Consider the following 57,671-nt stretch of genomic DNA (forward strand, 5'->3'; position numbering starts at 1 on the left):
TCACACCCTCAGGCACTCCAACTCATGGCGTTTACTCAACAGAGGGACCAGTAACTGATTAAGAAACGGCAACTTTCAGACTGTGATCCTGCGCTGGCACAGCTCCTGCAACGAGACAGTGCGAATCCAGCAAAGGAGACTTCCATAATGATTCGAATCACCAGTCTTGCACTTGCACTGGCACTCGGCCTGACCGGCGCCCAGGCACTGGCCCAGGATTACGGCAGCGGCGAAGGCCAGCAGGATCCGGGAATGGAACAGTCCCAGCAGCCGGCGGACTTCTCGGACGAAGAGCTGCAGCAGTTCGTCAATCTTCAGGACAGCATTGGCAAGATCCGCGAGGAATACGTCTCCCAGATCGAGGCGGCGGAATCCGAGGACAAGGCGCGCCAGCTTCAGCAGGAAGCCCAGTCCGAAATGGTCAGCGCCATTGAGGATGCCGGCATGTCCGTTCAGGAATATAACGCCATTGCCGTGGCCTATAACTCCAATCCGGACGTCCAGGAGCGAGTGGACGAAATGGCCGGCGAATAAGGCTTTACCCGCTGTCATGAACGCCTCCTGCGGGAGGCGTTTTCATTTAACATCTATTCATTCGACGCCGTTCTGGCATAGCAGTTGTTTCCTCTGGGGTGTCGCACCACACAACCCGTTACCCTGAGGAGGTACCAACATGAAACTGAAAGCACTGACCGCAGCCATCGCATTCGCACTGAGTACTGCCGGCATGACCGCCGTGGCACAGGACAGCAGCACGGGTCAGGCCCAGCAGAATCAGGGCCAGAGCATGAGTGCCCCGGAGCAGCAGAACACCGACTTCTCCGACGAAGAACTCCAGAACTTTGTTGAGCTGCAGGATGAGATCGGTAAGGTTCGCGAGGATTATGTGTCCCAGATCGAATCTGCCGAATCCGAGGACAAGGCACGCGAACTCCAGCAGAAAGCCCAGACCGAGATGGTCAAGGTGATTGAGGACGCGGGCATGACCGTTGAGGAATACAACGCCATCGCCGTGGCCTACAACTCCAATCCGGAAATCCAGGAACGCGTGGACAAGATGTCCGAATAACAGTCAGCCTGGATCAGCCTGCAAGCCCCGCCCTCTGGCGGGGCTTTTTTATGGGTACTCAGAAGCCGTAGAGCAGCGTCACCGCCGTAATCGTGTCCGTCCGCTCAGTCCCCGTCGGCGGATTGGAGTTGTGCTCAACCGTGTAGGAGAGCTTCATGGCCAGGGAACTGTTCACGTTTGCCTGGAGCGCGGTCACTGAGCGCGAAATGGCATCCCCGTCATCCAGACTTACTTCGGTTTCCGCCTCCTGGCGGAAGTGCGCGGTTTCTGACAGCTGATAGCGGAAGTCAGCAGCGAGACGCCCTATGGGATCTTCCTCTTCCTCCCCTTCCTCGGGATCAGGGGTATCGAACCGACCGTAACGATAACCCAGACCGCTCGATACATCGAAGTAGCTGTCCCCTTCGCTCCAGAGGCGTCGCCCGTAGCCGGCCGAGGTCGAGGCCTGGAACTGGTAACCACTGAAATCATCGTTGGAGTAACGGCCCCGGACAAAGACGAAGTCATTGGGATTGAACTTGTAGTCGAGCTGGGTCGCCGCGGAATAGCGTTCGGCGGTCCGCTCCCCGCCCTGTTCCGCGTACCGGGACTGGAGAAGGACATTCTGCCGCCAGTCGTTCCAGTTGCGGGTGACATCCGCCTCACCGGAAATCGTGGTTTCCTCGGTATTGCCGGAGGTTTCAACAAGGCCAAGTTCAACCGAGCCGCTCCATTCGTCCGACTCCTGCGCCGCAGCCGGTGCTGTCAGGGCTACAGCGATGCCTGCCACCAGTAATGACCTTTGTATCTGCAACACGTTTTCCTCCTCAATGGTTTCGTAATAGGCTGTTGATACGGCGCAGGTTACCAGACAGGCCTGCGCTGACCAGTTAAATCACGACAGGAGGACTCATGAGCCAACACGTGGTCATTACCGGTGCCAACCGTGGCATCGGACTCGAACTCGCCCGCCAGTGGCACGAACGCGGTGACCGGGTAACAGCGCTGTGCCGCGCAGCCTCGGATGAGTTGAAGTCCCTGGGCGTGAATATCATCGAAGGCGTGGATGTTACCGACGACATCAGCCTTGGCAAGGCGCGGCGCAATCTCGAGGGGGAAACCATCGATGTGCTCTACAACAACGCTGGCCTGATGACCGATGAGAACCTGGCGGATATGGACTGGGATCGGATCCAGACCCAGTTCGAGGTGAACACCCTGGGGCCGCTCAAGGTCACCACCGCACTGCTGGAGCTGATCCCCAAAAGCGGTAAAGTCGTCATGATGACATCCCGGATGGGATCAATCGCAGACAATGACTCAGGCGGGCGCTACGGTTACCGGATGACGAAGGCTGCACTCAATGCCGCCTCACAATCACTGGCAGTGGATCTGCAACCAAGAGGCATCAGTGTCGGCATTATGCATCCAGGCTACGTTCAGACGGCCATGACCGGCAATACCGGCCACATTACGCCCAGCGAGGCCGCAGAACGGCTGATCCAGCGGGTGGACGAACTGAACCAGGAAAACAGCGGGGTATTCCGGCACTCGGACGGGTCCGAGCTACCCTGGTGAATTGCTGCGGGAAAGCTTGCGACGACGGCGGTGGCTGACCTTGACGCCACTGCCCTCTTCCTGCTGCGGCTTGCCGGTGGCCTGCGCCACATGCGGGCCACCCTCTTCCGGCCAGGCCGCCTCAAAGGCCTGGTAGCCCTCACGGATCAGGCGTACCAGCTCCAGGGACTGCATACCATCCGGCACTCTGGAAGGGCTGCCTGAAAAATGCTTGGTCCGGGGGCGCCCCTCGAACGTCAGCTCCAGGCCACTGCTGTGGCGAGCTTTCTGGCTCTCCACGTCGATCTGCCAGTCGTCCATCGTATTCAATCTCTTGCAACGTTACATACGCTTAAGGTTGGCAGCATATCGGCGCTCAGACTGTGGATCAACCGGCAGAACGCCCACCCCGGGCCCGCTCAGGTCCCCTTGAAGACCGCCTCACGCCGCTCCAGAAAGGATTGGATGCCTTCCTGGACATCCTCACTCCGCATGACCGGAGCGAGATCCGGAAACAGTCGGGCCTTCGCCGCATCATGCCCCTCTGTGCGGGCGATACGCGAGGAACGCAGACTGCCCTGAACACCCAGGGGGGCCGCCCTGGCGACCTTTTCCGCCAGTTCACGGGCACGCTCAAACTGCTCTCCGGGCGCCACCAGCTCCTGCACCAGCCCCCACTCATGTGCCTGAGAGGCGCTCCACTCATCCCCGGTCAGCAGATAACGCTGGGCATTGGCCCATCCGATCTCCTCCTGGAGACGGATGGTCGCGCCACCGCAGGCGAAGATGCCGCGTTTGACTTCCAGCTGGCCATAGCGCGTATTGTCCGCCGCTACCCGGATGTCCGTGTTGAGCATCATCTCCACCCCGCAGGTGAAGCAGATCCCCTGGGTGGCATAGACCACGGGCTTGTCCATGGCCGGTCCCACGATTCCGAAGGGGTCCATCTCGCCCTCGTTCAGGGTCAGCCCCTCACCGTTGGCGAATACGCCCGCCCAGTCGTCCAGTTCCAGACCCGAAGTGAAGTGATCCCCTTCGGCATAGACCAGCCCTACACGCAGTTCCGGCTCGCGGTTCAGCCGGCCGTAGGCGGCGGCGATGTCGTGGTACATCTGCCGGTTCATGGCATTCATCTTCTCCGGCCGGTTCAGGCCGATGAACAGGATGTGATCCTTCGCTTCAACATTTACCAGAGCCATAGTCCCATTTCCTGAATCTTGTTATTTCACCGCAGGAGCGCGCCCTGCGCGCGATGGATTGGATCGCTTGCAGCGCAAGCTCCTACCGCCCTTCGTGGTCAGAACCATTCATCGCGCATGGCATAGCAGGTGTCGTCCTGGTTCTGCAGCAGGACCAGGTCCTGGGCCACCGTGGGCAGCTCCCAGTGGAAGAAATACTGCGCGGCCTGCAGCTTCCCCTGGTAGAAGGCCTCATCAGCCGCCGAGACCTCACCAGCCAGGGCGGCACTGGCCGCATTGGCCTGACGCAGCCACATCCAGGCCACGCAGATGTGGCCGAAGAGCCGCAGGTAGACACTCGCATTGGCCAGCCCCTTCTCCGGGGGCTCCTGGGCCAGCGCCTGCCCCAGGGACTGGGTGACCTTGCCGGCCTGTTGCAGGGTTTCGCTCAGTGAATAGGCCCATTGCCGGCAGCGCTCGTCCGGCGCCTCCTGAAGGTCCGCCTGAATGGCTCCGAACAGCTGCTGGATGGCCTCGCCGTTGCCCTGCCAGACCTTGCGCCCCAGCAGGTCCATCGCCTGGATACCGTTGGTGCCCTCGTGGATGGGGTTGAGGCGATTGTCCCGCCAGCACTGCTCCACCGGGTATTCGCGAGTGTAGCCGGCGCCACCGTAGACCTGGATGGCAAGATCATTGGCCTTCGGCCCGTACTCGGAAGGCCATGCCTTGATGACGGGCGTCAGAAGATCCAGCAGCTGACGCGCCTGATGGCGCTGAGCCTCGTCCGGGTGGGTATGGCTGTCGTCCATCAGCCGCGCGCCATAGAAGCACAGGGCCAGCGCCCCCTCCATCCAGGACTTCTGCGCCAGCAGCATGCGCCGCACGTCCGCATGCTGGATGATCGGTACCGGCTCGGTGGTCGGATCCTTCTCGGAGGGCGGCCTCCCCTGGCGACGATCGCGGGCGTACTCAAGGCTGTGCTGGTATCCCCGGTAACCAATGGCGGCAGCCCCGAAACCGACACCCACACGGGCCTCGTTCATCATCTGGAACATGTACTTGAGGCCCTGATGGGGCTCGCCCACCAGATAGCCATGGCAGTCCGCATCGTCCCCGAAACTCAGCGCCGTGGAGGTGGTGCCCCGGTACCCGAGCTTGTGGATCAGCCCGGCCAGGCCCACGCCATTGCGCTCCCCGGGATTGCCGTCCGCATCCAGCCGGTACTTGGGCACGATGAACATCGAGATGCCCTTCACTCCCGGAGGCGCCCCATGGATGCGTGCCAGCACCAGGTTCACGATGTTGTCGCTGAGCTCATGCTCGCCCCCGGAGATGTAGATCTTGGCGCCCTTGATCAGATAATGCCCCTCGTCCGTGGGCTTGGCACTGGTGCGCAGATCCGCCAGGGAGGAACCGGCCTGGGGTTCGGTCAGCGCCATGGTGCCGGTGAATCGCCCTTCCAGCATGGGCTGCAGGAACCAGTCCTGCTGTTCCCGGGATCCGAAGGTGCGGATGACATTGGCCGCCGCCGTGGTCAGGAAGGGATAGCCCGCTGTGCTGGGATTGGCCGCCATGAAGAAGCCATTGCAGGCGGTCATGACCGTCTCTGGCAGCTGCATGCCGCCCAGATCGTAATCATAGCGCCCAGCAATGAAGCCGGCCTCGGCGTAGGCCTCCACTGCCGCCTTCACCTCCGGGCGCATGGTGACTTTGCCGTCCTCGAAACGGGGCTCTTCCCTGTCGGCCAGGCTGTTGTGGCTGGCGAACTGCTCCCGGGCGATACGCTCCGCCGTATCGAAAACCGCATCGAAGGTCTCCCGGCTGTGATCGCTGAAGCGCTCACGCTCATTCAGGGATTCGGTATCCAGCACTTCGTAGAGCTGGAACGCCAGATCGCGTCGGTCAAGCAGGGTATCGGCCATGGCGATGGGGTCTCCAGTGATTCATTCCATGCCCACACTGCCACAACCGACCATGGCCGCCTACTGTCATCAATGACACAATATTGGCGGATCCTGCCAGCCATGGATGCCGGAATGCCCCAACCCGAGCACTACCAGGTCACCATCATCGGCTTTGAGAAAGCCCTGGCCACCGCCATTACCGGCGTCATGGATCTGTTCCGGATGGCGGGCGTAACCTGGGCCCGTATCCACGATCAACAGCCGGAACCAAGGTTCAGCGTTACCCTCGCGACCGCTGACGGTGGCCCCTGCCACTGCGTCAATGGCGTCAGCCTGATGGCCGGCAGCCGCTGGGACACGGCACCACAGGCCGATCTGGTGATCATTCCCACCATCGGCGGCGACATTGACGGGACCCTGGATGCCAACCGGACGCTGCTTCCCTTCCTCCAGCGGTGGCACGACGAAGGCCGCGACCTGGCCAGCAACTGCACCGGCGCCTTCCTTTTGGGGGAGGCCGGCCTGCTGGACGGTCGCGAGGCCACCACTCACTGGGGCTACAGTGGCCTGTTCCGTGAACGCTACCCGGAAGTGGACCTGCGCCCCCACCGGCTGATCACCGCGGATGACAACGTCTTCTGCGCCGGCGGCGGCATGGCATGGCTGGACCTCGGCCTCTTCCTCGTGGAGCGCTACTGCGGCGTGGATACGGCCCGTGCCCTGGCCCGGGCCTTCGTAATGGACATGGGCCGGGAAAGCCAGGCCGCCTATGGCAGCATCCACGCGCGGCGCTACCACCAGGACGAGGCCATCAGCACGGTACAGGACTGGCTTGCGGAACACCTCGCCGAGTCCATCCGCATTGACCAGCTGGCCGAGCACTTCCATATGACCCCGCGCACCTTCAAGCGCCGCTTCCGCAATGCCACCGGCGATACCCCCCTGCGCTACCTCCAGCAACTGCGCGTGGAAAAGGCCAAGAAACTGCTGGAACAGCCCCACCGGCGCCTGGCGGAAATCACCCGGGCCGTGGGTTACGAAGACACCAGCGCCTTTTCCCGGCTCTTCCATGCCCGTACCGGCATGACGCCGGGGGCCTACCGCAGCCGGTTCCTGCCTTCAACGCCCTCCGGATAACCTGAAGAAAATAAAAGATTGACACTGCGTTAAGCTTTAAATAACCTTTTGCGCACAATAATCGTTCTCATTACGTTTCTTTATCAATTTCAAGCTCAGTCCAGCGGAGAAGAAAGAAAACCATGCAGACAATCCACTCCCGACGCAGAACCCTCGCACTAGCCGTTGCCGCTGCACTCACAACCGGCGCCGCCCAGGCTCAAGAAGGCGGATCCCAGCAGGATTTCACGCTGGATCAGCTGACCATCACCGGCGGACCGGAACGCATCAGCAATGTGCCCGGCTCGGCCCATGTAATCGATGAAGAAGCCCTCGACCGGCACAACTACGGTGACCCCATCCGGGTGCTCAGGCAGATCCCGGGCGTGAACATGCGCCAGGAGGACGGTTTCGGTCTCTTCCCGAACATCGGCATGCGGGGCACGGCTACCGGCCGCAGCAGCAAGATCACGCTGATGGAGGACGGCATCCTGGCCGCTCCTGCTCCCTATGCAGCCCCTTCCGCCTACTACTTCCCGCCGGTTGGGCGCATGCACAATGTGGAGGTCCGCAAGGGCTCCAGCGCCATCCAGTACGGCCCCTACACCAACGGCGGCGCCCTCAACATGATCTCGACGCCGATCCCGTCCGAGGAATTCAGTGGCCGCATCCAGTCCATGCTCGGCTCCGACGGCGGTGAGCGCCATCATGCCCACATTGGCGGCTCCGAGGGGCAGTGGGGCTGGATGATCGAGGGCTACACCGATGGTTCCGATGGCTTCCGCGACCTGGATACGCCGCGTGATGTGCAGGGCGAGCGCAGCGAGAACCTGAGCGAGCAGGACACCGGTTTTGAACGCCGCGAATTCGTGGGCAAGCTGCGCTGGCACTCCGCCCCGGGCGCCGAGTACTACCAGCAGGTGGACCTGAAGGTTGGCATGGGCGAGCGCGACGCCAACGAAAGCTACATGGGCCAGACCCTTTCCGATTTCCGGAAGGATCCCTACCGCCGCTATGCCGCCTCGGCCCAGGATCGCTTCCACAGCGAGCGCGAGCAGTACAGCCTGACCCACTACATCGAATTCTCGGAGGATCTCGACCTGAGCACCACGCTCTACCGGAACAACTTTGAGAGGAACTGGTACAAGCTGGGGAATGTTGAGGGCACCAGCCACTCCGAGATCATCACCAACCCTGATGACAATCAGAACCTGCTGAACTGGCTCAAGGGCACCCCGGCCACCAGCGATGCCTACCAGGGACAGAGCAACCGGGGCCTGATCGCCAATGTTGATGCCGGCAACCGCAAGTACTACAGCCAGGGCATCCAGACGGAACTCGGCTATCGCTTTGAAACCGGCGACATCCAGCACGACCTGGACGTGGGTCTGCGCGTCCACGAGGACGAAATCGACCGGCATGAGTGGGACGATGAGTACGCCATGACGGAGACCGGCTCCATGGTGTTCACCGGCACCAGTGGCGGCCCGCGCACCGGCTCCAACCGCAAGACCGAGGCGGATGCCATTGCCGGCTACGTGCTCAACACCATGTCCTTCGGCCGCTGGCAGGTGATGCCGGGGGTGCGTTACGAGTCCATTGATCTTGAACGCACGGAGTTCGCTGATGTGGCGCGGAGCACCGTCAGCGGTGGCCGGGAGAACAGCTACGATGTGGTCACACCGGGCATCGGCGCCACCTACCAGGTCAGCGACGCACTGACATTGCTGGGGGGTGTGCACCGTGGTTTCTCCCCCGCTGGCTCCAAGCCGGATGCGGAAGAGGAAACCAGCATCAACTACGAGCTGGGCGCACGCTACAATCAGGGTGCCTTCTCCTCCGAGCTGATCGCGTTCTACAACGACTACGACAACCTGTTGGCCGAATGCAGCCTCTCCTCTGGGTGTAACAGCCAGCAAGTCCAGAACGGTGAAACCTTCAATGGTGGTGAAGTCGAGATCCAGGGCCTGGAGGCAACAGCACTCTACGATCTGGGCGCGGATCAGCAGCTCGGCCTCAACCTGCCACTCAGCGTGACCTACACCTACACCGAGTCAGAATTCACGAGCAACAACATTGACCGCGAATTCGCCTCCTGGGGCGATGCGCAGAAAGGCGATGAGCTGTCGGATATCCCCGAGCATCAGCTGACCGTCAGCGCTGGCATCGAGACCGGTCCCTGGTCCGGTGACGTGACCGGCAACTACGTCAGCGATGCCCGTTCCGAGGCCGGCAGCGGCGCTATCCCCGCGGACGAGACCATTGAATCCCGGTTCCTGGTGGATGTTTCCGGACGCTACGCCTTCACCGAACAGGTGAGCGGTATTGTGAGCGTCGAGAACGCCACGGATGAGGAATACATCTCATCCTGGAACCCGGCGGGTGCCCGCCCTGGCATGCCACGCACCTACTGGGCCGGTGTTGAAGTGAACTTCTGACATGCCCCCACTGACAGTGCGGACTGACAGAAATGCAACAGTGATGAAAAAAGGGCCCTCGGGCCCTTTTTTCATGGTGGACGAGGCACGTCCCCTTTAAACCTCAGGGATGCGGTCACGCCTTTCTACCTATTAATGGATTTTTGTTTGCATTTGAGATTGCTTATCATCTAACATGAAAACCATCGAAGCCAAGCTTCGATCTTGGGCAATCGACCCACCAGGGTCATGGCATGACAGGGACGTCACATCCTCGGGGGGCCTTCTGGCCCCCTTCTTCCTTACAGGGCAGCCGCCACCTCGGTCCCCTGCTGGAAGGCCCGCTTGGCATCAAGTTCCGTGGCGACATCCGCGCCGCCGATCCGATGGGTGATCACACCGCGACGGGTCAGCTCCTCCGACAGATCCCGATACGGCTCCTGCCCCGTGCACACCACCACATTGTCCACCGCCAGGACCCGGTCCTCATGACCGTCCTCCGTCTGGACACTGATGTGTAGCCCTTCGTCATCAATGCGCCGGTACTGTACGCCCGGAATCATCTCGACATTCCGGTTGCGCAGCTGAACCCGATGGACCCAGCCGGTGGTCTTGCCCAGCCCCTTGCCGGGCTTGGAGGTCTTACGCTGCAGCAGGTAGACCTCGCGCGGCGAGCGCTCCGGATGGGGTTCCGTCAGCGCGCCCGGCGACTCCCAGCTCGGGTCGACACCCCATTCGCGCTGCCAGTCAGCAACCGAGATCTGTTGCCCTTCGGGATGATGCTCGAAATCATGGGTCAGGAATTCACCCACGTCGAAGCCAATACCGCCTGCCCCGAGGATGGCCACGGACCGGCCCACGGGCTTATCACGGCGGAGGACATCGAGATAGCCCAACACCTTGGGGTGGTCGATTCCCTCGATCTCCGGGGTTCGTGGTTTCACGCCCGTGGCGATCACCACATCGTCAAAGCCCTCCTCAACCAGAGCATCCGCATCGGCACGGGTGTTGAGGCGGAGATCGATGGCCAGCAGTTCGATCTGGCGATTGTAATAACGCAGGGTTTCGGCGAACTCCTCCTTGCCGGGAATCCGCTTGGCATAGTTGAACTGACCGCCAATCACCGGATCCGCCTCGAACAGCGTCACCTGATGTCCCCGCCTTGCCGCTGTCGTGGCAGCGGCAAGGCCGGCCGGGCCGGCACCCACGACCGCCACACGATGGCTCACCGCGGCAAGGGTCGGATTGAGTTCGGTCTCACGCCCGGCGCGGGGATTAACCAGGCAGCTCGCCTTCTTCGCCTGGAAGACATGGTCAAGGCAGGCCTGGTTGCAGGCGATACAGGTATTGATCTCATCCGCGCGTTCCTGCTCGGCCTTGCGCACGAATTCCGAATCCGCCAGCAGCGGCCGGGCCATGGAAACCATGTCCGCATCACCACGTGCCAGCACGGTCTCGGCCGTGGCCGGGTCATTGATGCGATTGGTGGTCACGACCGGGATCTCGACCTCATTCCGGAACTTGGCTGTCACACCGGTAAAGGCAGCCCGGGGCACCGAGGTGACGATGGTCGGCACGCGTGCTTCATGCCAGCCGATCCCGGTATTGATCAGGGTGGCACCGGCCTGCTCGATCGCCTTGCCAAGCATCAGCACCTCGTCCCAGCTCTGGCCGCCTTCCACCAGGTCCGCCATGGAAAGCCGATAGATCAGGATGAACTCCGGCCCGACCGCTTCCCGGATCCGACGTACGATCTCGACCGGCAGCTGCATGCGATTCTCGAAAGGGCCACCCCACTTGTCCGTTCGCAGGTTGGTGCGCCCGCACAGGAACTGGTTGATGAAATAGCCCTCAGAGCCCATGACCTCGACGCCGTCATACCCGGCCTTCTGCGCGTACTGGGCGGCATCCACGAACGCCCGGATCTGGCGTTCCACACCCCGGGTGGAAAGCGCTCTCGGCTTGAAGGGATTAATAGGCGCCTGGATGGCGGACGCCGAAACGCTGAACGGGTGGTAGCTGTAACGCCCCGCGTGCAGCAGCTGCAGGCAGATCTTTCCACCGGCATCGTGAACCTCGCCCGTGACATGGCGGTGCAGGCGCGCCGTGGCCGGGTTGTTCATGGTGGAGGAAAAAGGCGCCAGCTGGCCGACCATGTTGGGGGCAAAGCCACCGGTTACCATCAACCCCACGCCGCCTTCAGCCCTTTCGGCAAAGTAACGCGCCATCTTGTGGAGATTCCAGAACCGGTCTTCCAGGCCCGTGTGCATGGAGCCCATCAGGACCCGGTTGCGCAGCTCGGTAAACCCAAGATCCAGGGGTTCAAGCAGGTTGGGATAGGCACTGTGACTGGTCATTTTCGACTCCGATGCCGGTGACTGACAGGGCGCAGAAGTCTAGCACAACACCGCATCGAGGCAGGAGTCAGCCCTTCTCGGAGAGGTTGTTCAGACAGAGCTGGGCCTGCTGCACAAAGTGGCTGAACGCCTGGAACTGTTCCTGGCCCGGGGGCTGGAACAGATCACTGTTATCCGAATAGAACAGGCCAACGACCCGTTCGCCCACCATCAGCGGACCGAACAGGCCAGCACGGCGCCCGATGTGGCGATCGAACCCTGGTCGATCCAGATTTTTCCAGGGCTTCTCCTGCGGCTTTTCCAGGTGAAACGACTCGCCCCGCAGTACTGCCCTGGTCAGTAACGCATCCCGGTCGTTCATATCGATGATGAATTCATCCCGCCAGTGCGCTGTCCCCTCACCCAGAACCTTGCGAGTGACCAGGTGATTGCCCTTGGGATCGCGCATCAGCAGCACCACCCTCTGGAGCCCGATGGCACGGTGCATGCCTTCCACCACCGTCTGGAACACCAGGTTCAGGTCCGGGTTGTCGACCAACAGTTCCGACAGCTCCCGCAGGATCTGGAGCTGCAGCATGGGGTCACCGTGGGAGTCCAGCTGGCCTTCACCCTGAGCACCACTGTCATCCCGATCCGGCAGCAGAGCCGTGACCTGGGGCATACCGTAAGACACCGCCACCTCCGCCGCTTCGCGGGAGTTCTCCTGGATGCTTTCGAGTAACTCATCCTTGGGCTGCTTCAGTGATCGGGCCAGCTTGTCCACGACCTGATCCACTTCCCGATCCTGCCAGCCGCGCTCAGAGGCTTCCGCCAGTGTCAGTGAATAGCGCACCAGTGACGACGCCGCTGAGTTCGCGCGCCCCGACGAAACCACCTCGCTCACCAGTGGTCCGAGAGACCAGGTGCTCACAAGCCCCCGCGTGATGCTGGCAAAGCTTGCTCCGATAACCTCCTTCTGGGCTTCCACGGGATCCATCTGGTTCATCTTACGGTCCAGCTCATCGGCCTGGGGAATACGGCAGGCCCAGAACGCCAGCTCGCCGATATGGCTGAGCAGCGCGGCCACAAAGACCTCCTCCTTTTTCTCGCCACTGCGTGAAGGCAGGAGAGAGCGGGCCTGGACGGCCGCATGCAGCGACCGCGCCAGACAACGCAGCAGGTGAGTACGTGGATTGCGCGAGAGCAGTGCATCGATCACCAGGGACGAGATCGCCATGGCCCGCACCGCATCAAAACCGATCAGGGTAATCGCCCGGCTGACGGTGCTCACGCTCACCCGGGAGCGGTTGTAGAACACCGTATTGGAAAGTCTCAGGACCTGAGAGGTCAGGTCCGCGTCCTTGAGGATGACATCCGCCAGCTGGTTGACGGTGGAGCTGTCGCTGTCCGTCAGCTTGCTGATCTCTCTCAGCGTTTCCGCCAGAACCGGCATTTCCACCTGGCTCAGGTACTGCACCCAGTTATTGGGCGACCCGCGGGTCGGGGGCTGTGTGGATTCCGTTTCGGCCATGACACCTCTCGCTACAGCCGTTTCATGAATGCCCGGTAATCAGTCCAGTATAGATCACCAGTGCAGTCGGACCAGCAGGAACGGCTGATCTCCCAGTGTCTGCCGTATCAGCCGGCCATTTTCCTCCCGGTAGCGCACACGGGTATCCAGGCTCATGCCAGCCCCGAGCCCCACGCCCATCCCCCGGTACAGGGAACTGAAGCGCCGGATCAGGGTCAGTTGCCACTCCTCAAGCCGGATCGTACTCTCAAGCCCGCGCTGGTCGTCCAGAGCTCCCCATTTTTCACCCTGGCGTGCCGCCTTCAGAGACCAGCGCCCGTGCGGGCTTCGCCACCGCACCATCCTCGGGAGGTCAAGCGTCACCTGCCCGTAACCCACGGCAAAGCCACCACGCAGCGCCGGCACCCACTGGAAACGACCAAAGCGATGGTCCCCACGCACCCCGAGCGCCCAGCCTCCGCTGGCAGTCAGGTCACGCCAGAGCCCGAGACGCCCGACCCAGACATCGGAATGGGGTTCCTGATGCTTGAGCACATTGGAAGTCGCATGGATGCCTGCCCTGGCATAAAGCTTCCAGGCGCCGCGCTCTTGCCGGGTCTCCAGCGCCATACGGTGCAGGTGGCCATTGTGGGCGGGCTGGCCGGACCGGATCCGCAGTGGCTGGTAATCCCACACAAAACGCAGCCCATGCCGGTCTCCCACCTGCAGACCGCGAACCGAACGGCTGACGGGCTCCGCGGCCGTCGCGGGGCCCGGCGCGTCGTAATCCCGCCACTGCTGCCATTCCAGAGAACCGTAACCCCAGACTGCGGCCGGAAACATGAAGGTCAGCCCGGCAAGCGCTTGCAACAGTGGGCGCACGCCCCTGATACTCGTCACTCCCATATCCGGCTCCCCTGGATGCCCATGCAGACGTCTTTCTCCAACCATAGCCTGCTCCCCCAACAGCTGCCCAGCATCGAGGAAGCACAGTGGCAGCACCTGGCGCCGGACTATGCGCGCATGGTCCTGCTGAGCGGACTCGCATTCTGGCTGCCGGCCGGGGCCGCCGGGCTGGCGCTCAGCGCCCTGGGTGTCATCCCCCTCAGCGCCATGCTGGTGGCGGCCGCGTGGCTGGTACTGCTGATACCCACCCTGCTCAGCTATCCCGCCGCCAGGGTCAAGCGCTATGCCATCCGCGAGCAGGATGTCCTCTTCCATGAAGGCCTGCTATGGAAAAACACGACCGTCATCCCGCGTAACCGCATCCAGCACATCCAGACCGAGAACGGCCCGCTGGAACGCTGGTTCGGGCTGGTCACTCTCAAGTGCTACGGCGCCGGTGGCCAGCAGGCGGACCTGGTGATTCCGGGACTGCAGGAGACCCTGGGGCAGCAGCTGCGCCAGTACCTGCTTAATCAGGCCGACGATACAGAGAACCCGGAGCACACCGGCGGGGACGATGACGTACAGCAGTGACTGGCACCGGGTCTCGCCCCTGGCCATCATCCATCACGGCCTGACCTTCCTGCGCCAGCTGGTGGGCAGCAATCCGGGCCCACTGCTGGGGCTGGTCGCGGGTACGGTGGCGTTCGCACGCGAATCCCCCCTGATGATCGCCACCACGGCCCTGACACTGGTCCTCCTCGGTGTGGCCATGGCGGTCATGGGCTGGCTCCGGTTCCTCTACCGTGTCCACGACGGCGCCCTCCAGGTGCAACAGGGTGTGTTCACCCGGCACAAGCTGACCCTGGCGTTCGAACGCATACAGAACGTGCGGCTCGAGCGCCCGGTCTACCTCAGGCCTTTCGGGCTCGCTCGGCTGACCATTGAATCCGCGGGCTCCGCCAGCGAAGAGGTGCACCTGCCCGGCATTCCCCTTGCTGAGGCGGAAGGCCTCCGGGATCGCGCCCTGCATGAAACGCCCTCCCGGCAGGCGCCGGAGGCAGAGGTCACCGGTGCCGACTCTCCCGCCAGCCAGGAGCTGCTCAGACGCCGCCCCTCGGACCTGATCATCTACGGCATCAGCAGCCCGGCCATCCTGTGGGGCGGCGCCATTGCAGCCTCGCTGCTGGGCGCACTGACCCGGAACATGGGGGATGCCCGGAACCAGCAGGCCGAGCAGGCCATGAACACGTTGCTTGAGGCCATGCCGGGCTGGCTTCCGGACTTCCTGGTGCTGCCGCTGGCCATACTGCTGTTGCTGTTACTGATGGCCCTCGCCTCGATGACCATGGCACTGCTGCGCTATCAGGGCTACCAGCTGTTCCGGGAGGGCGAACGCTACCGTGTCACCTCCGGGCTGGTGACACGGCGTGAGCAGGGCATCCGCCACCAGCGCATCCAGCATCTGCATATGGCTCAGAGCTTTGTGGCCCGCCTGTTCCGGCGCCACCACCTCAGCTGCCATCCCATTGGCCCCTCACTGCCGGACCAGCCGGATGGCGGCGGTGGCGCTCTCATGGCCCCCTCCCTCACTCCCGTTGAGCAGGCCCGCATCATCGAAGCACTGTACCCGGGCCTGGACTGGGAAAACCTCCGCTTCCAGCAGGTGAGTGCCCGTTTCATGCTGCCACGGTTCGCGTTCTGGGGGCTGCTGGCAGTAATCACTGCTGTCTGGGTGGCGGTGAGTGACGTACCGGCCTGGACTCTGGCCCTCTTCCTGCCGGTACCCCCACTGATCCTGCTCAACTGGCGCCGCCAGGGCTGGTGCCTGCAGGGTGAACGGCTGATCCTGCGCGGCGGTCTTATCGGCTGCCACTACACCCTGTTCGACGCCTATCGGGTACAGACGCTGAGACTGTTCCAGAACCCGCTCCAGCGCCACGCAGGCCTGGCCAACCTGGGCATCAGGCTGGGCTCCGGAGGGTTCCGGATCCCCTTCATCCCCTGGGGGACTGGAGCCCGTCTCATGGACCATCTTCTCTGGCAGGTGGAAACCAGCCGCGCGCCCTGGCTGTAACACCCCACCATGAGCTGTAAGTGCTAGAATTTATGGAAAAGCACCTGCAGATACCGGGTCGGCCAACTTGTTCCAGCTTCTCAACCGCCAGGGTCTCGAGCACAACGACCGGGATGCCGAGGACGACAGTACCACCATCAATCTGGAACGGGTCGGGCGTACGCGCATTGAGGACCTGGTCTCAAGCACCCGCGAGGTCCCCTGGACCCTGACCCTTGCGCAACTCCTGTGGACTGCGGGACCGGTAACCTTCCTCGCATTGCAGGGGGGGTCGCTGCTGGGTTACGGCGAGCCGGTTGAACTCCGTACCTACCTGTTCTTTGCCATCTACGTGTTCATCGCCGCCATCATCGGCGTGGTCGCCCGCATCATGGCAACCACCATCCGTGGCCGGAAACAGGAGACCGTACGGACCAACATCACCCGCACACTGGATATGATCCCCGACCTGATCTTCACCGCCAGGGATCTGCACCTGGGCACCCTGACCAAGCCCGAGCGACAGCGCGACGCCGCCTCGATTCTCCTGCGCAAACAGGATCTGGGGTCAAACACCATCTCCGTTGCGGTCTTTGACCTGACCAATGACAACACCCTTGCCACCATCGCGGAAGAAATCGAGGTCTTCCGGCGCGCCGGTATGTTCAGCCGCATCCGGGACCTCAACCTCCGGTATGAGGAACACATCGAAGCTGCACTGACGCAGCTCAAGGAATATTCGGGCGAGATCGCCGACCTGCTGCGCGAACGCCTCCAGGGTCACGCGCCCAACCAGGACGAGGGCGTGGCCCGTGGCGACCATTTCATCAGCCAGGTCTATGCCGCCGCGCATCAGGAGGACCTGTCCCTGATGACTCTGGAGGACGTCGAAGACATCCTGGGCCTGGCTTTCGAACTGCTCAGCGGACGTGAGATCACCCGCCTGACCCTCGACTACGAGGGCGACTGGCAGCTGGCCAGGGCTCTGGACGAGCTGGAACGCTGGCACAATGCCTATCGGCAGGTTAAGGCCTCGGCCGTGCTCTATCTGCGTGAGCTGGCCTATTTCCTGATTGAGACCCGTCTGACATCGCTGGACCACAGCATTCTGGAGGCCGATACCGATACCCTGTTGCAGGAAACCAGTAACGCGCTGACACGCCTGGTCGGGCGCCTGCGCTGGTCCGGCCGGGATGAACTCGAGACCAACCGCCGCGCCGTGCGCAATCTCCGCATGGCACTGCGCTATGCCAAGCTCACCCGTCAGGCAGTGGGGCGCCTGCAGGACCGCTACGTGCGTTACGTCCGTGCCCTTGAGCGCTGGACACTGCTGCGCGAACGCCTGTTCGAGAACGAAAGCCTGGCACTGCCGGGTGAGGGACTGCGCATCCGCGAAAGCACCATCGCCCTCAATGACGAACAGAAACTGGAGTTCGCCGGCCAGTTCGTACGCTACCTGGACGACCATGGCATTGAACCGGGCAACATGGGGGTGCTGAGGCATGACTCGCCCATGTCACTCCAGCATGCCAAGCACCTGGCCATAAGGGTACTTCTGATCCTGCGGCCGCTGCTCGACCTGGACAACCCCAGTGTCCAGCGCGCACTGGAAAGCAGCCGTGGCGCCTTTCTGGAAGGACTGGAAATGAGCTTCAGTGCGGATGCCAAGGCGGGACTTGGTGCGGCCGTGGTCAAGGAACTTTCGGACAACCTGGGGCCAGCGGCCGAGCTGATTGCCCTGCGCCTGACCAAGCTCTACCGCATGCCCCTGTCACAGAACGTGCGTAATTTTCTGGTGGAGCACTTTGACGCCAATCCCGAACGGCTGCAGTTCATCTCGGACTCGGCACGGGATGACGAACAGGACGAAGCCCCCCCGATTCCCCATGCCCCCGCCATGGTCCACAACTATGAGGAATGGCGGGCGCCGATCGAGGCGGCGGAAGGGCTTCTCGGGCAGCTTCTGAGACAGGTGGAAAGCGGCTGATCAGCCCGCCCTCAGGCCTGATCCTCAAGCAGCTCGAAGGTCATGCCCGAGGCGTTCTGAAGCCGTTCCAGCAGCTGGCCGTCCAGCGCCGTGGCTGGAGTCCAGAAGCCACCCCCGACCTGCTCCCGGTCAACATCCCGGGCAAGGCAGACACCGGCCTGCCCCAGCATTTTCGAGGTCGCGCCATAGCCGGGATCACGATCCCCTGTCACCTTGCCGCGCAGGGTCTCGCCATCCTCGGTTTCGCCAAAGAACCTCAGGTCGAAGAAGCCTTTCTCCCGGGCTTCACGCGAGGGCCCCTGACCGGGCTTTGGCACCGCGAAGCGCTCCAGCAGCCAGCGGGTCGGCGCAATGGAAGCCCCCAGCATGAAGCCCCCCATGAAACCGGTCATCCCCCAGCCGGTGGCGCGCCCCTTGAGGCCCCTGCCCACCAGCACGGCCTCGTCATAGTGGAAGTCACTGCCGTAGGCCTTGCCGGAAAGCGCATTGGAACGATGCACCACCCGGGTGTTGATCGCCGCCATCACGAAAGGCGCGGTCCAGGCCTGGAAATCCGGATCATACTCGGCTTTCTTCACGGTGTGCTGGCGCGCTGTGAAGCCATGGTTCGGCGGGCAGATGGAGTAGGGGTTGGCGAGCTCCCGGCGCAGTTCCGGATTGGAGGACGCCTCCTTCACCACATTCAGAAGACTGGCGACAGTACCGCCGGAAAGCTCTCCCTTGGCCGCCTTCACCCGCATACTCACCCGGGTCAGCGGCTTGCCGAAACGCGCCTGCGCCTGCTCCTGCATGAACCAGACCCCCATGTCCGAGGGAATGGAATCAAAGCCACAGCAATTGACGATGCGCGCTCCCGAGTTCCGGGCCGTGTCCTCATACTTCTGGATCATCTGGCGCAGCCACTGGACCTCGCCGGTCAGGTCACAGTAGTCGGTACCACTCTCGGCACAGATCCGGACCAGAGGCTCACCGTAGAGTGCATAGGGCCCGACGGTGGAGATGACCACACGCGTGCCGTCACACATGGACTGGAGTGCTGCCTCGTCCGAGGCATCCGCCACGATCACGGGCAGATCCACCGCCATGGAGCCCAGCTCCGAGCGCAGCGCTTCCAGCTTCTGCTCGGAACGTCCCGCGATCGCCCAGGTCAGATCCTCGCCCACACCAAAGGTATGCAGCAGGTATTCAGCCAGGATGCGCCCCACAAAACTGGTGGCACCGAAGACAACAACGTCGTATCCGTTCTGGTTCATCATGGTTTCCCTCTGCGGTTCCACTAAAGCCGTTGAATGGCAACTGCCGTGATGATACGCACGCAGAACGCTGGATGACAGCTGGGGGAGCCGCTATTCTGGATCCTTTTTCAGGGAACGGGAGATCCAGATGGAAAAATGCGCCCTGCGTATCATCACCCTGCTGCTGTCCATGCTGCTGGCAGGGTGTTCCAGCATGCAGCAATCCATCCACGATGCGGCCATCAACTACGAAACCAGCGCCGCCGGCCTTGAATCACAGGAGCTGACGTTCGAGTACGGCGAGCTCAGCATCCTGCGCACGCCGGAGCTGCGCGAAAACCGCCAGACCCTGATACTGGTTCACGGCTTCGGCGCCAACAAGGAAAACTGGCTGAAGCTGGCCCAACAGCTGGAGGGTGAGTACAACATTGTCTCCCCTGACCTCCCCGGCCATGGCGACAGCGTCCAGGATCCCGGACTTGCCTATGGTATTCCCCGCCAGGCGCAGCGACTGATGCAGCTTCTGGACCGCCTGGACATCGAGCATGCCCACCTGGCCGGCAACTCCATGGGAGGCGCCATCGTCGCCGTAGCCGCAGCGGAATACCCGGCTCGGGTTACCAGCCTTTCGCTTCTCAATAACGCAGGCATCCATGAACACCCGGCGGAACTGGACAGGCGCCTGGCCAGGGGAGAGAACCCGCTGGTTCTGAACGATCCGTCCGACTACGACGAACTGATGGCCTTCGCCATGAACGAGCCCCCTTTTATCCCCTGGCCGATAAGCTCCGTAATGGCCCGTGAAGCCTACCGCAACCGTGACATCAACCGGAAAATCTTCGAGGACATGGAGGCGGACCGGGAGATGGATTTCCGGGCCATTCTGGCGCGCATCCAGGCTCCAACACTGGTTCTCTGGGGCGCTGATGACCGCATCATTGATGCCGCCAACGCGCCCCTGGTGGCGGAAGCGATTCCGGACAGTCGCCTGGAGATCCTTGAGGGCATCGCGCATATGCCCATGATCGAGGCGCCCGGGAAAACCGCCGAACTGATGCGGGCGCTGATCAGCGGGACAGCCGATCGCATCGAGCATCAGGCCGGAATGAACTAGAACCGGGTACGCCCCCTTAACAGCACCTGCATCTGGTCGATGCTGTTGTCTCCATCCAGCGGGAATGCAAAGTCCAGGTGCAGCATCCGCTGCACCTCGATCCGGCTGGAGGCCAGTCGGAACCCGAATCCCACGTCCTTCAGGACACCATCGTCCGGGCCATTGTGACGCCCGTCATCAAACCATGCCCGCCCTACATCCGTGAACAACACACCGCCCATACGGAAGAGACTGAGCGGATGCCAATCCGGGAAATAACGCCGCTCCAGCGTCCAGAGCGCACGCCGGTTGCCCTGCTGGTACTCACTGGGGTAACCCCGCAGGCCATTGTCGCCACCGATCAGCAGCTGCTGGTCCGCGGTGAGGTTGCGTGCCGCCGTGAATGACAGATTGGTATACCAGCTGTTCCAGCGCACCGTTCCCCCATGGAAATAGTCCAGGCTGAACGTGCCCTGGAGGTTCTCGACACGGCTCTCATCCAGCCGATAGGTGCCACTCTGGCTGAGCGTATATCGGGCATAGCGGGTGTCGCTGGCCAGAAGGGCATCGCTGAACGACATATTCAGTACCACCCGATCCTCGGTGGCCCCCAGCCCGGGCGATGAATAGCCCAGCTCCGTGCGCCACACAAAACCATCGCGGACGTCCTCCACCCGCTGCAGCCGGGTCAGGTTCACCATCTCCCGGAAGCGATTCTGTCGGTAATCGAAACCAATCCACGGGTAACTCAGGGTCCGGTCCTCCGGCAGTATATCCAGGGCCGGTTCATCCGGAAGACGCTCAAATGCGAAAGCTTCATAGCGATACCCCCCGAGCAGCCGCAGCTGGCGGTCGCCGCGTTCCGCCAGCCGCCAGCCCCAGTCCACACTGGCGTACTCACGACTGCGGCGGTAATCGGCGATGGCCTCTGCCCCCACAAAGCGCGACTCCTCCCGCACGTCGTCCACGCCCTGGAGCCCCACACGCCATCCCGACTGCTCACTATAGAAGGGGCGTTCCAGGTAGGCGCTGCGCCCACGCCCGTCACTGCGCTGGTCATAGGAGAAGCCGCTCTGCCAGTGGGAACCGAGCACGTTGGGATCATCGAAATCGAGGCTGGTTTCGGTGCGATCCGGATCACTGGTGTAGGAAACGCCCAGGCTCTTGCCGGAGCCCAGGAAATTGGGATCGGAGAGGCCGGCATTCGTCGTGTTCTCGCCCCCGGAACGGGACGCACCGAAACTGGGCAGCAGCGTCCAGGTATCCCGGGCCAGGACGCTTACCTCCACCTTATCGCCACAGACACGGGTGACGCCCACCCAGGCGGCCGTCAGGTATTCGCGCTGACGCAGGATCCGTTCGGATTCAGCAAGCAGGCCCGGCTCATAACTGTCGCCCTGATCAAAGACCAGCTGAGCCCGCAGGGCCGACTTCCAGGTAGGGGTGTTGAGGGCATTCAAAGCCCGGTAAAGGGCATTGTCCTGCTCTGGCTCACTGGTATCGAAAATAGGGCGGCGAACGATGCGGATTCGGCCTACACGGCTCCCGTCCGGAATAACCAGGTCACTCTGCCGGGCCAGTTGATCACGCGGCTGATCAAGGTCAATGGCTTCGGGCTGGACACTGCTGGCTAGACAGTTGCCGTCGCCACCCGCCTGAGCCAGAGCCTGGACACTGACCAGGGCGGCGCCCAGACCGAAAAGGACGCGCTTCAGGAGGCGGATTCCAGCTTCACTCCGCCCCACCATGACGCCCCTGGCCATCACGAAAACGGGCAGCGCCACTTACCGTCTCACCTGAGGACAGGGTGCGCTGTCCATGCGTGAATTCATTGGCAATCGCCTCCGTCTCGCACATTCCCCACTGCTCCAGAGCGCTGAGCCGGTCTTCCCGGAGACAGATCCAGGGATGCCCTGCCAGTTGACGCGCGAGCTCCACGGCGCGCGCGATTGCCTGGCCCGTTGGCACCAGCCGGTTGACGAGCCCCATCCGCTGCCCCTCATCCGCCGCTACGTCCCTGCCGGTGAGGATCATGTCCATGGCATGACTCTGCCCAATCAATCGGGGAAGACGCACTGTGCCACCATCAATCAACGGCACCCCAAAGCGGCGACAGAAAACGCCAAATACCGCGGTTTCATCCGCTACCCGGAGATCACACCAAGCGGCCAGCTCCAGGCCACCGGCCACACAGTAGCCACTCACCGCAGCAATGACGGGCTTGGTCAAACGCATGCGAGTAGGGCCCATGGGGCCATCGCCTTCGGGAGACAGGCGGTTACGGCCGTCGCCGCTGGCCACCGCCTTCAGGTCGGCCCCGGCGCAGAAATGCTCTCCAGCACCGGAGAGGACGGCCACCCTGGCCTGTTCGTCTTTTTCGAAGGCACGGAATGCGTCAGCCAGCGCATCCGCAGTGGGGCCATCCACAGCGTTCCGGACATGAGGACGTTCAATGCGGATCAGGTGGAGGGCTCCGTCCTTCTCAACGGTCACGGTTCGGGTCATGGGACGGAACTCCGGATGCTGAATTCGGTACGCAGGGTGTACCGCCCAACTATAGCGTCCGTTCCCGCAGGCGTCAGTGGGGAAAGAAACCATTCAGGGCGTCAAGCACCTCGGAGAGCCGGTTCACGCCAGTCACCTGCATGCCTTCGGGCGGGCGTTTCGGCACATTGGCCGAAGGCACCAGCGCCTTGCCGAAGCCGTGCTTGGCCGCCTCCAGAATGCGTTCCTGGCCGCTGGGAACAGGCCGGATCTCACCGGAGAGGCCCACTTCGCCGAAGATGACCAGGTCCCTGGGCAGGGGCCGGTCCCGGAAAGAGGAAATGATAGCGGAGAGCAACGCCAGGTCCGCCGTGGTCTCGGCTACCTTGACGCCACCGACCACATTCACGAAGACATCCTGGTCGCCGCAGTGGAGGCCGCCATGACGATGCAGCACCGCCAGCAGCATGGCCAGCCGGTTCTGGTCCAGCCCCACCGCCACGCGGCGGGGGTAGCCCCCCTGGCTGTCGTCCACCAGGGCCTGGATCTCCACAAGGAGCGGGCGCGTGCCCTCCCAGACCACCATCACCACACTGCCGGGGGCCGCCTCCGAACCCCGGTTCAGGAAGATCGCGCTGGGGTTGCGCACCTCGCGCAGTCCCTGCTCCAGCATGGCGAAAACGCCCAGCTCATTCACGGCACCGAAGCGGTTCTTGATGCCCCGCAGGGTGCGGTAACGGCTGTCGCTGTCGCCCTCCAGCATCAGTGAAGCATCAATCATGTGCTCCAGGACCTTGGGGCCAGCCAGTCCACCGTCCTTGGTCACGTGCCCCACGAGGAAGAGCACCACGCCGCTCTGCTTGGCAAAACGGGTCAGCGTGGCCGCGCTCTCGCGCACCTGGGAAACGGAACCGGGCGCGGACTCCACGTCCGCCACGTGCATCACCTGGATGCTGTCGACCACCATGATCGTCGGCTTTTCTTCGCCGGCCACCTCCAGCATGCGCTCCACACCGGTTTCCGACAGCATGCGCACGCCGCTGGCACTCAGCTCCAGACGCTTGGCACGCAGTGCCACCTGCTGCAGGGACTCCTCGCCGGTGACGTAGAGAACAGACTGGGAGCGGGCCAGTTCGCACAGCACCTGGAGCAGGAGTGTGCTCTTGCCGGCCCCGGGATGACCGCCCAGAAGCACGGCGGAACCGGCTACAAGTCCGCCACCGAGCACGCGGTCGAACTCGGTGATACCGGTTGGAATGCGCGGCTCCTCGGTGAGATCGATGTCGTCAAGGGACTGGATCGCGGCGCGCTGGCCGGTATAGCCGGCAAATCGGCTCTCACGTGCCTCCCCGGCAGTATCGCCCCCGAGGCGGACTTCCGAGAGGGTGTTCCAGGCACCGCAGGCGCCACACTGGCCCTGCCACTTGCTGTATTCGGCGCCGCAGTCACCGCAGACGTAGGCGGTGCGGGCCTTGCTGCGCTTACTCATCCCTGCCGCCTCCGTGGCATTCAGCGGGCGCTGAACTCATGCACTGCGTCGACCATGACCTTTGCCTTGTCCGGGTCCACATCCAGGTGCACACCATGCCCCAGATTGAAGACATGACCGGAACCGGTGCCGTATTCACCCAGGATCCGCTCCACCTCGCTGCGGATCACATCATCGGGCGCGTACAGCGTGGAGGGATCCAGGTTGCCCTGCAGAGCGACCTGATCACCCACACGCTGCCGGGCTTCGCCGATGTGGGTCGTCCAGTCCAGCCCCAGGCAGTCCGCGCCACAGCCGGCCATGGTCTCGAGCCATTGACCGCCATTCTTGGTGAAGACAATCACGGGCACCTGACGGCCATCATTTTCACGGATCAGGCCATCAATAATGCGCTGCATGTAATCCAGCGAGAATGCCCGGTACGCCTGGGGGCTGAGCGCCCCGCCCCAGGTGTCAAAGATCTGCACCACCTGGGCGCCGGCCCGGATCTGGGCGTTGAGATAGTCGGTCACCGCATCCGCCAGCTTGCCCAGCAGCCCATGCAGGACCTCCGGGCTTTCCATCATCAGCCGCTTGATGCCCCGGAAATCCTTGCTGGAACCGCCTTCCACCATATAGGTGGCCAGCGTCCAGGGGCTGCCGGCAAAACCGATCAGCGGAACGCGGCCGTTGAGCTCGCGGCGGATCGTGGATACCGCGTTCATCACGTAACCCAGGTCGCGCTCCGCATTCAGCTCTGGCAGTGCCGCCACATCCTCGGCCGTCGTGACGGTCTTACGGAAGCGCGGGCCCTCGCCGGTGACGAAGTGCAGTCCCAGGTCCATGGCATCCGGAATGGTGAGGATGTCGGAGAAGAGGATGGCCGCGTCCAGATCGAAGCGCTCAAGCGGCTGGAGAGTGACCTCACAGGCCAGGCTGTCGTCCTGGCACAGGGCCATGAAACTGCCCGCCTGCTCGCGCACCCGGCGGTATTCAGGCAGGTAACGCCCGGCCTGGCGCATCATCCAGACCGGGGTGGCATCCACAGGCTCGCCGGCGATGGCGCGTAATAGCCTGTCGTTTTGGAGTGGGGTCATTAAATATCCAGATAGTCCATGATGCCGTCGGCGGCCTTGCGCCCCTCGGCCACGGCCGTAACGACCAGGTCCGAGCCGCGCACCATGTCGCCGCCGGCAAAGATTTTGGGGTTTGACGTCTGGTACGGGTACTGGCTTGTTTCCGGAGCCATAACCCGGCCACCATCGTCGGTTTCCACGTTCTGATCGTCAAACCAGTCCGAGGGGCTGGGCCGGAAGCCGAACGCCACCAGGACGGCGTCCGCGGGAATCACTTCCTCGCTGCCCGGCACCGCCTCGGGGCGGCGGCGACCGTTCTCATCCGGATCACCCAGCTGGGTCTGAACCACCTTCACACCTTCCACCCGGTCTTCGCCGATAATGGCGATGGGCTGGCGGTTGAACTTGAACTGCACCCCCTCTTCCTTCGCGTTGTAGACCTCCTTGCGCGACCCCGGCATGTTGGCCTCGTCACGCCGATAGGCACAGGTGACGCTGGCAGCCTGCTGGCGGATGGCGGTGCGGTTGCAGTCCATGGCGGTATCGCCACCCCCGAGCACGACCACGCGCTGGCCCTTCATGTTGATGAAGCGCCCGTCTTCGCTGTCGAAGCCGAGGCGGCGGTTCACGTTGGAGACCAGGTACGGCAGGGCTTCATAGACACCCGGCAATTCCTCGCCCGGGAAGCCGCCCTTCATATAGGTGTAGGTGCCCATGCCCATGAAGACAGCATCGTACTCTTTAAGCATGTCCTCAATGGCCACGTCCGTGCCCACATCCACTCCCAGGCGGAACTCGATACCCATGCCTTCGAACACTTCCCGGCGCGTGCGCATCACGTGCTTTTCCAGCTTGAACTCGGGAATGCCAAAGGTCAGTAGGCCCCCGATCTCAGGATAGCGGTCATAGACCACCGGTTTCACACCATTACGCGCCAGCACGTCCGCACAGGAGAGCCCGGCAGGGCCGGCCCCGATAACGGCCACCCGGTAGTCCGTCCACTCGACCTTTGACAGGTCCGGGCGCCAGCCCAGGGCGAAAGCGGTGTCCGTGATGTATTTCTCCACGGAGCCGATGGTCACGGCCCCAAAGCCATCATTGAGGGTGCAGGCCCCTTCGCAGAGCCGGTCCTGGGGGCAGACACGGCCACAGACCTCGGGCAGCGAGTTGGTCTGGTGGCACAGTTCGGCAGCCTTGAGGATATTGCCTTCGGACACCAGCTGCAGCCAGTTCGGGATGTAGTTGTGAACCGGGCACTTCCACTCGCAGTAAGGGTTCCCACAGTGCAGGCACCGGTGGGACTGTGAGGCCGCCTCCTGCTTACGGAACGGCTTGTAGATCTCGCCGAATTCCTCGCGGCGGGTGGTCACCGCTACCTTCTCCGGGTCGCAGCGCCCGACCTCAATGAACTGGAAGTTGTTGTTCAGTCGTTCAGCCATGAATCGTCCTCAACTCAGAATTCCTGAAAACCGGGTACGTGCCCGCCGTTACTCGGGCCGGGCACGGGTGCTTTCGAGCAGCCCCTTGAGACTGGCGGCCTTGGGCTTGACCAGCCAGAAGGCGCCAATGTACTCGTCCAGGTTTTCAAGGATATGCTGGCCCCAGGCACTTCCCGTGGCCTCGACGTGTTCGCGTATCACCCCACGCAGATGGTTCCGGTACGGCTCCATGTGCTCGCTGGAGATGCGGTGGATCTCCACCAGTTCATGGTTGTACTTGTCCACGAAGGTCCGGCTCTCATCGAGCACATAGGCGAAACCACCGGTCATGCCGGCGCCGAAGTTCTGGCCGGTCTCGCCCAGGACCGTGATCAGGCCACCGGTCATATACTCGCAGCAGTGATCCCCGGCGCCCTCGACCACCGCGTGGGTGCCGGAGTTGCGCACGCCGAAACGCTCCCCGGCCATGCCGGCCGCGAACAGCCAGCCACCGGTTGCACCATAGAGGCAGGTGTTACCAATGATGGCCGTCTTCTGGGTCTCGAAACGGCTGGTCGCCGGCTGCCGGATGCGGATGCTGCCTCCGGTCATCCCCTTGCCCACGTAGTCGTTGGCATCCCCTTCCAGGTTCAGATGCAGACCGCCCGGGTTCCAGACACCGAAGCTCTGACCGGCCGAACCGGTGAGATTGACGGTAATGGGCGCATCCGTCATGCCCTGACTGCCGTGCACAGCCGCGATCTCACCCGCCACGCGCGCGGCGATCGAACGATCACAGTTGGTGATGCGGTACTCGAAGGTGCCACCCCGCTTCTCCTGGATGGTCGGCAGCATGTCAGCCACCATGCGTTCCGCCATCTCACCCGGATCGAAGGGCGTGTTCTTCTCGACCATGCAGTGCTGGGGCTTGTCCGCCGGGATGTGGCTGTTGTCCAGGATCCGTGTGAGATCCAGATTGCGCTGGCGCGGGGTCTCCCCGGGCAGCAGCTCCAGCAGGTCCGTACGGCCCACCAGCTCCTCAAGGGTGCGCACACCGAGCAGAGCCATCCATTCCCGGGTTTCCTGGGCAATGAACCGGAACAGGTTCATGACCATGTCCACCGTGCCCTGGAAGTGCTCGGAGCGCAGGCGCTCATCCTGGGTCGCGACGCCGGTGGCACAGTTGTTGAGGTGGCAGATCCGGAGGTACTTGCAGCCAACTGCCACCATGGGCAGCGTACCGAAACCAAAGCTCTCCGCCCCCAGAATGGCGCCCTTGACCACGTCCAGGCCGGTCTTGAGGCCGCCGTCGGTCTGCAGGCGCACCTTGTCGCGCAGGTCGTTCGCCCGCAGGGCCTGCTGGGCTTCACTCAGCCCCAGTTCCCAGGGGGATCCGGCATAGTGGATGGAGGTCAGCGGGCTGGCCGCCGTGCCACCGTCATAGCCGGCTATGGTGATCAGGTCCGCGTAGGCCTTGGCCACACCCGCAGCCACTGTGCCCACGCCGGGCTCGGAGACGAGCTTCACCGAGACCAGTGCCTTCGGATTGACCTGCTTGAGATCGAAAATCAGCTGCGCCAGATCCTCGATGGAGTAGATGTCGTGGTGTGGCGGCGGCGAGATCAGCGTTACGCCGGGAACGGCGAAGCGCAGGCGTGCGATCAGCTCGTTCACCTTGCCGCCCGGCAGCTGCCCACCCTCGCCTGGCTTTGCGCCCTGGGCGACCTTGATCTGCATCACGTCCGCCTCGCGCAGGTACTCGGCAGTCACCCCGAAGCGCCCAGAGGCCACCTGCTTGATCTTGGAACGCTTCTCCGTGCCGTAGCGGGCCGGGTCTTCCCCGCCCTCACCCGAGTTGGAGCGCCCTCCCAGGCGGTTCATTGCCACGGCCAGGGCTTCATGCGCCTCGGGCGACAGCGCGCCCAGGGACATGGCGGCCGTGTCGAACCGGGTATAGAGATTGTCCGCCGGCTCCACTTCGTCCAGCGACACCGGCTGGATGTCCTTGCGGAACACCATCAGGTCACGCAACGTCGCGACCGGCCGGTTATTCACCAGCCCGGCATACTCCTGATAACGCCCGTAATCGCCGGTGGTGACCGCTTCCTGAATGGTACGGATCACGTCCGGATTGTAGGCATGGTACTCCTGGCCATGCATGTACTTGAGGAAACCGCCCGGCGGGATCGGCTTGCGCGACTTCCAGGCCAGATCGGAAAGCACCTCCTGATCCTGCTGGAAGTCGTAGAAGGTGGCCCCCTGAATGCGGCTGGTCACGCCGTTAAAGCACAGGTTCACCACCTCACCAGAAAGCCCCACGGCCTCGAACAGCTGCGCGCCCCGGTAGGACACAATGGTGGAGATCCCCATCTTGGAGAGGATCTTCATCAGACCCTTGTTGATGCCGCGCCGGTAATTGTTCTTGGCATCGATGGGGTCCATCATCAGCTCGCCGCTGGTGACCAGGTCGTTGAGCACCTGGTACGCCAGATACGGGTAGACGGCGGTCGCGCCAAAACCGAACAGCACGGCAAAGTGGTGGGAGTCACGGGCCCAGCCGGTCTCGATGATCAGGTTGGCATCACTGCGCAGGCCCTGGGCCACCAGGTGATGGTGTACAGCACCCGTAGCCATCATGGCGTTGATCGGCAGCTCGCCCTTCTGGAGCCCCTTGTCGCTGAGAATCAGCAGCACCTTACCGTTGCGCACGGCCTCGGCGGCCTCCTCGCGCACGGCTTCCAGGGCCTTCTTCAGCCCCAGCTCCGGACGATAGCTCAGCCGTATACGCTGGACCTCAAAACCGGGCCGGTCATTCTCTTCGAGCCGGGCGAACTTGGCGGGCGACAGAACCGGCGTGGAGAGGATGATCCGGTTGGCATGCTCCGGCGTCTCCTCGAACACGTTGCGTTCAGCGCCGATGCAGGTCTCCAGGGACATGACGATGGACTCACGCAGCGGGTCGATCGCCGGGTTGGTCACCTGGGCGAACTGCTGGCGGAAGTAGTCCGCCACATGGCGGACCCGGCTGGAGAGCACCGCCATGGGCGTATCATCCCCCATGGAACCCACCGCCTCCTGGCCACTTTCACCCAGCGGACGCAGGACCTGGTCACGCTCCTCAAAGGAGACCATGAACATCTTCTGGTAGACCTTGAGATCATCCTCTTCCATGAGCTCAAAGGACTGACCACTCTCGTGCAGCAGAGTCGACTCCACCCTGAGGGCGTTCTCGCGCAGCCACTGCTTGTAGGGACGTGCATTCCTGAGGCGCTCGTTGACATCCTCGGTCCTCAGCAGCTCACCGGCCTGGGTATCGATGGCAAGCAGCTGCCCGGGCCCGATCCGGCCCTTGGCGACCACCGAAGCGGGGTCATAGTCCCAGACACCGATTTCCGAGGCCACGGTGATCAGACCATCGTCGGTCTCCACCCAGCGCGAGGGACGCAGGCCGTTACGGTCGAGCATGCAGACGGCGTAGCGGCCATCCGCCATGACCATCCCCGCCGGACCGTCCCAGGGCTCCATGTGCATGGAGTTGTATTCGTAGAAGGCGCGCAGGCCGGCGTCCATGCTGTCCACGTTCTGCCAGGCCGGCGGCACCATCATGCGCAGCGCCCGGAAGATGTCCATGCCTCCGGCCAGCAGCAATTCCAGCATGTTGTCCATCGCGGAGGAGTCCGACCCGGTACGGTTAACCAGCGGCTGCAGCTCTTCCAGATCCGGCAGATTGGGACTGCTGAACTTAGAGCCCCGTGCAACCGCCCAGTTGCGGTTGCCTTCGATGGTATTGATCTCCCCATTGTGGGCCAGCAGGCGGAATGGCTGGGCCAGGGGCCACCGGGGCGCGGTATTGGTGGAGAAGCGCTGGTGGAAAACACACACAGCAGTGGCCATGTCCGGATCGCCCAGATCCGGGTAGAAGGTCGGCAGATCCACCGGCATCATCAGGCCCTTGTAGGACAGCGTGCGGTTGGAGAGACTGCAGACGTAGAATTCCGGGTCATCCTCAAGGTCAATCTCGGCACGGCGGCGACCGACGAAAAGCGCCACACCCAGCCGATCCGGGTCCACGGACCCTGAAGTCACAAAGACCTGCTCAATACCAGGCAGCGCATCCAGTGCCATCTGCCCCAGGCATTCCGTGTTGGTCGGCACGGTACGCCAGCCGACGACATTCAGTCCTTCGCCCGCCAGCCGCTCCTCAACCACGGAGCGTGCCCGGGCGGCACGCTCCGGGTCACGGCTCAGAAAGATCTGACCCACACCATAGTCAGCCCCCAGGTCTGCCCCGAGATCCTGCTTCGCGACCTTGCGCAGGAAGGCGTCCGGAAGGTTCAGCAGCAGACCGCATCCATCCCCTGTCTTCCCGTCGGCGGCGATACCGCCACGGTGGGTCATGCAGGTCAGCGCGTCTATGGCCGTATTCAGGAGCCTGTGGCTGGCCTCACCCTGCTTGTGGGCGATCAGGCCAAACCCGCAGTTATCCCTGTATTCACCGGGCTGGTACAAACCTGTCATCATAGCAGTCTCTCTTGGAGATTTTCTTCTAATACAAAGGCTTAAACAATACCTCAAGGCATCTTTAAGCCCTCGGTTTTCACAAAAGGGCTGCGTAGTCTACACGCGCGCGAAAATCCGCTCAAATCATTGAGTCTGGAAAAAGATAGCAAGGCAGGTTTTTATAGCTTTTAAGCCTATAGATCCTCGTAAGCCCGTGGCCAGGGACCCATGGCCCGAACCCGCTCCGGCAGGGAATCAATGGCCTCGCGGGCTGCCCCCCGATCCGGATAGGTGCCATGCACCACAATGAACCATGGCTCACCCTGATGCCGCGTCCGGGTATAGACCGCATCGCCCACATCGTACTCTTCCATGAATTCTAGGGCAGTGGATTCGTTGAAACTACCCAGAAGTTGAAGGGTAAACGCACCCCTGGCCTGTTCCCGATACCACTGTGCCTCGCGGAAGCGGTCAGGGTTGCGGGGGCTGAACCCCTCCTTTCCGCCCTGCCCGTCTGTGTCAGCCACAGCTTCCGCATCGGCCGAATCCGTATCCGGCTCCGGCCCAGGTTCGGTTTCCGGGCTGGTTTCCCGAACCGGGACCATGATGGGTGCCACATCCAGAAGCGGCTCACGCCTGATACGGCCTTCACTGACCCCTTTCGGCTGCCCAGCCTGCTCCGTTTCCGCAATAACCTCGCGGGCGCGTTTGACTTCATCAAACGCCGCTTCCGTGGCCATTTCCTTCTCTGTCACGGGTTCCGGATTCCCTCCGCCACCGTACTGGAGCGACACCAGGATAACGCTGACCCCGAGCGCCAGAAGCGCAACACCGGCCCAGAGGCGCCACGGAAACCGGCGCGGCCCAGCGACCGGCGACCGGCTCGAGGCAGCATGACGGGGGTTGGGCTCCGGAGCCCCCCGGCCACTGAGAATCCCTGGCGCCACCGTCCGTATGGCGCGGAGGTTACCGCCGCTCTGCTGCTGAACCCGGCGAACGACGCTGTCGGTTAGCAGCGGCGTGGCATCCTCTCCCACGTGATCGAAGCTGGCGTGAATGAAGTGGCGGACGTCCTCTTCCTGCAGAGGCGGCAGAACCGCTTCATGAACAATGGCACTACGGGCCGGATCAGTCAGAGGGAAACGGCGGGTCAGACCCTCCGTTCCCGCAAGCACAGGGACAGCTGCCCGCCCTGTGTCACTGGCGGCGAAACCATCGACCAGTGCCTCAAGGACGTCGTCTCCCAGAGCATCCGCATCGTCCAGCACCAGGACCCAGCGCCGATCCCGCTCAGCCTGCCCGACACTCCACTGAAAGAAGGCCCTGGCCGCTTCTGTCGGCGCCATACCCACCAGTGCCTGACCGCTGAGGCGCGAGAGCATGCCGGGCAGCGATGAGGCATCCGAGAGGCCTTCCGCCCGCAGCCGCTGGACGGAAAGGAGGTGGGAGGCATTACGGGCGAGCTCGGCCAGAAGACGGCTCTTGCCGGCACCCGGCTCACCGGTGACAGCAAGCACCATATCTCCGAACGCAACCAGATGCCCCAGGGTATCCAGCTGGTGCTGGCGCTGTGCCCCGGTGAAGAAGAAGCCCGGGCTTTCGGCGAAGGGGTCCGCCGTGCCCTGACCCACCTGCTCACTCATCGTTCAGTCCAGTGGATGACAGAAGTGATTGAGGGTGGCCTCGAAGGCCTCGGGGTCGAAGTCCTCGGTCACGAAGGCATCACCAAGCGCCCGGAGCAGGACCAGCCTTACCCGGCCACTGACGTTTTTCTTGTCCACCTGCATCAGGGCCCGGAAGTGCACCGGCGACATTCCCTCCGGCGGGTTCACGGGCAGCCGCGCACGGATCAGCAGCTGACGCACGCGCACCGAATCGTTGTAGTTCAGGTAGCCCAGACGCTCGGAAAGATCCGTGGCCATCATCATGCCAGCGGCTACCGCCTCACCATGAAGCCAGTCGCTGTAGCCGGTGTGTGTCTCGATGGCATGACCGAAGGTATGCCCGAGATTGAGCAATGCCCGCACACCGGCTTCACGCTCGTCCTCGGCCACAATGGCGGCCTTGCATTCACAGGAGCGGCGGATGGCTTCCTTGAGTGGCTCCGGCTGCATGGCCATCAGGTGATCCATGTGCTCCTCAAGCCAGGAAAGGAAGTGTTCATCCCGGATGAGGCCGTACTTGATGACCTCGGCCATGCCCGCAGCCATCTCCGTGGGCGGCAAAGAGCCCAGCGTCAGCGGATCGGCCACCACAATGCGTGGCTGATGGAAGGCCCCGATCATATTCTTGCCCTGGGGATGGTTGATGCCGGTCTTGCCACCAACGGAAGCATCCACCTGGGCGAGCAGCGTGGTCGGGATCTGGATGAAGTCCACACCCCGTTGCCAGGTGGCGGCGGCAAAGCCGGTGATATCGCCGATCACCCCACCGCCAAGCGCCACAAGGGTGGTCCGGCGCGTGTGCTGTTTGTCGATCAGCACATCAAAGATGCGGTTAAGCGTCTCCCAGGTCTTGTAGCGCTCGCCATCCGGCAGGATCACCTCATCCACCCGACACCCCGGGAAGCTGGCACGGGCCTGTTCCAGATAGAGCGGCGCGACCGTCTCATTCGAGACGATCAGCACCTGCTCCCCCGTCACCCATGGACTGAGATCAATGCGTCCAAGGCTGCCTTCCTCGATCACAATGGGGTAGCGGCGCTCTCCCAGTTCAACGTTCAGATGATCCTGCTTCGGTTGCATGCGCATGTCCTTCCGATTCATCGAGAACCCGCGAGAGGTGGCGTACCAGGTGACGGGGACCGCGCTGGCTGCTTTCGACGGTCAGGTCCGCAATCTCCTGGTAGAGCGGATCCCGTTCCTCGAACAGCCGTTCCAGCACCGCCCGCGGGTCAGGGTTCTGCAGCAGTGGCCGGTTGCGGTCCATACGCGTCCGCTCGTACTGGAGATCCGGCGTGACACGCAGATAGATCACATAACCATCCGTCATCCGCTGCCGGTTCTCCGGCCGCAGCACGGCACCGCCGCCTGTTGCCAGCACAATACCAGATTCATTGAGAAGCTCATCAATCACCCGGCTTTCCCGGTCTCGGAATCCGGATTCCCCTTCCATGTCGAAGATCCAGGGGATGTCCGCACCGGTACGCGCCTCCAGTTCCCGGTCGGTATCAAGGAAACGGTAGCCGAGTGCGCGGGCGAGCTGACGGCCGACGGTGCTCTTGCCCGCCCCCATGGGTCCAACGAGGATGATTCTTTCCGGCAGCGCCATAGCAGAGGATCCGAGCACCCGCTCTCCAGTTCAGTGCCTGAGACTACCACAAAAGAAAAGCCACCCGCAGGTGGCTTTTCCATGACCCGGTGGTGTTCCGGCGGTCAGTCGAGCACATTGCTTTCCATGATCCGCGGTGTCACAAAGATCAACAGCTCAGTTCGGGTATCCACCTCGCTGGTCTGCCGGAACAATGCACCCAGGTAAGGGATATCTCCAAGAAATGGTGTTTTCACAACATTCTTCGAAACCTCGGACTCATAGATTCCCCCAAGCACTACGGTCTCACCATCTCCCACCAGAACCTGTGTCTGGACGGATCTGGTGTTGATGCTTGGAACCCCTGCGGTAACCTGCCCACGGGAGTCCTGATTCACCTCCAGATCCATAATGATGTTGTCATCCGGTGTGATCTGAGGCGTCACATTGAGTCCCAGTGCGGCTTCCTTGAAGGAGACGTTCGTCGCGCCAGAGGATGTCGCCTCCTGATAGGGAATCTCCTCACCGGATTTGATGCTCGCTTCCTGCCGATCCGCAGTTACCACCTTGGGCTGGGATACAATCTCGAGCTGACCGTCAGACTCCAGGGCAGACAGTTCCAGATCCAGCAGAAAATCACTGCTGGTAAAGCCTATCGCCGCCGAACTGGCGCCAGTACCGCTCACACCAAGATCGACGTTCATGTCAGCCGGGAACCCCCCCAGGTTACTCGAGTTCGCACCGGTCAGTGACTCACTGCTTCCGCCGAGACTGAAATTGCCCTCGTTGCCACTCACGCCCCAGGCGATCCCCATGTCACTGGAGACATCAACATCGGCTTGAACAATCCGTGCCTCAATCAGCACCTGACGCACCGGGCGATCCCAGGTCTCAACCAGATCGCGGATCTCTTTCAGCGTGGGCGCTGTCTCACGCACACTGATGGTGTTGGTCCGGTCATCGGAGGAGATGAACCCGCGATCCGAGATCAGTTCGTCGTCCTCGCGCAGCAGGGAGACGATGTCGCCAGCCTTGGCGTAGTTCACCTGGATGGTCTCAAGGCGCACAGGCCGGAGCTCCTCCATCTGGCGCTCGGTTTCCAGCTCCTGGCGCTCATACTCCGCGATCTCCTGGGCTGGGGCGACCAGCAGGACGTTCCCCATCCGACGCTTATCGAGCCCTTTCGTCTGGAGAATGATATCCAGCGCCTGGTCCCACGGCACGTTCTCAAGCCGCAGCGTGATCGAGCCCGTAACCGTGTCCGACGCCACCAGGTTGAGGCCGGTGAAGTCGGCGATCAGCTGCAGCACGGAGCGGACCTCGATGTCCTGGAAGTTCAGCGAGAGCTTCTCGCCATCGTAGGGGAAGCGCTCTTCCTGGCGCTGCTCCGCCTCCTGCTCGGTCAACTTCTCCACGCTGAGAGTGAAGCGGTCATCCGTCTGGTAGGCCGCATAGTCATAGGTGCCGGAAGCGGTCACCTCCACCAGCGTGCGCCCATCCTCGGTGAAGGTATCAATACGCTCCACGGGCGTTCCGAAATCGGTCACATCGAGACGGCGGCGCAGACGCTCCGGCAGAGCCACCTGCCCGAGATCAAGCCGGATCTTGCCCGCCTGCTCATCCATGTCCACGGAGACCCTCGAACTGGACAGATCCAGTACCACCTCGCCCTTGTCGTCCGAGGTGCGATTGAAGTCCACGCCTTCCAGCGAGGCATCCGATGCTGGCGCCATGGGGGCCCCAGCCACCGCCTGGGTGCCGCTGCCCGAGACCTCACTGTCGCCAGCGTCGTCACCGTCTGAATCATTGGATGTCCCGGCCCTCCGGTTTGCATCCGCACCCACAGTCACAACCATACGGCTGCCATCACGCTGCACCTCATGGGGCACCAGGCGTGTGAGGTTGAGTACCAGCCGGGTACGATCTTCCGCCTCAACAACCGTCATGCTCTGTGCATTGCCATCACCAAGATCGTGATAGCGCTGCTCGAGGTCGCTGCTGACACCATCAAGATCCAGCGTGATACGTGCCGGATCCTGGATGGTGTAGCCAGAGGCTTCCGGCGGTTCCCCATCAAAGCCCAGGACGATCTCGGTTCGATCGCCTGACAGCGAGGAAAAGTCCACATTCTCCAGTGTCAGGGCCCCGGCTCCCGCGGACGTGAGCGCCAGTGCACCAATCACCAGCAGTTTCTCGATTTGTTTCAGCATTGCGTGCCTCAGGCGGTTTTTCTGATTCCGTGTTGTGATCTGCATGACAGCACCCCGGCTCACTCTTGTTCCAGCGACAGGGTCCGGGGCCGCTTGACCCAACCGCCGCTGCCGTCACCGACAATTTCCCGCAGCTGGATGCGCGTTTCGGTTACCCGCTGCACGCGTCCATGGTTCTGCCCCATATAGTCACCCACTGTGACCCTGTGTATGCCCCCTTCGGGATCCTGGACCAGGGCGTAGAGCCGCCCTTCCTCGGACCGCTGCAGGGAGCCCACCATTGCCAGATCACTCATTTCGAAGCGCTCCAGCGGCTCAGTCGGCCGATTCTCATTCGGCTTGATCTCGGATTCCGGCTCATCCTCTTCATCCTCCTGATCCGACAGCACCACTTCAGCCGGCGGCTCAAAAGGTGAGCGGCGATCGGAGGCTGCATAGGTGAACGCCTCGTAAGCCTTGAACTCCGGCAGGGGCTCTACTTTCCCCTGGGGTTCGTTACGGGCTTTTTTCATGAATTCGTCCAGGTCCTGATAGCCCTGATCCCGCGAGCAGGCCACGAGCACCAGACTCAGGCCCGCGATCACCAGGTATCGGGCGACTGCGGTTACTCTCATTGTTCGCCTCCTGCCCGGTACCGGTACGTCTTGGCCACCATCTGCATGCGCAGCTCGTCATTGCCGTCAGAGCGGCTGATCGAGAAGTCATGCAGGGTCACGATCCGCGGAAGTCCGGCGACGCTGCTCACGAATGTTGCCAGTTCGTGATAGGTACCCCGCACCCGGATGTTGATCGGCAGCTCCACATAGAAGTCCTGCTCAACCTCGTCCTGAAGGGCGAACTCCTGCAGATCCAGGCCACTGCCCAGTGCGGTGTTCGTGATGTCCTCCAGAAGCCCGGGCACTTCGGTATCGCTGGGAAGCTGACGCACCAGGGCGCCGAAGGTCTCCTCCATTTCCACCATCTGTTGGCGGTAGCGATCCAGGTTCGCCACGCGATAGGCCTTGCGCTCGTATTCCTGGCGCAGCTCCTGCTCCTGCTCTGCGGCGCGCTCCACCTCGGTGTACAGGTCCTTTACGAAGAACCAGTAGCCGCCGCCGAGAACGAGACCGAATACCAGGAGCAGGAACACAACCTTGACCGGCATCGGCCAGATGCCGGCATTGTTGAAGTCCAGCTCGCTGACATCAAAATTCTTTATGTTGTCGAACGTATCCTGCCAGTTCACTGTTCCTGCTCCGATTCCGCTTCGTCTTCATCCGGCACCACCTGCTGAACGCTCAGGTTGAACCGGCTGTAACCGGACCGCTGGTCATCCGCGGCGGAGACATTCGTCAGGTTGGGCTCGGCAAACCAGTCCGAACGCTCGAAGTTGCGCATCAGGCTCGATATCCGGCTGTTGGACTCGGCCATCCCGACGATGGAGACCTGATCGCCACTTTTCTCCAGCTGAGTGTAGAACAGACCGTCAGGAAGCGTCTGAACCATCTCATCGAAGGCACGCACGATCACAGGGCGCTGCCCCTGGAGATCCTGGATCACCTGCATACGCGACAGCAGCTCCTCGCGGCGTTCCTTGAGGTCCTCGATCTCGGCGATCTGCTCCTCAAGGTCCTTCATGGCATTCTCAATGTAGCTGTTACGGGATTCCTGATGATCGATCAGGCCCTGCACATGGCTCTGCCACAGGAATACCAGGCCAGCGCCGACAATCAGGGCACCGGCGAGCATGACCAGGAACTGGCGTTGTTTCTCGGCGCGGAGTTCTTCACGCCAGGGTCTGAGGTTGATACGGGCCATCAGTCAAAACTCCTCATCGCCAGGCCGCAGGCGATCATCAAGGAGGGGGCATCATTACTCAACCCCGCGGCATGCACCTTGGATCCCACCGCCATGTCGGCGAAGGGATTTGCCACCAGCGTAGCGGTTCCGGTCTTTTCTTCCACCTGCTCGGACAGCCCCGCTATGGATGCGGTGCCGCCCGCGAGCAGAACATAGTCAACGGTATTGTACTGGCTCGACCCGAAGAAGAACTGCAGGGCCCGGGCCACCTGCTGGACCACCGCTTCCTTGAAGGGTTCGAGCACTTCACTCTCGTAATCGTCCGGAAGCCCCCCCTGTTTCTTGGCCAGACCGGCCTCTTCCTGGCTGAGCCCGTAACGCCGCTGGATCTCCTCGGTCAGCTGCTTACCGCCAAAGAGCTGTTCCCGGGTGTAGATGGTCTCGCCATCCACCAGCACGCTCAGCGTCATCATCGTGGCACCGATGTCCACCAGCGCCACCACCTGCTCCTCGGCGTCACGCTCGAGCTGGGACTCGAGCATGCCGAAGGCGCGCTCGAGCGCATAGGCCTCAACGTCCACGACCTTCGTGCTCAGGCCACCGATCTGAAGGGCCTCCTCGCGCACATCGACGTTCTCCTTACGGCAGGCGGCCAGAAGCACATCGACCTGGTCCGGATTGACCTCGGACGGCCCCTGGACCTCGAAATCAATGGCCACCTCGTCCAGTGGATAGGGGATGTACTGATCCGCCTCGTTGGCGATCTCGTCCTCCATCTCGAAGTCGTTGAGTCCCGCCGGCATCTGGATGGTCTTGGTGATCACCGCGGATCCGGAAACGGCCACGGCCGCGTGCTTCAGGCCGGTGCGCGCTCTGCCCACCACCTTGCGGACCACATCGCCCACCGCTTCCACATCGTTGATGCTCTTCTCGACCACCGAATTCGGTGGCAGGGGCTCAACCGCGTAGCTCTCAACGCGGTATCGATCACCCTGTTTTGACAGTTCCAGCAGCTTGACGGAGCTTGAGCTGATATCGACCCCGAGCATGCTGTTCGCTTTCTTTCCAAGCAGTCCGAACACGTGCTCACCCCAGTATTCTGTATGGATCGCAACGGTTGCCTGTTTCAGGGATTCTGCTTTCGGGATATCCTTGCAGACCCCTTACGGCTTCCGGTGCCTCCTGAAGCAATTTATGAAATGATAGACGCATAGTCCAAAATTGTCAGAGAAAATGTCCCGCACACTCCGTTACATCCGTATCCTCAGTTGGCTTTTTCTTGCCGGTGGCGCCGGTGCCGCCATGGTACTGGCCGCCTTCTACCTGTACCTCCAGCCTGGCCTGCCGTCCGTGGACCAGCTGCGGGACGTGAACTTTCAGACGCCTCTGAAAGTGTATACACGTGACAGCAAACTGATAGCCGAATTCGGCGAAATGAGAAGAACGCCACGGGATCTGGAAGCTGTACCTGGGCACCAGATCCAGGCATTCCTGGCCGCCGAGGACAGCCGCTTCCACGAGCACCATGGTGTTGATCTGCGGGGACTTATCCGCGCCACCTGGGAGCTTGCCATAACCGGCTCCATCCAGTCCGGGGGCAGCACCATCACCATGCAGGTTGCAAAAAATTTCTTTCTGTCACGAGATCAAACGTTTCTCCGCAAGTTCAACGAGATCCTTCTGGCCCTGCAGATCGAACGCGAGCTTTCCAAGGACGAGATTCTTGAGCTCTACGTTAACAAGATCTACCTCGGCAACCGCTCCTACGGCATTGAGGCCGCAGCACAGGTCTACTATGGCAAACCCATCACCGACCTCAACCTCGCCCAGATGGCCATGATTGCAGGGCTGCCCAAGGCGCCGTCCACCGCGAACCCGCTGGCCGACCCGGAGCGGGCCCTTGAGCGGCGGGACTGGATCCTCTCGCGCATGGCCTCACTGGGCTACATCAGTGACGATGAATACCGCAAGGCAACCAGCAAAGGTGTCAGCGCACGCTACCATGGCCCTGAACTCGCACTGAACGCGCCCTATGTGGCCGAAATGGCCCGTCGGGAAGCCCTGCGCCAGTTTGGCCAACAGATCTACAGTGAAGGCTATGAGATCCACACCAGCGTGCACAGCGCAAGGCAGCAGGCCGCCACGCGCGCACTCCGCCAGGGCCTGGAAGCCTATGATCGCCGACACGGCTATCGCGGCCCGGTCGACCAGTGGGCGCCGGAAATGCTCAATGACCGTGACGCACTGAGCAAGCGCCTGGAGGACCTGCCCCGGGTAAACGATCTCGTCCCCGCCGCCATCGTGGGGTTGAACGACAACGCCGCCACTGCCGTGACAGCCCTGCATGACAGCGTCACCATCCCGATGCGCCACATGCGCTGGGCCCGGGAGTACATCAATGAGAACCGCACCGGGCCGGAACCGGAGTCACCCCAGGATGTGGTATCCGTTGGGGATGTCGTCTATGTGCGGATTCCCGTTCAGGATGTCCTGCGCCCCGAGAGTGAGCAGGATACGCTGACAGCCGAACTGATGCAGATTCCCGAAATCCAGGGCGCCATTGTCTCCATGTCACCTGATGACGGTCGTATTGAGGCGCTGAGCGGCGGCTACAGCTTCAGCATGAGCTCCTACAACCGGGCCACACAGGCCTACCGGCAGCCCGGCTCCGCCTTCAAGCCCCTGATCTTCCTTGCGGCCCTGGAGCACGGCGCGACAGCCGCCACCACCATCAACGACGCCCCCATCGTCTTTGATGACGAGGACCTGGAGACCGCCTGGCGCCCGCAGAACGCCGGCGGCCAGTTCCGGGGCCCGACTACCCTGCGCCAGGCGCTGTACCAGAGCCGCAACCTGGTCGCCATCCGACTGCTGCGCCAGACCGGTATCCAGCGCACACTGAACTACATCGACAGCCTGGGACTGGACACCAGCCGGCTCCCGAGTGACCTGTCGCTGGCCCTGGGAAGCGGGGCCATGACCCCCATGGAGATGACGCGCGCCTATGCCATGATCGCCAACGGCGGTTACGAGGTAACACCCTGGGTTGTTGAGCGCATCGTGGGTCCAGAGGGCAAAGTGCTCCGCGAAGCGCCGGAAACGCACCAGTGTAACGACTGCAGCAAGGACCCGGAGGTTCTGGATGCGACGCTCCCCGATCTCGACAGGAATAGCGGGAGCAACAGGGATACGGATCCGGTCCGCCCCGTCCACACCATGGAGCGGGTCGCCGATGAAGAGGCGATCTACATCCTCCAGTCCATGATGCGTGATGTGATCGAGAGAGGCACCGGGCGTGCTGCGCGCTCGCTCGGGCGAGAGGATCTGGCGGGCAAAACGGGGACAACCAACAACCAGCTCGACACCTGGTTTATGGGCTTCAACACGGGCATAGCAACCGGCACCTGGGTGGGCTTTGATCAGCCCCGCTCCCTGGGCCGGCGCGAGTTCGGCAGCGTGACAGCGCTGCCCATATGGAAAGACTATATGGAGGTCGCACTCCAGGGGATGCCCGAGAAGCTCATGGAACGCCCTGCCGGCATCGTCTCACGCCGCATTGACCCTGATACCGGCGAGAGCGCCAGCACGGACAACCCCGATGCCAGGTTCGAGATCTTCCGATCGCGCTATGCCCCGGAGCCGGTATCCCCCGGTGATTCGGGAAGCCGTGATGAGAACGGACGCGGGGAGAACGGAGAATCCACACCGGCACAGCAGCTGTTCTGAGGCAGCGGCGACAACTAACCACAAAAAAGCCCCGGCCATGACTGACCGGGGCTTTTTCATCCTTACCCTGAACAGGCGTCAGGGTTCAGATGATGTCTTCCATGGACTTGAGCGGGTAATGATCCGGATACTTCTTGCCGGCCACGCCGCTGTCCACCGCAGCCTTAGCCACTGCTGCCGGAACAAACTCCAGCAGACGCGGATCCATGGGCTTGGGAATGATGTACTCCCTGCCGAACTGGAATCCGCCCACACCATAAGCCTGGGCGATACTGGACGGAACGGATTCCTTGGCCAGCTCGCGGATGGCGTGGACTGCCGCGACCTTCATCTCCTCATTGATCTCACTGGCACGAACGTCCAGTGCGCCACGGAAGATGAATGGGAAACCCAGAACGTTGTTCACCTGGTTCGGGTAATCGGAACGACCTGTCGCCATGATGATGTCATCACGGGTCTCCAGCGCCAGCTCCGGCTTGATCTCCGGATCCGGGTTGGAACAGGCGAACACGATCGGGTTCGGCGCCATGGACTTGAGCATCTCAGGCGTCAGCAGGTCCGGTCCCGAGAGACCAACGAATACGTCGGCCCCTTCCAGGGCGTCCGCCGGTGTACGGCGATCAGTCTCAACCGCAAACATGGCTTTGTACTGATTGAGATCCTCACGGCCGGAGTGCACCACACCCTTGCTGTCGAGCAGCATGATGTTCTCGGGGCGGGCCCCACAGCTGATCAGGATCTTCATGCAGGCAACGGCCGCCGCGCCGGCGCCCATGCAGACAATGCGCGCCTCTTCCAGCGTCTTGCCCTGGAGCTCCAGCGCATTGAGCATGCCGGCGGCGGTCACAATGGCCGTACCGTGCTGGTCGTCGTGGAAGATCGGCACGTTACACTGGTCAATCAGCGCGCGCTCAATTTCGAAGCATTCCGGCGCCTTGATGTCCTCAAGGTTGATACCACCGAAAGTATCCGCAATACGCGCCACCGTTTCGATGAACGCCTGCGGGCTTTCGGAGTTCACCTCGATGTCGAACACATCAATGCCGGCGAACCGCTTGAACAGCACCCCTTTACCTTCCATAACCGGCTTGCTCGGCAGCGCGCCGAGGTTGCCCAAGCCAAGAATGGCACTGCCATCGGAGATGACGGCCACCAGGTTGCCTTTGGTGGTGTAGAGGTAGGCGTTCTCGTGATCCTTCGCAATCTCGCGCACCGGCTCCGCCACGCCCGGGCTGTACGCCAGGGACAGATCCCGCGAGGTCTGGGTCGGCTTGGTGATTTCCACGCTTATTTTGCCGGGGCGCGGCTTGGCGTGGTAATCGAGCGCTGCTTGCTTCATATCTTCAGACATTGCCAATCTTCCGTTTCTGGATGGAGAGAAGTCCTGTCGAGTCAGCTGTTGCCGCCACCGATCTTGCCGCGGAAACGACGGTTGAACTTGTCGATACGGCCACCAGTATCCATGACCTTCTGCTTGCCGGTATAGAAGGGGTGGCAGGCGGAGCAGACATCAACATGGATGTCCTTGCCCACAGTGGAACGGGTGTGAATGACGTTGCCGCAGCTGCACGTCGCCTTCATTTCCTTGTATTCAGGCTGGATATCGTGATTCATGGTTGACCTCTCTAGCAGGCAATGCCGCCACCCGGGCCATCCGCCGGGCACCGCATTTGAAACATTTGGGATTCCGGTGCAGACTCTCGGCCGGCACCTCGGCCACTGTGTAAGCGGCGCATCATAGCAGATTCAGCACCCAGCGCAAGGAGACCCCGTTGGCGACATTGGCACGCATCGCCCTCCCCCGTGCGGTCCGTCAGCTGTTCGACTACCGTATTCCCGAGGGCATGACGCTGACCCCTGGGCAGCGCGTGCGCGTGCCACTGGGAAAGCAGCGTACACTGGGCCTGGTCATGGAGCTGGATCCACCGGATCCACCGGACATGACGCTCAAACCGGTAGAGACACCCCTGGAAGACTGGCCGGTACTGCCGGATGACGCCCGCGAACTTCTGCTCTGGGCAGCCCGATACTACCAGCACCCGCCGGGAGAGTGCGTGTTTGCGGCACTTCCCCCGGCCCTCCGCCGGGGGGCGCCGGCCAGCCTGCCCAGACCCACCGTCTGGCTGGCCACTGATGCGGATATCTCGAACCTGCCAACACAGGCCCGGCGCCAGCGTGAACTGCTGGCATGGCTCAACCAGCACCCCGGCCAGCCGCTGACCTCCATCAAGGCGGCCGGCTTCACCCGGGAAGTACTGAAGAATCTCGAGAAACGGGGCCTCGCCACGGAACGCACTGCCAGCGAGGATGCCTGCACCTGGCCGGACGCCCCCTCCATCGAACTCAACAGGGATCAGGCCACGGTACTGGACAACCTGAACGCGCCCGGGGAGGGCTTTGCCAGCCACCTGGTCTTTGGTATCACCGGCAGTGGCAAGACCGAACTCTACATTGAGTTCATCAAGCAACGCATCGCCGCCGCGCGGGATCCGGACCGGGCCCAGGTGCTGGTGCTGGTGCCCGAGATCAGCCTGACTCCGCAGACACTCGCCCGGTTCGAGACCCATTTCGGCGCCCGTATCGCCGTCTGGCACTCGGCGCTCAACGCCACCGAGCGCCTGTCCACCTGGACACGGGTGCGGGAGGGCGAGCCGCTGATCCTGATCGGCACCCGCTCGGCCGTTCTTCTGCCCTATGCCAACCTGGTCACGATCGTGGTCGACGAGGAACACGACGGCTCCTACAAGCAGATGGAAGGCTTCCGCTACTCCGCCCGGGATCTGGCCATCTACCGGGCCTGGCAGAGCGGATGCCCGGTCATTCTGGGCTCGGCCACGCCCTCGCTGGAGTCCTGGCACAACGCGCGAAAGCAGCGCTATCATCTGCACCGCCTGGAACGCCGCGCCGGCAATGCCACCCTCCCCCGCACCGACCTGGTGGATGTACGCAGCCGCCCGCTCAGCGGTGGGCTCTCACCTCCGCTACTGGAAGCCATCGACCAGACCCTGGAAGCCGGCGACCAGGCGCTGCTGTTCATCAACCGCCGGGGATTCTCCCCCGTCGTGATGTGCTTCGAGTGCGGAGCTCCCATTGAATGCCCGCACTGCGATGCCCGGCTCACCTACCACCGCTACGACAACTGCCTGCGCTGTCATCACTGCGGGCACCAGCAGGCTGTGCCCCGAACCTGTCCGGAATGCGGCAAGGAAGGGTTGAACGCAGTCGGCCAGGGAACGGAGAAGACGGAATCCGTGCTTGCGGAACGCTTCCCGGAAACCCCCGTCATCCGTATCGATCGCGACAGCACCCGGCGTCGTGGACGGCTGGACGAACTCCTGGCGCCAGTCCGCAGGGGCGAGCCCTGCATTCTCGTGGGTACCCAGATGCTGGCCAAGGGCCATGACTTTCCCGGCGTGACCCTGGCGGGCATCCTGGATGCGGACGGCGGCCTGTTCAGCAGCGACTTCCGGGGCCCCGAACACCTTGCCCAGCTGGTCATCCAGGTCTCGGGGCGTGCCGGACGCGGTGAACGTGGCGGCCGGGTGCTCATCCAGACCTGCCAGTCGGGCCACCCGCTGCTTACCCAGCTCTGCACCGGGGACTACCCCAGCGTCGCGGACACCCTTCTTCAGGAACGGGAGGAAGCAGGCCTGCCGCCGGCCAGCTTCATGACCGCACTGCGGGCGGAAGCCCCGACCATGGCGGACAGCCTGGCCCTGCTGGACGATCTCGCCCGCCGTGCCGAAGCCAGCCCGGCGCCGGTTTCCGTGCTCGGCCCCTTCCCGGCGATCATCGCCCGCAAGGCCAACCGACACCGGGCCCAGATCCTGTTCCAGAGCCAGGACCGTCCGGCCCTGCACCGCCTGACCAACCAGCTCTGCCGCTACCTGGAACAGAACCGGCCCGCCGGCGGCGTGCGCTGGGCGGTGGACGTGGACCCGCAGAGCCTGGATTGAGTCTGGTTCCCGATTCCCCGATAATGGCGCATCGTCATCCGCGACCGGACGCCCCTGCTCGCGAGCCAGACACGGAAACCCCAAAAGCACACCAGGCCACTGTTCCCAATGAAAGACCGCATCGCCGAACTTCTCCAGAAAGCCGTTGAAACCCTGACCACCGAGGGGGTCATCCCAGCCGAAGCCGCACCCACTGTCGAGGTGGAGCCGGCGCGTGACCGCAACCATGGTGACTTCGCCAGCAACATCGCCCTCAAGGCGGCCAAGCCGGCGGGCATGAAACCAAGGGACCTGGCGGAGAGGATCGTCGCGGCACTGCCCGGGGACGATGCCATCCGGAAGGTGGAGATCGCCGGCCCCGGCTTCATCAACCTCTTCGTCAGCCACGCCAGCCAGTTCGACATTCTGCGCACCATCCGGGAACAGGGGCGTGAATACGGCCGTCAGGATCTGGGCCAGGGCAAGTCCGTGCAGGTCGAATTCGTTTCCGCCAACCCCACCGGCCCGCTGCACGTGGGCCATGGCCGCGGTGCCGCCTACGGGGCCAGTGTCTCGGATCTGCTCGAAGCCGTCGGCTACAGTGTCCACCGCGAGTACTACGTCAACGACGCTGGCCGCCAGATGAGCATCCTGGCGCTCAGTGTCTGGCTGCGCTATCTGGAACAGGGTGGTGAGTCCTTCACCTTCCCCGCCAACGGCTACCGCGGCGACTATGTCCTGCCCATTGCCCGCCAGCTGCGCGAGGATGCAGGTGACAGCCTCCAGCACCCTGCCGCCACCGTCTTCAGCGGCATCCCGGCGGACGAGCCCGAGGGCGGCGACAAGGAAGCCCACATTGATGGCCTGGTGCAGCGCGCCCGGGAACTCATCGGCGAAGAGGCCTTCGCCCGGGTCTTTGACCTCGCACTCAACGCCATCCTCACGGATATCAAGGAAGACCTGGCCGGTTTCGGCATCCATTTCGACGAATGGTTCTCCGAGCGCAGCCTGCGCCCGGACATCGAGGACGCGCTGCAGCGGCTCGAGCGCAACGGTCACCTGTACCAGGAAAACGGCGCCACCTGGTTCCGCGCCACCACTTTCGGTGACGATAAGGACCGCGTCGTGCGCCGCGATAATGGCGAAACCACCTACTTCGCCTCGGACATCGCCTACCACCTGAACAAGTTCGAGCGTGGCTTCGACAAGGTCATCAACGTCTGGGGGGCAGACCACCATGGCTACATGGCCCGGGTGCGCGGCGCCATCGAGGCCCTGGGCGTGGATCCCGGCAGGCTCGACATCCAGCTGGTGCAGTTCGCCATTCTCTACCGGGGCAGTGAGCGGCTTTCCATGTCCACCCGCAGCGGCTCCTTCGTCACCCTGCGCGAGCTGCGCGATGAGGTGGGCAAGGATGCAGCGCGTTTCTTCTACGTCACGCGCAAGGCCGAACAGCACATGGACTTTGACCTGGAGCTGGCCAAATCCGAGAGTAAGGATAACCCCGTCTACTATATCCAGTACGCTCATGCCCGGGTCTGCAGTGTGCTCGAAAAAATGCGTGCCCAGGGCCTGGACAGCAGCGTCAGCCTGGAACCGGCCATCCTGGAACACCTCGAACTCGAGGAAGAGAAGGATATCGCCGCCATGATGGCCCGTTACCCGGAGATTCTGGGAAAGGCGGCGGAAGCGCTGGAGCCCCACCAGCTCACCCATTACCTGAGGGACCTGGCCGGCCAGTTCCACAGCTACTACAACGCCCACAAGGTACTGGTGGACGATGACCCGCTCCGCCAGGCGCGGGTTGCCCTGTCGCTTGCGGTGCAGCAGGTCCTGGCCAACGGCCTCGAACTGCTTGGTGTCAACGCGCCGGAATCCATGTAAGGGACGCGATCATGGCCAAGAAGAAGGACTCAACCTCCCTGCGCTGGCTGATCCCGGTGGCGCTGCTTTCCGGGTTCGTGGGATTCCTTGTCTATCTGGACTCGCTGGAACCCGACGGCGGTGACAGGCAGCCGGAGACATCCACCGCTCCGGAAAAGCCGCCCGAACAGGAAAGCAGCGGCGAAACCCCCGACTTCCAGTTCTATGAAATGCTGCCGGAGTCCGAGGTCGCCACGCCGGATATCGAGGCCTACCGTCCGGACGAGTCCGAAAGCGACCGGAACCTGGAGTACATATTGCAGGCTGGGTCCTTCCAGAGCCGGGAAGACGCCGAACGCCAGCGCGCCCAGGTCGGCTTCCAGGGCCTCAGGGCCCGTATCGCCGAAGTCAGCGTGAATGATGGCGGCGTCTGGTTCCGCGTCATGGTCGGGCCCTTCGACTCCCGCAGCCGCATGAACCAGGCCGTGGACCGCCTTGTCGAGATCAACATCCAGCCGATGGTGCGCCGGCGCGAGGCCGAAGGCGAGGGCTGACGCCCTGCCGGCACACCTTGAAATACAGTTCCCAAGCCCCCACTTCCGGATAAACCCCAAACCCGGCAACCACGGGAGTACGCATGACAACCATTCTTTCAGTACGCCGTGACGGCGAGGTCGCCATGGGCGGCGACGGCCAGGTTTCCCTCGGCGACACCGTCATGAAAGGCAACGCCCGCAAAGTACGGCGGCTGTACAACGACCGTGTGCTCGCCGGCTTCGCCGGCGGCACGGCCGACGCCTTCACCCTGTTCGAGCGTTTCGAGGCGCAGCTGGAGAAATACCAGGGCAACCTCACGCGCGCCGCCGTGGAACTGGCCAAGGACTGGCGCACGGACCGGGCCCTGAGGCGGCTCGAGGCCATGCTGGCGGTGGCGGACGCGGAAACCTCGCTGATCATCACCGGTAACGGCGACGTGGTCGAGCCCGAGGAAAGCCTGATCGCCATGGGCTCCGGCGGCCCCTACGCCCAGGCAGCCGCCAGGGCCATGCTCGAGAACACCCAGCTGACGGCGCGCGAGATTACCGAGAAAGGCCTCGATATCGCCGCCGATATCTGCGTCTATACCAACCATAACCGCGCGCTGGAAGTCATCGAACCCAGCGACTGACAGGAGTATTCATGGCAGGCATGACCCCCCGGGAGATTGTTGACGAACTCAACCGCCACATCGTCGGCCAGGACGAGGCCAAGCGCTCCGTCGCCATTGCCCTGCGCAACCGCTGGCGGCGCATGCAGGCAGAGACCGACATCCAGGACGAGATCACCCCCAAGAACATCCTCATGATCGGCCCCACGGGCGTGGGTAAGACCGAGATCGCGCGCCGGCTCGCCAAGCTGGCGGAAGCGCCCTTCATCAAGGTGGAGGCCACCAAGTTCACCGAGGTGGGCTACGTGGGGCGCGACGTTGAATCCATCATCCGCGACCTGACCGAGAACGCCGTCTCGCTGCTGCGCGAGAAGGAAATGGCCCGGGTCCAGGACCGCGCCCTGGACGCCGCCGAGGACCGCATCCTCGACGCCCTGCTGCGGCCACCGCGCGATCAGGAAGAGGACGAGAAAGCGGATAACAGCTCCGCCACCCGTCAGATGTTCCGCAAGAAACTGCGCGAGGGCGAGCTGGACGACAAGGAGATCGACATTGAGGTCAGCGCCAACAGCGGCGGCGTGGAAATCATGACCCCGCCGGGCATGGAAGAGATGACCAGCCAGCTCCAGTCGCTGTTCTCCAGCATGGGCAACGACAAGAGCAAGACCCGGCGCATGCGCGTGGCGGACGCCTTCGAGCAGGTGCGCGAGGAAGAAGCCGCGCGGCTGGTCAACGAGGAGGAAATCAAGCAGCGCGCCATCCAGGTGGTCGAACAGAATGGCATCGTCTTCCTGGATGAGCTGGACAAGGTCGCCAAGAAGAGCGATTCACAGGGCTCCTCGGACGTCTCCCGCGAGGGCGTGCAGCGCGACCTGCTGCCGCTGATCGAGGGCAGCACCGTCAGCACCAAGTACGGCATGGTGCACACGGATCACATCCTGTTCATCGCCTCCGGCGCTTTCCACCTGACCAAGCCCTCGGACCTGATCCCCGAGCTCCAGGGCCGTCTCCCCATCCGCGTGGAGCTCAAGGCCCTGACTCCGGGCGACTTCAAACGGATCCTGACCGAGCCACGGGCATCACTGGTGGCCCAGTATGAAGCGCTGATGAGCGCGGAAGGCGTCAACCTGACCTTCACGGACGAGGCCATCGACCGCATTGCGGAGATTGCCTGGAAGGTCAACGAGAGCACCGAGAACATCGGTGCCCGCCGTCTGCACACGGTCATGGAAAAGCTTCTGGACGACATCTCATTCGATGCCGGTGACCAGATCAGCGAGGCCTTCGAGGTCACGGCGGATTACGTGGAGCAGCAGCTCGGCGAGCTGGCCGAGGACGAGGACCTCAGCCGCTACATCCTGTGAGCCTCAGAGCATCTGTCGGGCGCTGTTGATCAGCCCAGACACCTGCTCCACGCCGGAGCCGAAGCGGCTCCGGCGCTTGCCTTCCTGAGCCACAAACACCGGCAGCATTTCCCCGTAGAGACTGGTGCTGATGGTGCGCTGCTCATCCGCCAGGATATCCCGATTGAGGGTAATACCATGGGGCGCCAGCTGGCTCTCCAGCTCATCGGCACGGCGCAGCAGGTCGCGCCGGGTCATCTGATAGGCGTGCTCACAGACCATACGCCGGGACTGGAAGCTGAACACGTTCGAGAAGAACAGCTTGGCGTCATCACGCTCCGGCTGGAACAGGACAATGTCCGAGTCCGGGTACTGGTCCGCATACTGCGCAATGCCCGCCTCCATGCGCGAATACACCATGGTCCGGAAGGTCTGCCCCAGGATGTTGGGCATACCGGAATCCGTAAGTGCGCCCGCGTTCATGGTGCCCGCACGCACCGCGGCACTGGCGTCGATGGGCACCAGCGGGTTGATGGCGAGCACGAGATCGGCCCCATCCTCCAGGGCGACCGAAGCATGCAGCCCCTTGCGCAGGGTACCGTCAACGTAGAAGCGGCCGTCGATCTCCACCGGCATATAGATCCCCGGCGAGGCAATGCTGGCCTGCACAGCCCGGGAGATGGGCACATGATCAAACCCGGGGGCTCCCAGTCGCACCGCCTCACTGCTCTCCAGGTCGGCCGCAATGATGTAGAGCCTGTGGCGCAGCTGCCGGAAATCGTTGGTCCGCCCCAGCATGCTGAAGGCACGGCGCAGGTACTCATGCAGCCCGGTGTTGTCGAACAGCCCCGCCGGCGCCACCTGGGCCAGCACCGTGAGCGCATCCAGCAGGCTCTGGTCGTAGGGGTTACTGGCGAAACGCCCGAACGCCTCGCGCAGCAGCCCCGGAACCGCCAGCGCCCGACGCACGTACTCGCGGAACGCCGGCCGGTAGAACACCTCCGGGTGGAAGGGGTGCACATCGGCCTCGTTCTTCACAAAGATCCGGCACAGCTGTGCCGTGGTCATCTGGTTGGCGAGATTGGCTGCAACGAAAGAGCCGGCACTGACACCGACGTAGACATAGAGGTCATTGAAGTCGACGCCATCCAGCGCCTCATCCAGGGCCCGCAGCGCGCCGATTTCATAGATTCCGCCCAGTGGGCCGCCGCCCCCGAGTGCCAGCCCGATCCGGGGCCGCTCCGGGCGCTCGGCAGACCTGCGTGACAGTGTTTCCATGGATTACCCCTTGATCTGACTGCTCACTCAAGACTAACGGCGTCTTCTAGAGTAGACATACTAGAAACAAGGATAGCACTGAATGCCCGCTCACTCCCGGGAGGCCGCGAGTTCCCGTACCCCGGAGCCACTGCGTTCCGGCCGGATAAAACGCCCGATCCCGGCTTTGCGCAGGGCCAGTTCCACACAGCTGCGGATCACATGCGGTGAATCCAGGGTCAGCACCTCCGCCAGCAGCCCACGGGCCATATCCATGTCGATGCCACGGATCACGGACTTGATCCGCGGCAGGTTGGAGGCGTTCATGGAAAGGGCGTCGTACCCCATGGCCAGCAACAGTATGGCACCACCGGGATCCCCCGCCAGCTCGCCGCAGATACTCACCGGCTTGCCCACGTCGTGGCAATCCTGGGCCACCTGGCACAGTGCCTGGAGCACCGCCGGGTGATAGGAGTGATAGAGGCTGGCCACGCGCGGGTTGTTGCGGTCCACCGCCAGCAGGTACTGGGTCAGGTCGTTCGACCCCACGGAGACGAAGTCGACCCGGGCCGCGATCTCCCGCACCTGGTACACGGCCGCAGGGATCTCGATCATAACCCCGACCTGAGGCATCGCCAGCTGGTAGCCCTCGTCACGCACCTCATGCCAGGCGCGATAGATCAGGTGCTGGGCCTCCTCGATCTCAGAGACATTGCTGATCATCGGCAGCATGATGCGCAGGTTGTCCAGCCCCTCACTCGCCTTGATCATGGCGCGGATCTGGACCAGGAACACCTCCGGGTGGTCCAGCGTGACCCGGATACCGCGCCACCCCAGAAAGGGGTTCTCCTCAACAATCGGAAAATAGGTCAGCGCCTTGTCACCGCCGATGTCCAGCGTGCGCATGGTGACCTCCGCCGGAGCGAAGGCCTCAAGCTGCTCGCGGTAATAGGCCTTCTGCTCCTGTTCGGAGGGGAACCGCTCATTGATCATGAACGGCACCTCGGTGCGGTACAGGCCAATGCCCTCCGCCCCGTGACTGAGTGAGCGCACCACGTCCGTGATCAGACCAGTGTTCACGAACAGCGGTATACGATGGCCATCCAGGGTCTCACACGGCTTGTCGCGCAGCTCCTCCAGCCCCTTAACCAGCTCCTGCTCTTCCTCAATGATGGACTCGAAGAAGGCCTTAAGCTCGGTGGAGGGCGAAGCGAAGATCTGGCCCTCATAGCCGTCCACAATCAGTTCCCTGCCATCCAGCTGCGCCACCGGGATGTCCACCAGCCCCATGACCGTGGGCACGCCCATGGCCCGGGCCAGGATGGCCACGTGGGAGTTGCCGGAACCGCGGACGGATACCAGGCCGGCCAGCTGGCCCTGGGGCACTTCCCCAAGCATCGCGGGCGTCAGTTCATCACTGACAAGAATCGTCCGTTCCGGGTACTCCGGTGTCTCTGACTCCCCTTCCTGGAGGTGGGAGAGCAGACGGCGCCCGAGATCACGGATATCCACGGCCCGCTCACGCAGGTAATGATCCCCCATCATCTCGAAGTGGCGGACATACTGGTTCACCACCGCCTTGAGCGACCCCGGTGCCCAGAGCCCCTCACGGATGCGGTTCTCCACCTCGCCGGGCAGCGCATGGTCGTGAAGCATGCGCAGATAGACCTCGAACAGGGCCTGCTCTTCCGGTCTCAGCTGCGGCGCAAGGCGCTCGCCTACCTGCTCCACATCGTCCCGTACCGCGGAAACGGCCGCGCGAAAGCGCTCGATCTCCGCATCCACATCCTCACAGCGCTTGTCCGGCACCGAATCCAGATCCGCCGGCGGAAACACCACCACGCCGGTCCCGATGGCCACGCCCTGAGCACCGGCGACACCGCTGAAAGCCACATCCCGGGCCTGGTCACCGCTGATCGAGATACCGCCAATGGCACCGGTCGCCTCACTGTGGGCAATGACTCCGGCAAGCTGGGCGGAGATGGTGACCAGGAAGGCTTCCTCACCCTCGTCAAAGCGGCGGCTGTTCTGGGTCTCCTGGACGACGATCACACCCAGCACGCGCCGGTGGTGGATAATGGGTACACCAAGGAAGGAGCCGAAGCGTTCCTCACCGGTCTCCGGAAAGTAGCGGTTGCGCGGGTGCTTCTGGGCATCCTCCAGGTTAATGGGCTCCTCACGGGTCCCAACCAGCCCCACCAGGCCCTCAGAAGGCGCAATACGGACCTGGCCCACCGCGGACTTATAGAGACCCTCGGTGGCCTTGAGCACGTAACAGCCGGATTTGTCGTCGTAGAGATAGACCGAGCAGACCTCGGTGTGCATAGCGGTCTGGACACGCGCCGCTATGGTGTCCAGCGCGTCCTGCAGGTTATTGATTCCGTTCAGTTCCTGGACGATGCTTCGCAGCGTGCTGAGCATTGTGGTCATAGTCGGTCAGCTTTCCTGGCGGGCCGGCGGTTGCCCCTTTGACTGTAGCCTGAATACCCCCGGCGCCAGTTCCCTCAGCGCCCTGCGGTAGACTTCGCGTTTGAAGGACACCACCTGCCCCAGCGGGTACCAGTAACTGACCCACTGCCAGCCGTCGAATTCAGGCTTATGGCTGCGATCAACCCTCACCCGGGCGTCGGGCGAGAGCATCTCGAGAAGGAACCATTTCTGTTTCTGGCCAATGCACACCGGGCGTGAATCCCTTCGGACCATGCGCCGGGGCAGGCGGTACCTGAGCCAGCCCCGGGTGGTAGTGATGATCCGGACATCCGATGAGTCCAGGCCAACCTCCTCCATCAGTTCGCGATAGAGGGCCTGCTCCGGTGTCTCATCCTCATTGATGCCTCCCTGTGGAAACTGCCAGGCGTCCTGGCCGATGCGCCTGGCCCAGAGCAATTCCCCCCGGTGATTCGCCAGCATGATTCCGACATTCGGTCTGAATCCGTCGGAGTCAATCACGGCAACACCTCTGTTTGTTATTCATCTTCTACGTGTAAGTTAGTGTCATTTTTCCAGAATTGATAGCCCCGGAGCAAACCGCGTAGGAGCCAGCCCTGCTCGCGATTCCCAACATCCATCGCGAGCAGGGCTCGCTCCTACGGTGATTGTGATACCCTTGCGCCCCGAATTCTCCCGGAGGCCGCACTACCGTGACACTCGCCATCTTCGACCTGGACAACACCCTTCTGCACGGCGACAGCGATCATGCCTGGGGCCAGTTCCTGATCGATACCGGCGTGGTGGATGGGGAGCGCTACCGCCAGCGCAACGACCAGTTCTACCGCGATTACGAGGCCGGTCGGCTGGATATTGAGCAATACCTGGCCTTCGCCCTGGAACCACTGGCCAGCCAGAAACCTGCAATACTGCGGGAGCTGCGGGAACGATTCATGCAGGAACGGGTAGAGCCCATGATCGAACCCGCGGCCGAAGCCCTCATCAACCGTCACCGTGAGCGTGGAGAGACCCTGCTGATCATCACCGCCACTAACCGCTTCGTCACGGAACCCATCGCGGCGCGCCTGGGTATCCCCAACCTGATTGCCACCGAGCCGGAAGTGGTGGATGGCGCCTTTACCGGCCGCGTTGCCGGCACCCCCTGCTTCCGGGACGGCAAGATCACGCGGCTCGAGGAATGGCTGCTCGATCGCTCGGAAACCCTGGATGGCGCGCACTTCTACAGTGACTCGCGCAACGACCTGCCGCTGCTGGAAACCGTGCCCAACCCGGTTGCCACCAACCCGGACCCTGCCCTGCGCGACACCGCCCACCACCGCGGCTGGCCAATCCTGGATCTCCAGTCCCCGTAGGAGCGAGGCTCGCTCGCGATCCCGGCGCGATCCCGGGTAACAATCGCGAGCGAGGCTCGCTCCTACGGAGATACAGGAACGCCCTGAACAATCAGTTACAGCCTATCGCCACCATCTGGTCTAGGCTGGGGGCAGCAACCCAACAGGATGATAAGCCCCTATGCCTGCGGAACTCACCGACGAACAGATCCACAACGTCCTCCAGGGCATCCGGATTCCACCACAGCCCCAGATCATGGTGGACCTCCAGATGGAGCAGGCGATGCCGGATCCGGACATCGAACAGATCGCCAAACTCATCCGGCAGGATGTCTCCCTGTCCGGAATGATGCTCAAGTTCGTCAACTCGCCCTTCCTGCAGCACAGCAACCAGATCTCATCCATTGAACAGGCAGTCGCGCTGCTCGGCCCCACCACGGTCATCAACATCATCAACGGCCTGAGCATCAAGGGCGAGATGTCGGATCAGGCGATCCGTGCCATGACCCGGTTCTGGGACACCGCCACGGACATCGCCCAGGTTTCGGCCCATGTGGCGCGCGCCATCGGCGCCAAGAACCCCGATGAATCCTATGCGATGGGACTTTTCCACAACGCCGGTATTCCACTGATGATGGAGCGCTTCCCGGACTACGACGATGTCATGATGGAGAGCTACGCGCGTGACGAACCGCGCCTGATCGACGTTGAGAACCGGATGCTGAACACCAACCATGCGGTCGTCGGCTATTACGTGGCCAAATCCTGGAACCTGCCGCGCCACCTCTGCGAGGTCATCGCCGAACACCACAACGTTCAGCAGGTCTTTGCCCAGACGGGCACCCGGGCCCAGGAACGCAAGACACTGCTGGCCACGCTCAAAATCGCTGAGCACATCTGCGGTAACTTCTCGATCCTGGGCCAGCAGGAAGAGGATTATGAATGGCGGCGCCTGGAGCAGGATGTACTCATCCACACCGGCCTGACCCAGTACGACCTGGAGGAAATGGCTCAGAACTTCCGTGATATGGGGATCACGGTCCACGGCGGTTACTGAGGACTGACCCCGCGCCGCAGAAAGTCCATCATCATCGGCAGCTCCTGGCGGAACCGCGTGTAGCGGTGGTTACCACCTTCGTGCACAACCAGCTTGCTGGCGGTGAACCTTTCGGCAGCCTGCCGGTAGTCCAGTGTTTCATCGCCGGTTTCCAGAAGAACCATGAGGCGCTCAGGGTGTGACAGAACCCCCGGATCCATGGCCTTAAGCTGATGCACGTGCTCCTCCGTAACGTGGAAGCTCTCCCCGGTATAGAGGTTGGTGTGCTCGCCGAGTGACTCCTCCATCAGGCGGTAGGGATGCGCGGCGGGATTGATCAGGACCGCCGGCAGACCATAGCGCTCCGCCATCACCATCGCGAAGAACCCGCCCAGGGAGCTGCCGATCAGGCCGGGCCCGGAACCCGGCGCCTCTTCGATGAGCCCGGCGAGCTGCGCCTCCACGCCGGCAGGCGTGGTTGCCAACTGGGGAATGAACCACTGCCCCCGGTAGCCGGATTCATGCAGCCAGGCATCCAGCTCCCTTGCCTTTTCGGAGGCCGGCGCACTACGGAACCCATGAAGATAGATCAGGTCAGGGTCATCAGTAGCCAACGCTGTCGAGCTCCAGTCCGTAGTCATCATCGGCAATGCGTTCCACGCCGGAGCGGATGCGCCCGTCCGGATAGAGCGCGAGCCAGCGGTAACCCGGCGGCACGGCATCAACCGCAAAGGACTCTGAATCCGGCAGAAACTGCACGCAGGTGGAGGGGCCGGCCAGCATCCGCCAGCCGCCGGTCTCCTGGTCCAGGGACTGGTGGATATGCCCCCAGAGAAGTCCCCGCACCTGCTCGTGGCGCGCCAGCACCTCGAAGAGGGCTTCGTGATCCTGCAGGCCAATGGCATTCATCCATTCGGCACCGATACGGATCGGATGGTGATGCAGGCACACCAGCGCATGATCCCCGGGGTGCTCCTTCAGGCAGGCATCCAGATACGCCAGTTCCTTCTCCCCCAGGCACCCGTGCACCTGGTCCGGCACCGAGGAGTCCAGGCAGATCAGCTGCCACCCATGGCTCC

The 57,671-nt window shown here is 62.8% G+C and carries 46 protein-coding genes (1 of these 46 running past the window's edge); 17 read left to right on the forward strand and 29 right to left on the reverse strand.

Features of this window, described 5'->3' with window-relative positions:
* Window positions 1-147: 147 nt before the first annotated feature.
* Together QZ501_RS01940 and QZ501_RS01945 are read left to right on the forward strand one after the other, a co-directional pair.
* On the forward strand, window positions 148-534 hold the full coding sequence (locus tag QZ501_RS01940; protein WP_151440373.1) for a DUF4168 domain-containing protein: 387 nt from the start codon (window positions 148-150) through the stop codon (window positions 532-534).
* A gap of 139 nt (window positions 535-673) precedes the next feature.
* The gene (locus QZ501_RS01945; RefSeq protein WP_151440374.1) at window positions 674-1,069 is read left to right on the forward strand and encodes a DUF4168 domain-containing protein; all 396 of its coding nucleotides are present in this window, start codon (window positions 674-676) and stop codon (window positions 1,067-1,069) included.
* Window positions 1,070-1,127: 58 nt separating this feature from the next.
* On the opposite strand, the gene QZ501_RS01950 is transcribed toward QZ501_RS01945, so the two are convergent.
* Window positions 1,128-1,865 (reverse strand): DUF481 domain-containing protein, encoded by a 738-nt coding sequence (locus tag QZ501_RS01950; protein ID WP_192497309.1) that lies wholly within the window; start codon window positions 1,863-1,865, stop codon window positions 1,128-1,130.
* Window positions 1,866-1,960: 95 nt separating this feature from the next.
* On the opposite strand from QZ501_RS01950, the gene QZ501_RS01955 reads away from it, so the two are divergent.
* A complete protein-coding gene (locus QZ501_RS01955) occupies window positions 1,961-2,626 on the forward strand; it encodes an SDR family oxidoreductase (protein ID WP_151440376.1) in 666 nt (221 codons plus the stop codon).
* Here the strand turns inward: QZ501_RS01955 and QZ501_RS01960 are convergent.
* From QZ501_RS01960 to QZ501_RS01970, 3 genes are all read right to left on the reverse strand, one after another.
* Window positions 2,615-2,926: a hypothetical protein gene (locus QZ501_RS01960; RefSeq protein WP_151440377.1), complete on the reverse strand. Its 312-nt coding sequence runs from the start codon at window positions 2,924-2,926 to the stop codon at window positions 2,615-2,617. The two genes, QZ501_RS01955 and QZ501_RS01960, sit on opposite strands and share 12 nt — an antisense overlap.
* Window positions 2,927-3,024: 98 nt before the next feature.
* The gene (locus QZ501_RS01965; RefSeq protein WP_151440378.1) at window positions 3,025-3,804 is read right to left on the reverse strand and encodes a crotonase/enoyl-CoA hydratase family protein; all 780 of its coding nucleotides are present in this window, start codon (window positions 3,802-3,804) and stop codon (window positions 3,025-3,027) included.
* A 98-nt stretch (window positions 3,805-3,902) separates the two neighbouring features.
* Window positions 3,903-5,705: an acyl-CoA dehydrogenase gene (locus QZ501_RS01970; protein ID WP_160899292.1), complete on the reverse strand. Its 1,803-nt coding sequence runs from the start codon at window positions 5,703-5,705 to the stop codon at window positions 3,903-3,905.
* 114 nt (window positions 5,706-5,819) lie between these two features.
* On the opposite strand from QZ501_RS01970, the gene QZ501_RS01975 reads away from it, so the two are divergent.
* Window positions 5,820-6,824 (forward strand): helix-turn-helix domain-containing protein, encoded by a 1,005-nt coding sequence (locus QZ501_RS01975; protein WP_295716755.1) that lies wholly within the window; start codon window positions 5,820-5,822, stop codon window positions 6,822-6,824.
* A gap of 122 nt (window positions 6,825-6,946) precedes the next feature.
* A complete protein-coding gene (locus QZ501_RS01980) occupies window positions 6,947-9,241 on the forward strand; it encodes a TonB-dependent receptor (protein WP_295716757.1) in 2,295 nt (764 codons plus the stop codon).
* Between the two features lie 281 nt (window positions 9,242-9,522).
* On the opposite strand, the gene QZ501_RS01985 is transcribed toward QZ501_RS01980, so the two are convergent.
* The 3 genes from QZ501_RS01985 to QZ501_RS01995 all read right to left on the reverse strand — a co-directional run bounded on the left by QZ501_RS01985 (window position 9,523) and on the right by QZ501_RS01995 (window position 13,966).
* Window positions 9,523-11,577, reverse strand: a complete 2,055-nt coding sequence (locus tag QZ501_RS01985) for an NADPH-dependent 2,4-dienoyl-CoA reductase (protein WP_160899290.1) — start codon at window positions 11,575-11,577, stop codon at window positions 9,523-9,525.
* Window positions 11,578-11,644: 67 nt separating this feature from the next.
* Window positions 11,645-13,087: an HDOD domain-containing protein gene (locus QZ501_RS01990; protein ID WP_151440383.1), complete on the reverse strand. Its 1,443-nt coding sequence runs from the start codon at window positions 13,085-13,087 to the stop codon at window positions 11,645-11,647.
* A 54-nt stretch (window positions 13,088-13,141) separates the two neighbouring features.
* Window positions 13,142-13,966 (reverse strand): hypothetical protein, encoded by an 825-nt coding sequence (locus QZ501_RS01995; RefSeq protein ID WP_295716760.1) that lies wholly within the window; start codon window positions 13,964-13,966, stop codon window positions 13,142-13,144.
* 27 nt (window positions 13,967-13,993) lie between these two features.
* Here QZ501_RS01995 and QZ501_RS02000 point away from each other — a divergent pair, with 27 nt between their 5' ends.
* From QZ501_RS02000 to QZ501_RS02010, 3 genes are all read left to right on the forward strand, one after another.
* Window positions 13,994-14,545, forward strand: coding sequence for a PH domain-containing protein (locus QZ501_RS02000; RefSeq protein WP_295716762.1), 552 nt, complete (start codon window positions 13,994-13,996; stop codon window positions 14,543-14,545).
* Window positions 14,529-16,028, forward strand: coding sequence for a PH domain-containing protein (locus QZ501_RS02005; RefSeq protein ID WP_295716764.1), 1,500 nt, complete (start codon window positions 14,529-14,531; stop codon window positions 16,026-16,028). The genes QZ501_RS02000 and QZ501_RS02005 overlap by 17 nt, the downstream gene beginning before the upstream one ends.
* Before the next feature lie 67 nt (window positions 16,029-16,095).
* Entirely contained in the window at window positions 16,096-17,994 is a 1,899-nt protein-coding gene (locus tag QZ501_RS02010) for a hypothetical protein (protein WP_160899287.1), read from the forward strand.
* Between the two features lie 11 nt (window positions 17,995-18,005).
* Here the strand turns inward: QZ501_RS02010 and QZ501_RS02015 are convergent, their stop codons facing one another.
* Complete coding sequence (locus QZ501_RS02015) at window positions 18,006-19,250, reverse strand: saccharopine dehydrogenase NADP-binding domain-containing protein (RefSeq protein ID WP_363174390.1); 1,245 nt, start codon at window positions 19,248-19,250, stop codon at window positions 18,006-18,008.
* Window positions 19,251-19,377: 127 nt separating this feature from the next.
* Here QZ501_RS02015 and QZ501_RS02020 point away from each other — a divergent pair, with 127 nt between their 5' ends.
* The gene (locus tag QZ501_RS02020) at window positions 19,378-20,343 is read left to right on the forward strand and encodes an alpha/beta fold hydrolase (protein WP_295716767.1); all 966 of its coding nucleotides are present in this window, start codon (window positions 19,378-19,380) and stop codon (window positions 20,341-20,343) included.
* On the opposite strand, the gene QZ501_RS02025 is transcribed toward QZ501_RS02020, so the two are convergent.
* The 14 genes from QZ501_RS02025 to QZ501_RS02090 form a co-directional block, all read right to left on the reverse strand.
* Complete coding sequence (locus tag QZ501_RS02025; RefSeq protein ID WP_295716769.1) at window positions 20,340-22,106, reverse strand: BamA/TamA family outer membrane protein; 1,767 nt, start codon at window positions 22,104-22,106, stop codon at window positions 20,340-20,342. The two genes, QZ501_RS02020 and QZ501_RS02025, sit on opposite strands and share 4 nt — an antisense overlap.
* A complete protein-coding gene (locus tag QZ501_RS02030; protein ID WP_295716771.1) occupies window positions 22,054-22,827 on the reverse strand; it encodes a crotonase/enoyl-CoA hydratase family protein in 774 nt (257 codons plus the stop codon). The genes QZ501_RS02025 and QZ501_RS02030 overlap by 53 nt, the downstream gene beginning before the upstream one ends.
* A 73-nt stretch (window positions 22,828-22,900) precedes the next feature.
* Complete coding sequence (radA, locus tag QZ501_RS02035; protein WP_151440390.1) at window positions 22,901-24,295, reverse strand: DNA repair protein RadA; 1,395 nt, start codon at window positions 24,293-24,295, stop codon at window positions 22,901-22,903.
* 20 nt (window positions 24,296-24,315) lie between these two features.
* Window positions 24,316-25,371, reverse strand: coding sequence for a uroporphyrinogen decarboxylase (hemE, locus tag QZ501_RS02040; protein ID WP_160899285.1), 1,056 nt, complete (start codon window positions 25,369-25,371; stop codon window positions 24,316-24,318).
* The gene (locus QZ501_RS02045; RefSeq protein WP_095618139.1) at window positions 25,371-26,789 is read right to left on the reverse strand and encodes an FAD-dependent oxidoreductase; all 1,419 of its coding nucleotides are present in this window, start codon (window positions 26,787-26,789) and stop codon (window positions 25,371-25,373) included. The genes hemE and QZ501_RS02045 overlap by 1 nt, the downstream gene beginning before the upstream one ends.
* Window positions 26,790-26,837: 48 nt before the next feature.
* Window positions 26,838-31,289 (reverse strand): glutamate synthase large subunit, encoded by a 4,452-nt coding sequence (gene gltB, locus QZ501_RS02050; RefSeq protein WP_295716776.1) that lies wholly within the window; start codon window positions 31,287-31,289, stop codon window positions 26,838-26,840.
* Between the two features lie 173 nt (window positions 31,290-31,462).
* The gene (locus QZ501_RS02055) at window positions 31,463-32,911 is read right to left on the reverse strand and encodes an AAA family ATPase (protein WP_295716777.1); all 1,449 of its coding nucleotides are present in this window, start codon (window positions 32,909-32,911) and stop codon (window positions 31,463-31,465) included.
* A gap of 3 nt (window positions 32,912-32,914) precedes the next feature.
* Window positions 32,915-34,012, reverse strand: coding sequence for a 3-dehydroquinate synthase (gene aroB / locus QZ501_RS02060; protein ID WP_295716779.1), 1,098 nt, complete (start codon window positions 34,010-34,012; stop codon window positions 32,915-32,917).
* Window positions 33,981-34,538, reverse strand: coding sequence for a shikimate kinase AroK (aroK, locus tag QZ501_RS02065; protein ID WP_151440395.1), 558 nt, complete (start codon window positions 34,536-34,538; stop codon window positions 33,981-33,983). Before aroK ends, aroB begins: the two co-directional genes overlap by 32 nt.
* Window positions 34,539-34,642: 104 nt before the next feature.
* Window positions 34,643-36,727, reverse strand: coding sequence for a type IV pilus secretin PilQ family protein (locus tag QZ501_RS02070; RefSeq protein WP_295716781.1), 2,085 nt, complete (start codon window positions 36,725-36,727; stop codon window positions 34,643-34,645).
* A gap of 59 nt (window positions 36,728-36,786) precedes the next feature.
* On the reverse strand, window positions 36,787-37,341 hold the full coding sequence (locus QZ501_RS02075) for a pilus assembly protein PilP (protein WP_151440397.1): 555 nt from the start codon (window positions 37,339-37,341) through the stop codon (window positions 36,787-36,789).
* Complete coding sequence (locus QZ501_RS02080) at window positions 37,338-37,952, reverse strand: type 4a pilus biogenesis protein PilO (RefSeq protein ID WP_151440398.1); 615 nt, start codon at window positions 37,950-37,952, stop codon at window positions 37,338-37,340. Before QZ501_RS02080 ends, QZ501_RS02075 begins: the two co-directional genes overlap by 4 nt.
* Window positions 37,949-38,524: a PilN domain-containing protein gene (locus QZ501_RS02085; protein WP_151440399.1), complete on the reverse strand. Its 576-nt coding sequence runs from the start codon at window positions 38,522-38,524 to the stop codon at window positions 37,949-37,951. Before QZ501_RS02085 ends, QZ501_RS02080 begins: the two co-directional genes overlap by 4 nt.
* Window positions 38,524-39,588, reverse strand: a complete 1,065-nt coding sequence (locus QZ501_RS02090; RefSeq protein ID WP_151440400.1) for a pilus assembly protein PilM — start codon at window positions 39,586-39,588, stop codon at window positions 38,524-38,526. The genes QZ501_RS02085 and QZ501_RS02090 overlap by 1 nt, the downstream gene beginning before the upstream one ends.
* 151 nt (window positions 39,589-39,739) lie before the next feature.
* Between QZ501_RS02090 and QZ501_RS02095 the strand changes: the two genes are divergently transcribed.
* Window positions 39,740-42,232, forward strand: a complete 2,493-nt coding sequence (locus tag QZ501_RS02095; protein ID WP_295716784.1) for a penicillin-binding protein 1A — start codon at window positions 39,740-39,742, stop codon at window positions 42,230-42,232.
* An 85-nt stretch (window positions 42,233-42,317) separates the two neighbouring features.
* On the opposite strand, the gene QZ501_RS02100 is transcribed toward QZ501_RS02095, so the two are convergent.
* On the reverse strand, window positions 42,318-43,583 hold the full coding sequence (locus tag QZ501_RS02100; protein WP_151440402.1) for a malic enzyme-like NAD(P)-binding protein: 1,266 nt from the start codon (window positions 43,581-43,583) through the stop codon (window positions 42,318-42,320).
* 41 nt (window positions 43,584-43,624) lie between these two features.
* Window positions 43,625-43,846, reverse strand: a complete 222-nt coding sequence (rpmE, locus tag QZ501_RS02105; protein ID WP_077529212.1) for a 50S ribosomal protein L31 — start codon at window positions 43,844-43,846, stop codon at window positions 43,625-43,627.
* 158 nt (window positions 43,847-44,004) lie between these two features.
* Here rpmE and QZ501_RS02110 point away from each other — a divergent pair, with 158 nt between their 5' ends.
* The 5 genes from QZ501_RS02110 to hslU all read left to right on the forward strand — a co-directional run bounded on the left by QZ501_RS02110 (window position 44,005) and on the right by hslU (window position 50,541).
* Window positions 44,005-46,188, forward strand: coding sequence for a primosomal protein N' (locus QZ501_RS02110; protein ID WP_295716788.1), 2,184 nt, complete (start codon window positions 44,005-44,007; stop codon window positions 46,186-46,188).
* Between the two features lie 108 nt (window positions 46,189-46,296).
* Window positions 46,297-48,051, forward strand: a complete 1,755-nt coding sequence (gene argS / locus QZ501_RS02115; RefSeq protein ID WP_151440404.1) for an arginine--tRNA ligase — start codon at window positions 46,297-46,299, stop codon at window positions 48,049-48,051.
* A gap of 11 nt (window positions 48,052-48,062) precedes the next feature.
* A complete protein-coding gene (locus QZ501_RS02120; protein WP_202405717.1) occupies window positions 48,063-48,584 on the forward strand; it encodes an SPOR domain-containing protein in 522 nt (173 codons plus the stop codon).
* Between the two features lie 83 nt (window positions 48,585-48,667).
* On the forward strand, window positions 48,668-49,198 hold the full coding sequence (gene hslV / locus QZ501_RS02125; protein ID WP_160899281.1) for an ATP-dependent protease subunit HslV: 531 nt from the start codon (window positions 48,668-48,670) through the stop codon (window positions 49,196-49,198).
* A gap of 11 nt (window positions 49,199-49,209) precedes the next feature.
* Window positions 49,210-50,541: an ATP-dependent protease ATPase subunit HslU gene (gene hslU / locus QZ501_RS02130; RefSeq protein ID WP_151440406.1), complete on the forward strand. Its 1,332-nt coding sequence runs from the start codon at window positions 49,210-49,212 to the stop codon at window positions 50,539-50,541.
* 3 nt (window positions 50,542-50,544) lie between these two features.
* Here hslU and QZ501_RS02135 read toward each other — a convergent pair whose 3' ends face one another.
* From QZ501_RS02135 to rppH, 3 genes are all read right to left on the reverse strand, one after another.
* Window positions 50,545-51,798: a patatin-like phospholipase family protein gene (locus QZ501_RS02135; protein ID WP_151440407.1), complete on the reverse strand. Its 1,254-nt coding sequence runs from the start codon at window positions 51,796-51,798 to the stop codon at window positions 50,545-50,547.
* 90 nt (window positions 51,799-51,888) lie between these two features.
* Window positions 51,889-54,198: a phosphoenolpyruvate--protein phosphotransferase gene (ptsP, locus tag QZ501_RS02140; RefSeq protein ID WP_151440473.1), complete on the reverse strand. Its 2,310-nt coding sequence runs from the start codon at window positions 54,196-54,198 to the stop codon at window positions 51,889-51,891.
* 15 nt (window positions 54,199-54,213) lie between these two features.
* A complete protein-coding gene (rppH, locus tag QZ501_RS02145; protein ID WP_151440408.1) occupies window positions 54,214-54,726 on the reverse strand; it encodes an RNA pyrophosphohydrolase in 513 nt (170 codons plus the stop codon).
* A gap of 191 nt (window positions 54,727-54,917) precedes the next feature.
* Here rppH and QZ501_RS02150 point away from each other — a divergent pair, with 191 nt between their 5' ends.
* Entirely contained in the window at window positions 54,918-55,577 is a 660-nt protein-coding gene (locus tag QZ501_RS02150; protein ID WP_295716790.1) for an HAD family hydrolase, read from the forward strand.
* 160 nt (window positions 55,578-55,737) lie between these two features.
* Window positions 55,738-56,613, forward strand: coding sequence for an HDOD domain-containing protein (locus QZ501_RS02155; protein WP_295716791.1), 876 nt, complete (start codon window positions 55,738-55,740; stop codon window positions 56,611-56,613).
* On the opposite strand, the gene QZ501_RS02160 is transcribed toward QZ501_RS02155, so the two are convergent.
* Together QZ501_RS02160 and cpdA are read right to left on the reverse strand one after the other, a co-directional pair.
* Window positions 56,607-57,206: a YqiA/YcfP family alpha/beta fold hydrolase gene (locus tag QZ501_RS02160; protein WP_160899278.1), complete on the reverse strand. Its 600-nt coding sequence runs from the start codon at window positions 57,204-57,206 to the stop codon at window positions 56,607-56,609. The two genes, QZ501_RS02155 and QZ501_RS02160, sit on opposite strands and share 7 nt — an antisense overlap.
* Window positions 57,196-57,671, reverse strand: partial view of a 3',5'-cyclic-AMP phosphodiesterase gene (gene cpdA, locus QZ501_RS02165; protein ID WP_295716793.1) — the 3' portion only. It continues 325 nt past the right edge of the window; 476 of the gene's 801 nt are visible here — the last part of the coding sequence; its start codon lies beyond the right edge, outside the window; it ends in the stop codon at window positions 57,196-57,198. The genes QZ501_RS02160 and cpdA overlap by 11 nt, the downstream gene beginning before the upstream one ends.

It is taken from the genome of uncultured Halovibrio sp., from assembly GCF_913056445.1.
GTDB lineage: Bacteria > Pseudomonadota > Gammaproteobacteria > Pseudomonadales > Oleiphilaceae > Halospina > Halospina utahensis_B.

Bases quoted from the DNA above. Each gene is read 5' to 3' on its own strand.
- QZ501_RS02045 (WP_095618139.1), bottom strand. From the start codon at position 26,789: ATGGCTGAACGACTGAACAACAACTTCCAGTTCATTGAGGTCGGGCGC.
- QZ501_RS01940 (WP_151440373.1), top strand. From the start codon at position 148: ATGATTCGAATCACCAGTCTTGCACTTGCACTGGCACTCGGCCTGACC.
- QZ501_RS02100 (WP_151440402.1), bottom strand. From the start codon at position 43,583: ATGTCTGAAGATATGAAGCAAGCAGCGCTCGATTACCACGCCAAGCCG.
- QZ501_RS02075 (WP_151440397.1), bottom strand. From the start codon at position 37,341: ATGAGAGTAACCGCAGTCGCCCGATACCTGGTGATCGCGGGCCTGAGT.
- QZ501_RS01975 (WP_295716755.1), top strand. From the start codon at position 5,820: ATGCCCCAACCCGAGCACTACCAGGTCACCATCATCGGCTTTGAGAAA.
- QZ501_RS02055 (WP_295716777.1), bottom strand. From the start codon at position 32,911: ATGAGTGAGCAGGTGGGTCAGGGCACGGCGGACCCCTTCGCCGAAAGC.
- aroB (WP_295716779.1), bottom strand. From the start codon at position 34,012: ATGCAACCGAAGCAGGATCATCTGAACGTTGAACTGGGAGAGCGCCGC.
- hslV (WP_160899281.1), top strand. From the start codon at position 48,668: ATGACAACCATTCTTTCAGTACGCCGTGACGGCGAGGTCGCCATGGGC.
- QZ501_RS02135 (WP_151440407.1), bottom strand. From the start codon at position 51,798: ATGGAAACACTGTCACGCAGGTCTGCCGAGCGCCCGGAGCGGCCCCGG.
- QZ501_RS02005 (WP_295716764.1), top strand. From the start codon at position 14,529: ATGACGTACAGCAGTGACTGGCACCGGGTCTCGCCCCTGGCCATCATC.
- QZ501_RS01965 (WP_151440378.1), bottom strand. From the start codon at position 3,804: ATGGCTCTGGTAAATGTTGAAGCGAAGGATCACATCCTGTTCATCGGC.
- QZ501_RS02030 (WP_295716771.1), bottom strand. From the start codon at position 22,827: ATGACCCGAACCGTGACCGTTGAGAAGGACGGAGCCCTCCACCTGATC.
- QZ501_RS02095 (WP_295716784.1), top strand. From the start codon at position 39,740: ATGTCCCGCACACTCCGTTACATCCGTATCCTCAGTTGGCTTTTTCTT.
- rpmE (WP_077529212.1), bottom strand. From the start codon at position 43,846: ATGAATCACGATATCCAGCCTGAATACAAGGAAATGAAGGCGACGTGC.
- aroK (WP_151440395.1), bottom strand. From the start codon at position 34,538: ATGGCGCTGCCGGAAAGAATCATCCTCGTTGGACCCATGGGGGCGGGC.
- radA (WP_151440390.1), bottom strand. From the start codon at position 24,295: ATGAGTAAGCGCAGCAAGGCCCGCACCGCCTACGTCTGCGGTGACTGC.
- QZ501_RS02020 (WP_295716767.1), top strand. From the start codon at position 19,378: ATGGAAAAATGCGCCCTGCGTATCATCACCCTGCTGCTGTCCATGCTG.
- QZ501_RS01970 (WP_160899292.1), bottom strand. From the start codon at position 5,705: ATGGCCGATACCCTGCTTGACCGACGCGATCTGGCGTTCCAGCTCTAC.
- hslU (WP_151440406.1), top strand. From the start codon at position 49,210: ATGGCAGGCATGACCCCCCGGGAGATTGTTGACGAACTCAACCGCCAC.
- QZ501_RS02000 (WP_295716762.1), top strand. From the start codon at position 13,994: ATGCAGACGTCTTTCTCCAACCATAGCCTGCTCCCCCAACAGCTGCCC.
- ptsP (WP_151440473.1), bottom strand. From the start codon at position 54,198: ATGCTCAGCACGCTGCGAAGCATCGTCCAGGAACTGAACGGAATCAAT.
- gltB (WP_295716776.1), bottom strand. From the start codon at position 31,289: ATGATGACAGGTTTGTACCAGCCCGGTGAATACAGGGATAACTGCGGG.
- QZ501_RS01985 (WP_160899290.1), bottom strand. From the start codon at position 11,577: ATGACCAGTCACAGTGCCTATCCCAACCTGCTTGAACCCCTGGATCTT.
- QZ501_RS02015 (WP_363174390.1), bottom strand. From the start codon at position 19,250: ATGATGAACCAGAACGGATACGACGTTGTTGTCTTCGGTGCCACCAGT.
- QZ501_RS02155 (WP_295716791.1), top strand. From the start codon at position 55,738: ATGCCTGCGGAACTCACCGACGAACAGATCCACAACGTCCTCCAGGGC.
- argS (WP_151440404.1), top strand. From the start codon at position 46,297: ATGAAAGACCGCATCGCCGAACTTCTCCAGAAAGCCGTTGAAACCCTG.
- hemE (WP_160899285.1), bottom strand. From the start codon at position 25,371: ATGACCCCACTCCAAAACGACAGGCTATTACGCGCCATCGCCGGCGAG.
- QZ501_RS02085 (WP_151440399.1), bottom strand. From the start codon at position 38,524: ATGGCCCGTATCAACCTCAGACCCTGGCGTGAAGAACTCCGCGCCGAG.
- QZ501_RS01945 (WP_151440374.1), top strand. From the start codon at position 674: ATGAAACTGAAAGCACTGACCGCAGCCATCGCATTCGCACTGAGTACT.
- QZ501_RS01960 (WP_151440377.1), bottom strand. From the start codon at position 2,926: ATGGACGACTGGCAGATCGACGTGGAGAGCCAGAAAGCTCGCCACAGC.
- QZ501_RS02120 (WP_202405717.1), top strand. From the start codon at position 48,063: ATGGCCAAGAAGAAGGACTCAACCTCCCTGCGCTGGCTGATCCCGGTG.
- QZ501_RS01990 (WP_151440383.1), bottom strand. From the start codon at position 13,087: ATGGCCGAAACGGAATCCACACAGCCCCCGACCCGCGGGTCGCCCAAT.
- QZ501_RS02070 (WP_295716781.1), bottom strand. From the start codon at position 36,727: ATGCTGAAACAAATCGAGAAACTGCTGGTGATTGGTGCACTGGCGCTC.
- QZ501_RS01955 (WP_151440376.1), top strand. From the start codon at position 1,961: ATGAGCCAACACGTGGTCATTACCGGTGCCAACCGTGGCATCGGACTC.
- QZ501_RS01980 (WP_295716757.1), top strand. From the start codon at position 6,947: ATGCAGACAATCCACTCCCGACGCAGAACCCTCGCACTAGCCGTTGCC.